Here is a 57,671-nt window from a genome sequence, read left to right on the forward strand (position 1 = left end):
CGGGGTATCAACATATTTGGCGTTGACTTTTAGCACGCTGTTGAGTTCTCAAGGAACGGAAGCTACCTTCGAGACCGTTTCACCGGCCGCTCCGGGCTTTCCCTTCGGTGTCTCCGACTCTATCAGATTCAGCGGGACGCTTTATCCGGTGGAATTTCGGAGGTTTTGCGCTCCGCCGAATTCCTTCGGTGGAGCGAGAGGGGCAGATCCTGCCCGGTGTCTCTATCGTATCGTATCAGATCCGATTGACGACAACCGTTCTAACCTACCCTCCCCCTCACCCCGTGTCAACGGGGTTTGCGAGGCGAGTTGAAGATTAGCAGCTCGCGAGGGGGCGAGTCACATCGTGAACTCGGAGGGCGGGGACTCCAGGTCCTCCAACTCGACGCCGGGGGCGGACAGCACCACGTCGCCGGCCAGGTGGACGGCGTACTGCTCCCCCGTGTCGAGGGCCCTGACCTGGTATTCGTCCACGATCAGGGGGCCGTTGTCAGTGGCGTGTGGTGTCCTGGCGACCAGCGACCAGGACTGGTCGACGGTGCGGGGTGCGAGGACCGGGGAGGTGAGGGCGATGAGGCGGATGCGGGTGGCCGGCGCGGTGGGTGCCAGGCGCAGCAGCCGGGCTGTCGCGACCAGGAAGGCCGGCGAGGTGCCGGTGAAGGCGGGCACGGGGGCGTTGTGCTCCTCACCGCGGTCGTCGGCGGGGTCCGCGCCCGGGGTGCCGGTGGCGGGGGCGGTGCGGACCCAGGTGACGCCGTCGAGCGCGGCGCCGCGGACCTGCCAGCCGCCGGCGTGCAGTTCGAGCCGGATAGGCCGGCCCAGCTCGTCGGTCGTGAGGTCGACGGAGCCGGTGCCGGAACCGTCCGTCGCGGTGGTGCGGGCGGTGTAGCGCCAGCCGGAGGGTCCGGTGGCGCAGTGGAAGTGCTCGTCGCCGAGGGGGGTGTGGTCGTGCGGATCATGGAACGAGTAGCGGCCGCGTGGCATGGTCGGGGCTTTCGGTTCGCCAACGGGCGGGGCCCCCGCCGGAGAAGCCGACGGGGGCCCGCGCTCGGGGGGTGCGGAACGTCAGTACCGGTATTGGTCCGACTTGTAGGGGCCCTCGACCGGGACGCCGATGTAGGCGGCCTGCTCGGGGCGCAGGGTGGTGAGCTTGACGCCCAGGGCGTCGAGGTGGAGGCGGGCGACCTTCTCGTCGAGGTGCTTGGGGAGCACGTAGACGTCGGTCGGGTACGCCTCGGGCTTGGTGAAGAGTTCGATCTGGGCGATCGTCTGGTTCGCGAAGCTGTTGGACATCACGAACGACGGGTGGCCGGTGGCGTTGCCCAGGTTGAGCAGGCGGCCCTCGGACAGCACGATGATCTTCTTGCCCTCGGGGAAGGTCCAGGTGTGGACCTGGGGCTTGACCTCGTCCTTGACGATGCCGGGGATGGCGGCCAGGCCGGCGATGTCGATCTCGTTGTCGAAGTGGCCGATGTTGCCGACGATGGCCTGGTGCTTCATCTTGGCCATGTCGGCGGCCAGGATGATGTCCTTGTTGCCGGTGGTGGTGACGAAGATGTCGGCGGTGCTGACGACGTCGTCCAGGGTGGTGACCTGGTAGCCGTCCATCGCGGCCTGGAGGGCGCAGATGGGGTCGATCTCGGTGATGATCACCCGGGCGCCCTGGCCGCGCAGCGACTCCGCGCAGCCCTTGCCGACGTCGCCGTAGCCGCAGATGACCGCGACCTTGCCGCCGATGAGGGTGTCGGTGGCGCGGTTGATGCCGTCGACCAGCGAGTGGCGGCAGCCGTACTTGTTGTCGAACTTCGACTTGGTGACCGCGTCGTTGACGTTGATCGCCGGGAAGAGCAGCACGCCGTCGCGCTGCATCTCGTACAGGCGGTGGACGCCGGTGGTGGTCTCCTCGGTGACGCCGCGGATCTCGGAGGCGAGCCGGGTCCACTTGTTGGGCGACTCCGTCAGCGTGCGGTTGAGCAGCTCCAGCACGATCCGGAACTCGTCGCTGTCGGCGGTCGAGGGGTCGGGCGCGGCGCCGGCCTTCTCGAACTCGACGCCCCGGTGGACCAGGAGGGTGGCGTCGCCGCCGTCGTCCAGGATCATGTTGGGGCCGCCGGTGGGGCTGTCGGCCCAGGTCAGGGCCTGCTCGGTGCACCACCAGTACTCTTCGAGCGTCTCGCCCTTCCACGCGTAGACCGGTACGCCCTGCGGGTCCTCGGGGGTGCCCTCGGGGCCGACCGCGATGGCGGCGGCGGCGTGGTCCTGGGTGGAGAAGATGTTGCAGGAGGCCCAGCGGACCTTGGCGCCGAGGGCGACCAGGGTCTCGATGAGGACGGCGGTCTGCACGGTCATGTGCAGCGAGCCGGTGATGCGGGCGCCGGCCAGCGGCTGGGCGGCGGCGTACTCGGCCCGGATCGACATCAGGCCGGGCATCTCGTGCTCGGCGAGGTTGATCTCCTTGCGGCCGAAGGACGCCAGGGACAGGTCGGCGACCTTGAAGTCGGGTGCGGAGGTCGTGGTCATACGGAGCGCTCCTGGGTGGTCGTGTCGAGGGTGGGCAACGCTGGTCGCGCTGCGGCGGCACGGCGGCGGATGACGCCATGCCGGAAGGGACCGGTGGGTGTTCCGGTCCTGGTCGCGCAACACAGCCCGTCGGAGGCCCTCTCTCCCTCGGACGATCCGGTGCGTACCGGGTCGCCCGACCGCCATCAGCAGCGACGTCTGGCTGGGCCGAATCTACACCGGTGGGCGCGTTCGGTGGAGGCAGCTTTGGGCCACAAGGCCGAATCCAGCGGGTCGGGCGGGGTGTTACGGCTGCTCTGCGGTGCCCGGCGGGGCGGCGGTGCCGTGGTGGATGTCGGGTTCGAGGTAGATGACGCGGGCGATCGGCACGGCCGTGCGGATGCGGGCCTCGGCGGCGTCGATGGCGGCGGCGACCTGGGCGGCGGTGTCGTCGTGGCGTACCGCGATCTTGGCGGCGACCAGGAGTTCCTCGGGGCCGAGGTGCAGGGTGCGCATGTGGATGACGCCGGTGACGGTGGCGTGGTCGACGGCGGCGGCGCGGATGGCGGTGACGGTCTCCGGTCCCGCGGCCTCACCGAGCAGCAGGGACTTGGTCTCGGCGGCGAGGACGAGGGCGATGCAGACCAGCAGGGTGCCGATGCACAGGGTGCCGGCGCCGTCCCAGACGCCGTCGTGGGTGAGCACCGCCAGGCCGACGCCGGCCAGGGCGAGGACCAGGCCGATGAGGGCGCCGAAGTCCTCCAGCAGGACGACGGGCAGTTCGGGGGCCTTGGCGCGGCGGATGAACTGCACCCAGCTCTGGCTGCCGCGCAGGTCCTGCGCCTCGCGCATGGCGGTGCGGAAGGAGAAGCCCTCGGCGAGTATGGCGAAGATCAGCACGCCCACCGGCCAGTACCAGTCGTCGACGGGGTGCGGGTGGCGGACCTTCTCGAAGCCCTCGTAGAGCGCGAAGACGCCGCCGAGGGTGAACAGGACGACGGAGACCAGGAAGCCGAAGACGTAGCGCTCGCGGCCGTAGCCGAAGGGGTGTTCGTCGGTGGCGGCCTTCTTGGCGCGTTTGCCGCCGATCAGGAGCAGGACCTGGTTGCCGGAGTCGGCGAGGGAGTGCACGCCTTCGGCCAGCATGGAGGACGAGCCGCTGAAGGCGAACGCCACGAATTTGCTGGCGGCGATGGCGAGGTTGGCTCCGAGGGCGGCGATGATCGCCCTGTTTCCGCCGGACGCGCTCATGGGTGCGGGGGTTCCTTCCGTGGGCGAGTGGCCGCGTGGGGCCGGTGCGGTGGGTCAGACGCGTACGGTGGCGCGGAAGACCGTGCCGTCGCCGGCCGCGGTGGCGTGTTCGCCGGCCCGCAGGTAGGCGGATTCGCCGGGGCCGAGGGTGAGTGGGGTGCCGTCGGCGGCGGTGAGGGTGGCGTGCCCGGCGACGCACAGCACGATCTGCGGGGTGCGGTGGTCCAGGGCGCGGGGTGCGGCGGCCGGGTCGAGGTCGTGGCGGGAGAGCCGGAACTCGTCGATGGGCGCGTCGTAGAGCTGCTCGCCGGCCGGGCCGTCCGGGGCGGACGGGCGCAGGACGCCGGGGGCGGTGGGCTCGAAGCGGACGACGCGCAGGAGTTCGGGGACGTCGATGTGCTTGGGGGTCAGGCCGCAGCGCAGGACGTTGTCGGAGTTGGCCATGATCTCGACGCCGAGGCCGTCGAAGTAGGCGTGCGGGATGCCGGCGCCGAGGTAGAGGGCGTCACCGGGCTGGAGGGTGACGTGGTTGAGCAGCATGCCGGCGATGACGCCCGGGTCGCCGGGGAAGGCTTCGGCGGCGCGGGCGTACGCGGCGTAGGCGGCGGCGTGCGGGGCGTCGGGTTCGTCGGCGGCGAGGCGGGCGGCGGCCCGGGCGGCGCGGGTGACGACCGGGGCGAGGGTGTCGCGGTCGGCGGTGAGGATCGCGGCGAGGACCTCGCGCAGGGCGTCGCCGTGCGGGCGGGCGCGCAGCAGGTCGGCCCAGGGCTTGAGCTCACCGATGTCGAGCCGTTCGATGAGGTCGGCGGCCTCGGCGGGCGGGCGGAAGCCGCACAGGCCGTTGAACGGGCCGAGGGCGCAGATGAGTTCGGGTTTGTGGTTGGGGTCGCGGTAGTTGCGGTCGGGGGCGTCGGCCGGGATGCCGCGGGCCTGCTCGTCGGCGTATCCGGCGCGGGCCTGGTCGAGGTCGGGGTGGACCTGGACGGACAGCGGGGTGCCGGCGGCGAGGATCTTCAGCAGGAACGGCAGGCGGGGGCCGAAGCGGTCGACGACGGCGTCGCCGAGTTCGCCGCGCGGGTCGGCGTCGATGAGGGCGTCGAGCGGGACCGGTCCGTCGCCGCGGTCGACCCGGGAGGGGGCGCCGGGGTGGGCGCCCATCCACATCTCGGCCTGCGGTTCGCCGGTGGGTTCGGTGCCGAGCAGTCCGGGGATGGCGGTGGTCGAACCCCAGGCGTACGGGCGCACGGTGGTGACGAGGCGGTCCATGCGGTCGGGTCTTCCCTCTCTCGGGCTTCTCAGGCGTTCAGCCGTGGAAACGGTGCGGTGTGCGGTGCGGCGGCCGGCCGGTGGTGCCGGGACGGCGGGCCCCGGGGCGGGCGGGTGCGCGGCAGGGGGTCGTGCGGCGGCCGGTCATGCGGGGGTGTCCCCGGTCGGGGTGAGCGCGAGGTAGGCGGCGGCGAACTCGGTGAGCGCGAGGAGTTCGGCGAGGGCTTCGAGCCGGTCGCCGGGCGGCGCGTCGAGCTGGGTGACGGGGGTGCCGCGGTCGTCGGCGGCGGCGCGGGCGGCTATGAGGGCGCGGGGGCCCGCGGTGTCGCCGGGTTCGCGGAACAGCACGGCGCGGGGGCGCAGGGTGTCGGGTTCCTCGACGCGGTCGCGGAAGAAGTCGTCGAGGTCGTCGTCCGCCGGGGCGGTCCGGCCGTGGGTGACGAGCAGGGCGCCGTGGACGGTGAGCGCCTCGGGCAGCGCGGCGGCGAGCGCGGGGCGGCCGGCCCGGGCGGTGAGCAGGTCGGCGAAGCGGCGGGCGACCGCCTCGGTGCCGGGGCCGGAACTCCACAACAGCGGGAGGTGGTCGGCGAGTTCGGTGGTGAGGGTCTTGGCGGGGTTGCCGTAGGTGTCGGCGGCCGGGCCGAAGCGGGTGGCGGCGGTGTCGAGGCGGTCGGCGATGGCCGCCAGGGTGCCGGGCGGCGCGGACAGCAGGCCGATGCGGTCGCTCAGCGCGAGCAGCGGGGTCAGCTGCGCCCAGAAGGTGCCGGGGTCGGTGCCCGGCTCGCCGTGCGGTGCGGTGGCGAACGGCAGCAGGAAGCCGCGGGCCTGCTGGAGGGCGGCGCCGAGCGGGCCGGCGGCCGGGGTGACGGCGCTGATCGTGCAGCCGCGCCGGTAGGCCTGTTCGACCAGGAGGGCGAGGCCGGGTTCGGTGCCGTCGGCGGTGGCGATCAGCAGCAGGTCGAGCGGGCCGGCCCAGCCGGGCAGCGTCCAGCGGCGTTCGCGTGCGGTGGGCGCGTCGCCGGTGGCGGGCAGCGGCAGCACCGGGCAGGCGGCGAGGGCGCCGAGCAGGTCGGCGAGGCGCCGGGGGGTGTCGCCGGGGCCGGCGACCAGGACGGTGCGGGGGCGGCCGTCGGGCTTGAGGTCGCCGACGCCGGCCTCGGCGGCGAGCCGGGCGGCGGTGCGCACCCGGGCGCCGGCCGACGCGGCGCCGCGCAGCAGCCCGGTGGTGTCGGCGCGGGCGAGGTCGTCGGGGCGGTCGAGCAGCGACTCGTCGAACATGGGGTCCTCCGGCCTCGGGGCGGCCTCGTACCGCCCTGTTCCTACCGTCGTACGGTCCTGCCGCCGGCGTCGGGCGCGGCCGGCGGCGGGGGCGGTGGTGCGGGTGGACCGCGGGGCGGTCAGGCGGGGCGGCGGGCCTCGTCGACGAGCAGGACCGGGATGTCGTCGCGGACCGGGTACGCCAGGCCGCAGGTGTCGGAGGTGCAGATCAGCTCGGGGTCGGCGTCCGGCTCGCTCTCCCGCAGCGGCGCGTGGCAGGCGGGGCAGGCGAGGATGTCCAGCAGGCTGGCTTCGAGCGGCATGGGCGGTCCTCTTCGCGGGTGGTCTCGTCCGGACTGCGGTGCGTCCCGGTGCCGTTCGGTGAACGGGGGCCGGGGCGCGCGGCCAGCCCAGACTACCGCTGATGGGGTGACGTCCGGGGGCCGGGCGGTGATGCCCGGCCCCGGGAAGGGCGGTACGCGGGCGCGGTGCGCCGCGTACCGCGCGCGTCCGTGTCACCCCCCGTGTCACCACCCGTGGCACCCTGCCGACCTGGGCCGTTGTCCTTCGCGGCCCCGGCCGGCCCGGACCGGCCGGGGGTCAGGCGCGCACGATGGCGAGGACCTCGTCGCGCAGGCGGTCGACCCCGGCGTCGTCGCGGGCCTCGACGTTGAGCCGCAGCAGGGGCTCGGTGTTGGACGGGCGCAGGTTGAACCACCAGTCGGGCCCGGTGACGGTGAGGCCGTCGAGGTCGTCGAAGGTGACGCCGTCGCGGCCGTCGAAGGCGGCGCGGACCGCGGCGGCGCGGCCGGCCTGGTCCTCGACGGTGGAGTTGATCTCGCCGGAGGAGGCGTAGCGGTCGTAGGCGGCGACGAGTTCGGACAGCGGGCGGTCCTGCTCGCCGAGCGCGGCCAGGACGTGCAGGGCGGCGAGCATGCCGGTGTCGGCGTTCCAGAAGTCGCGGAAGTAGTAGTGCGCGGAGTGCTCGCCGCCGAAGATGGCGCCGGTGCGGGCCATCTCGCCCTTGATGAAGGAGTGGCCGACGCGGGTGCGCACCGGGATGCCGCCGGCTTCCTTGACGATCTCCGGCACCGACCAGGAGGTGATCAGGTTGTGGATGATCGTGCCGGTCCCGCCGTTCCTGGCCAGTTCGCGGGAGGCGACCAGGGCGGTGATGGCGGAGGGCTTGACGGGTTCGCCGCGTTCGTCGACGACGAAGCAGCGGTCGGCGTCGCCGTCGAAGGCGAGGCCGAGGTCGGCGCCGGCCTCGCGGACGGCGGCCTGCAGGTCGGTGATGTTCTTCGGGTCGAGCGGGTTGGCCTCGTGGTTGGGGAACGTGCCGTCCAGCTCGAAGTACATCGGCACGACGTCCAGCGGCAGGCCGTCCAGGACGGTGGGCACGGTGTGGCCGCTCATGCCGTTGCCGGCGTCGACGACGACCTTGAGCGGGCGGATGCCGGTGAGGTCGACCAGGCCGCGCAGGTGGGCGGAGTAGTCGGCGAGGACGTCCTGGTCGGTGCCGCCGCCGGGGGTGGCGTCGGTGGCGGGCGGCCCGGAGACGGCCCACTCCTCGGTGAGGCGGCGGATGTCGTCGAGCCCGGTGTCCTGGCCGACCGGGGTGGCGCCGGCCCGGCACATCTTGATGCCGTTGTACTGGGCCGGGTTGTGGCTGGCGGTGAACATGGCGCCGGGGATGCCGAGCGCGCCGGAGGCGTAGTACAGCTCGTCGGTGGAGCACAGGCCGATCCGCACGACGTCGGCGCCCCGGGAGGCGGCGCCGCGGCCGAAGGCCTGCGACAGGCCGGGGGAGGACGGGCGCATGTCGTGTCCGATGACGATGCGGGAGGCGTCGGTGACGGTGACGAAGGCGGCGCCGAACAGTTCGGCGAGCGTCTCGTCCCACTGGTCGGGGACGACGCCCCGGACGTCGTACGCCTTCACGAGTTGCGTCAGATCGGGCACAGCTGGCTCCAGGTTGAACAAGCGCGGGGCGGCGCGTCGGGTGATACGACGGCGTCAAACCTACCGGCCGGGGCCGCGGTGGCCGGCAGGCCGGTCGGCGCGGGGCCGCCGTACCGCCCGGCGGCCGGGCGGTACGGGGTCGCACGGGCGGGGGTGACGGCGGGTCACGGGGGCTGACGGCGGGGACGGCTGATGGCGGCGGGCGTCCCGGGCGGTGCGGATGTCCCGGGCGGCGGGCCGGTGCGGGCGGAGGTGGCTCATGCGGGCGCGGGCGCGGGCCGCGCGACCGGTGCGGAGGCGGCTCACGCGGGACGCGGGCGGCGCGACCGGTGCGGAGGCGGCTCACGCGGGACGCGGGCGGCGCGACCGGTGCGACCGGTGCGGAGGCGTACCCGGCGGAGGCGACTCACGCGGGACGCGGCCGACGCGGGCGGACCGGACCACTGCCGCAGGCCCCTACGGGCCGGGCCGCAAGCGCTGCCGGCCGGAAGTCCTACTGGTCGGGTGAGCGCAGGACGCGCAGGTGGCCGCGGCGGGCGACCTCGACGGGGTCGCCGTCGCGGGAGCCGGGGGGCGCGGGGCGTTCCTGGGGGCGGGCGGCCTCGCGGACGGCGTTGGCCAAGGCTTCGAGGTCGTCGCCGCTGGGGCGGGCCGGGCCGGTGTCGACGGCGAGCCGGACGACCTCCCAGCCGCGCGGCGCGGTGAGCCGGTCGGAGTGCTGGGAGCACAGGTCGTAGCAGTGCGGCTCGGCGTAGGTGGCGAGGGGGCCGAGGACGGCTGTGGAGTCCGCGTAGACGTACGTCAGCGTCGCGACGGCCGGGCGGCCGCACGCGGTGCGCGAACAACGACGTACAGGGCTCACGACGTTGGACGGTACCGCACTCTTGAGCGGGCCGCGACGACTCTCGGCGACCTCGTCCGGTCGTGTCGTCGCGGCGGCCCGCGGTAGGCCGTTCTCGTGACCGGCGCCGAGCTGCGGCGCGGGGGTCGCGGGCCCGGACGGCGCGGGCGCGGCGGTCACGAAACGTCACCGATCGTGTCGCGGACCGTACCGCGAGTGGTCGCGAACGGGGATGCGATCGGTCCGGTTTGGGTAGTGAACGCGCATTGCGGGACATCACCGGGGTTGTACGCCGGGCGGCCGGGGCCGTCACGAGGGGGCCGCGAGCGGTGTGGTCGTGCCGGGGGGCACGGGGAGGGGAGGGCGGCGGCTACGCTGCACGTGATGGACATGTCCGTTCCGCCTCACGCGCCCGGCCCGACGCCCGGCCCGCACTCGGGCCAGGCGTCGGGTCAGCCTTCCGGCCAGCCGTCGGGAGCCGCCTCCGGCCCGGCGCCGGGTCAGCCGTCCCCGGCGGTGCCGGGGCGTCCGGTGCGCCGCCGCGACCGGCACGGCCGCGGTATGCGCGGCCCGGTCGCTCCCCCGCAGGTGCCGCTGTCGGTCAGCAGGTCCGACGCCTTCGACGATCTGGTGCGCGATGCCGCCGACCGCCTGGAGCGGCGGTGGCCGCAGCTGGCGGAGGTGGAGTTCGCGGTGCAGGAGGTGCCGCCGCCGCCCGGGTCCGGTCAGGAGCCGGACGACGTGGTGCCGCTGGGCCGGCTGATCCCGGCGGGCGCGCCGGGCCGCGGGTCGCCGAACCGGATCGTGGTCTACCGCCGCCCGGTCGAGGTGCGGGCCAAGGGCCGCGAGGAGCGGGCGCTGCTGGTGCACGAGGTCGTCGTGGAGCAGGTCGCGGAGCTGCTGGGGCTGTCCCCCGAGTCCGTCGACCCCCGGTACGGCGAGGAGTGACGGTCGCGGGGGACCGCGGCGGTCAGGGCGCGGCGACCGTGAGGTCCTGCGCGGCCTGCGGTACGGCCACGTAGCCGCCGTCGTCCGGCATGGTCTGGAGCGTGAAGTCCGGCAGGCCGTCGCCGTCGGAGGCGGTCAGCTCGCGGCAGGCGTAGACGGGGGCGCCGGAGACCGGCACGACGGTGAGGGCGAAGGTGCCTGAGCCGGTCGGGGCGGGCGGGGTGACCTGGAGCGTCGTGCCCTTCTTGACGGTGACCGTGGTGGTGGCCGGGCTGCCGCCCTTGGACGGCTGTGAGCTGGTGACCTTGACGGTGGCGTCGCCGTCGGGCGCGGCCAGGGCCAGGGTGCTGCCGCTGGTGGAGCGGTTGTCGTCGATGGTGGAGCGGGCGCCGACCGGGTCGGTGGCCGGGATGTAGCCCATCTCCTCGTTGCCGCCGTGGCCGCGTACCACCTGCAGGGCGGCGACGAACGGGGCCGCCTGGCCGGAGTCGGGGGCGGGGCTGAGGACGAGCGAGCCGACCTGGCCCTGGGTGAGCTTGGGCAGGTCGACGGAGGTGGTGACGCCGCTCTTGAGGTCGATGGTCTCGTGGCCGGCCGGGGTGATGGGGCCGGCCGGGGTGAGCAGCTGGACCTTGACGTCGGCGTCGTTGCCGCCGGTGGCGTAGCCGATCAGCCGGACCGAGGTGGCGTCCTTGGGGATGCCGGGCAGTACGGCGCTGGTGGTGGGGGTGGCGGACGGCGGGATCCAGTCGGAGCCGGTGGTCTTGCTCATGGCCTGGACCTCGGCGGCGACCCGGCCGTCGCGGGCCTGGACGTGCAGCGTGACGTCGCCGGCGGTGTCGCCGCTGAGCAGGGTCGACAGCAGGACGGGCACGCTGGAGCGGGCCGGGACGGTCAGGCCGGTGTTGCCGGAGAGCTTCACCGCGCCCTTGGCGTCGTAGAGGCTGACGTCGACGGTGGCGGCCTGGCTGTCGGGGTTGGTCAGGTGGACGTAGTCCTGGCGGCTGCTGGCGAGGGAGGCGCCGGGGATCCAGAAGTCGGTGCCGGCCTGGGCGCAGGCGGTGCCGAGCAGGCCCATGCCGGTGCCGGCGTCGATGGTGGTGGTCATCTGGGCGGACCAGCCGGGGGCCAGGGCGCCGTCGGCGCTGCCGATGACCGGGTAGGGCGTCTTGGCGCCGTCGGTGACGACGGGTTTGCCCGGCACGGTGAGCGGGGTGACGGGTTTGGCGTGGGCGGACGGGGTGGCGATGGTGTCGCCGACGCCGTCGGTCTGGTCGACGGGGGTGAGGTCCGCGGTGCCGCCGGTGGGCCCGCCGGGGTGGAGGGCGGGCGGGGTGTAGGCGGTGTAGACGCTGCTGTCGTAGTCGTTGGGGGCCGGCGCCGGGCACATCAAGGTGGTGCGCTGGACCGGCTGGCGTTCGGCGGAGGCGGGCAGCGGTTTGGGCGCGGCGGGCGGGGCGGGGGCGGCGACGGTGGCGACGCCGAAGACAGCGGCGAGCGCCGCCGCTCCGCCGATGAGCGAGATGGTGGTGCGCTTCACTGCTGCTCGTTCCCCTCGCCGTAGGCCGGGTCGTACGCGGGGTCGTAGGCCGGCGGCTGCGGTTGCTGCGGTTGCTGCGGGTAGCCGTACTGGTCGGTGTACTCGGCGCCCTGCTGGTACGGCGGGTACTGGCCGGCCGGGTACTCGCCGGTGCCGTAGTCCTGCGCGGGGTATTCGCCGGTGCCGTAGTCCTGGGCGGCGGGGTACTCCCCGGTGCCGTAGTCCTGGGCCGGGTATTCCCCGGTGCCGTAGGTGCCGGCCGGGTAGCCGTTGGCGGCGGGGTATTCGCCGGTGCCGTAGTCCTGCGCGGCCGGGTACTCGCCGGTGCCGGTGGCCGCCGGGTACTCGCCGGTGCCGTAGGCGTCGGCCGGGTAGCCGTTGGCGGCCGGGTACTCGCCGGTGCCGTAGTCCTGGGCGACGGGGTACTGGCCGGCGTCCTGGCCGGGGGCGGGGTAGCCGGCGTACTCGGCGGGCTGCTGGGGGTAGCCGTAGGCGTTGTTCCACTCGTCGTACCCCTGCTGGGGTACGTGCTGGTGCGGAACGGCCGGCTGCTCGGGTACGCCGTCGTGGGAGACGCCCTGCTGCGGTACGACGGGCTGCTCGCCGGTGCCGGGGTCGGCGGGGTCGGTGGGCGGGACGTCGTCGGGGGCGGCCGGGGGCGGCTCGTGCGGTGCCGGGGCGGCGTCGTCGGGGCCGGTGCCGGCCTCGGCCTGGGCGGCGACCTCGGCCTCGGCGGCGGCGCGCAGCCGGCGGGCGCGGCGGCCGTCGCCGTCGGGCGCGGCCTCGGCGAATCCGGCGGCGGCCGCGGCGGCCTCCTCCGGCAGGTCGTCGTCGGCCTCGCTGCGGCGGCCCGGCAGGGCCATGACGACGGCGACCAGCGCGAGGAAGCCCTGGAGCACCAGCCAGGCGGTGTGGGTGAGCGGGCTGTCGTAGGTGAGGTCGAGACGGCCGCCGGCGGCGGGCAGGTCGAAGCCCTGGGACCAGCCGTCGACGGTGGTGGGGGCCAGCGGCGACCCGTTGAGGGTGGCGTGCCAGCCGGGGGCGGCGGCGTCGGCGATCCGCAGGGTGCGGCCGGCCGGGCCGGCGGGCACCGTGGTGTGGGCCTCGACGCGGCCGGAGTCGACGGGGACCGGGTTCGCGGCGGTGCCGGTGGTGCCCTGCGGGGCGGTGATGGTGACCCGGGAGGCGGAGGTGCCGACCTGCCAGACCTCGGAGCCGCCGGTCTGGCTGAGGCGGCTGAGGCCGGGGGTGGTGTCGAGGACCCGGTTCATGTCGGCGGGGGCGCCGGGTTCCAGCAGGACGTAGGCGATGTCGTAGCCGCCGAGCCGGCTGGACTGGTCGGCGCCGGAGCCGGCCACCAGGTTGGCGACCACACTGTCCAGGCTGGAGCTGTCGCCGGTCTCGGCGGTGATCTCGGCAGCGCCGAGTTCGTTGCCGGCGCCGCGGATCAGGGTGTAGCGGACGTGGCCGGGGACACCGTCGAGCACCAGGGTGCGCGGCTGGGCGCCGGTGTCGCTGACGTCGGCGACGAACGCGGGCACCTGGGCGGGGTCGCGGCGCTGGAGCGGTCCCGCCGCACCGCCGATCATCCAGGTGAAGGCGGCGACGACCGGGGCGATCGCGGTGGCGATGACGATGAGGCCGGCCACCGGCTGGCGCCAGCCGAAGCCGGAGGCGGAGATGCGTTCGCGGGCCCCTTCGGCGCCGACGGCGGCGGCGGCGATCAGGGCGAGGCCGGCGATCAGGGTGGTGGGGCCGGCCCAGGCGGTGTTGTTCTGCACGGCGGCGGCCAGCAGGCCGGTGAGCGCGACGATCCAGGCGGCCAGCACGGCGCGGCGGCGGTCGCCGCGCAGCAGGGCGCCGAGGGCGGCGAGCACGATGCCGGCGAAGAGCAGGCCGGTGGCGGCCTTGGGGCCGCCGGGGCTGAGCGCGAGCAGGTCCAGCGCGCCGGCCTGGCCGCCGCGGTAGGGCAGTCCGGCCTCGCGCAGGAAGGTCGCCGGGTGGCTGAGCAGCGTCAGCGACCAGGGCGCCAGCACCACCATGGGGGTGCCCAGCACCGCGAGGAAACGCAGCAGTTGCGGGACGAGCAGCGCCTTGCGGCCGCGTACCGCCCGGCCGGCCAGGGTGATGACGGCCAGCAGCAGGGCGATCGGCCACACGACCGGGGTGAACGCGGTGGTGACGGTGAGCGCCAGGGCGTAGGACCAGGCGGCGCGCCAGCTGGGCCGGTTGCCGGGCTTGGCGGTCAGGCCGGTGGCGGCGACCGCGGCGCGGGCCATCAGCGGCAGGGCGATCGCCAGGACGCAGGTGCCGAGCCGGCCGCCGGCCAGGGCGCCGGCGGTGGCGGGCAGGAACGCGTAGAGCACCGCGCCCCAGGCGCGCAGCAGCCGGGACTCCACCAGCGGGCGGGAGGCGAAGTAGGCGGCGAAGCCGGCCAGCGGCACGGAGGCGACCAGCAGCAGGGTCAGCGCCAGGTTGGTGCTGCCGAGCAGGACGGAGGAGGCGATGGCGACGAGGGCCAGGTACGGCGGGGCGGCCTGGGTGCTGCCGGTGCCGATGGAGTGCCAGGCGCCGGTGTAGGTGCCCCACAGGTCGCCGACGTCGCCGGGGGCGGGCAGCAGGGCGCCGCCCATCAGCGAGCCGCCGCCGAGCAGGCCGCGGCAGGCGACGAGGGAGACCAGCAGCAGGACGGCGAACAGCACCGGTCCCGGCTTGCGGGCGATGCGCCTGAGCCGGGCGAACTGCTCGATCTCCAGGAAGTCGGCGTCGTCGCCGGGGCCGGACTCCAGGGCGCTGCCGTGCCGTCCGGCGGAGGAGGTCTCGTCGGCGGACCGGCCGGCGAGGTTGCTGTAGACCTGTTCGGCGGTCACCCGGATGGTGGCGCCGGGCGGCGGGAAGAGCTGGCGCAGGTCGGCCGGGGCGACGACGGGCCGGCCCCGGTCGCGGCGGGCGGCCAGCAGGCGTTCGGGGCGCAGCAGGACGGCGGCGAGGCCGGCGACCTCGTCGAGCGCCTGGCCGGGGACCTTGCCGACGAGGTAGCCCAGGGTGCGCAGCAGGGTGCCGATGACGATGCGCAGCAGGACGTACGGCAGCAGGGCGCCGCGGGTGTTGGTCAGCAGGGTGAAGACGGCGCCGGACTTGTCGACGCGGTGCGGGTTCTGCGCGGAGCGGCCGGCGCAGTCGACGGTGCGGCGTTCCCGGGAGGCGGCCTCGGCGTGCCGCAGCACGGCGTCGGGGGCGATGAGGACGGTGTGTCCGGCGGCCTGGGCGCGCCAGCAGAAGTCGACGTCGTCGCGCATCAGGGGCAGGTGGCGGTCGAATCCGCCGAGTTGCTCCCACACGTCGCGGCGCACGAGCATGCCGGCCGAGGAGACCGACAGCACCTGGCGGACCTGGTCGTGCTGGCCCTGGTCCTGTTCGCGGCGTTCCAGGCCGGTCCAGCGGCGGCCGGAGCGGGCGATGCTGACGCCGACCTCCAGCAGGGCGCGGCGGTCGTACCAGCTGCGGACCTTGGGGCCGATGACGGTGGCCGACGGGGTGGAGTCGGCGACGCGCAGCAGTTCGCCGAGGGCGTCGGGGGCCGGTTCGCAGTCGTCGTGCAGCAGCCACAGCCACTGGACGGTGTCGTCGGGGTCCTGTTGCGGCTGGTCGTAGACCTCGTCGTTCCAGGTGCGGGTGACCGGGTCCCAGGCGCTGGGGCGCTGGAGGTACGGCAGGTCCTCGGCGCTGACCGGCGGCACGGCGCGTACGGCCTCCGCGACGGCGGCGCCGAAGCCGGTGCGGCGGGCCAGGTGCAGGACGCGCTGGTCGCCGAGGGCCTCGGTGAGCAGCCGGGCGCTGTCGTCGCCGCTGCCGGTGTCGGCGGCGACGACGTCCTGGACGGGGCGTTCCTGGCCGAGCAGGCCGGCCAGGGCCGCGGGCAGCCAGCGGGCGCCGTCGTGGGCGACGAGGACCGCGGTGACGATGTGGCGGCGGAACTCCGGCGGGTGGGCGGAGCCGAACGCCGCCTGGTGGGCGGGGTGGAAGGCCGCTGCGGGGGCGGAGTACGCGCCCTGTTGGCTGTGCACGGACATCGAGGTGCGGGCCCCGGTTCGCTGGACTGCGGTGGACGCGCGGGGCGGGCCGTTGGCGTGTCCTGACGGGCCGGACACACCCGAGGCGTCTACCGCGTGTCTCGGACGGCCACCCACACTAACGGCTCAGCGGCGGCAGCGGTCCGCCCGGCCGTCCGCGGGGCGGTGCCGCCGGGTGCCGGGGCCGGCCCGGCGGGCGGGGGCGGGTCAGATCGCGGCCTTCTTCAGCCGGCGGCGTTCGCGCTCCGACAGGCCGCCCCAGATGCCGAAGCGTTCGTCGTTGGCGAGGGCGTACTCCAGGCATTCGGAGCGGACCTCGCAGGCCAGGCAGACCTTCTTGGCCTCCCGGGTCGAACCGCCCTTCTCGGGGAAGAACGACTCGGGGTCGGTCTGCGCGCACAGGGCGCGCTCCTGCCAACCGAGTTCCTCTTCAGCGTCCTCGGCCAGCAGCAACTGGAACTGCTCGGTCATACGCGCCCCTCGTCCGTCCGTCGCTTCCCCGTGCGTCGTCACCGGCTGTTGAAGCGGTGAACGACACGAGTGAAATTACAAGTGTGTGCATCCGGGCCAGTCAAGCCGGGTTCTGCTATTGAGTCCGTTATTCACCCTGCGGAACCAAGGATGCGCGGAAAGTCTGCAAATCATCCCAATCCAGGACAGCGGTCATCCGCGGCTCCGCGCCGCCGATTTCCCCTCCCGTGCAGTAAGGACGTGGGGAGTTCGCGCAACGTTCCGGCGTGTATCCGGCCGCCGCGGTGGTCAAACCTCCGATGACCGACCCCAACCGGATCAGGTGAACCCTTTCGGGCAAACCGCCTGTGGGGTTGACATCGCCGCGCGCCACCGGGTCTGCTTGCCCCATGTCGCCGACCCACGTGCCCGCCCGGACTCGCTGCCGCGAGTTCCGCTGTGCCGCCGTGCCGGTCGCCGCGTTCCGCTGTCGCTGTTGTTGTCGCTGACCGCAGCCGTCTCCCCGCGCATCACCCCGCGTCCGCGTTCCCGACGTGCCTTGCCGTCGTCCGCGGGTCCGCCGCAGCGCAGCGTCCCCCTGCGCGATCCTCCACCCGTTCCCCCATGACGAGGAACCCCCGTGCACCGCGCCCCCGCAGCCGTTGAGACCGCCCGTACCGCCCCGGCCGCACCGGCCCGTACCGCCCTGACCGCGCCGACCGCGCCGACCGCCCCGGCCGGGCCGGCCGCCGGGACCGAGCGGCTCGACTCGCCGTACTGCGACATCTCGATCGCCGGCGACCCGCTGGCCTTCCCGCACCTGCTGCCGCCGGTGCCCGAGCACCCGGCGACCGTGGCGGAGTTCGCCGGGCTGGCCCGTTCCGTGGCGGCCGACCGGGCGTCGTGGGAGCCGCTGGTGCGCTACGACGCGCTGTCGCGCTGGTACGCCCGGCTGCGCACCGGTCCCGGCTACGAGGTGTGGCTGCTGAGCTGGCTGCCGGGGCAGAGCAGCGGGCGGCACGACCACGGGCCGTCCAGCGGGGTGCTGACGGTGCTTCGAGGCAGCCTGACCGAGCACGCCACCGGCCCGTCCGGTGCGGCCGAACGGCGGCTGACGACCGGCGCGCAGCGGGTGTTCGTGCCCGGATACGTGCACGAAGTGGTCAATGACACACTCGAACCGGCGATCAGTGTGCACGTTTATTTCCCGGGTCTGACCGAGATGACACCGTTTCCGGCCTGCACCGCGCCTGGCCGGTCGGCGGTCGGCAGCTCCTGACAGACTGTCTCCCATGCGCATCGTGGTTCTGGCAGGCGGTATCGGGGGCGCGCGGTTCCTGCGCGGGCTCAAGGCGGCGGCCCCGGAAGCGGAGGTCACCGTCATCGGCAACACCGGTGACGACATCCACCTCTTCGGGCTGAAGGTGTGTCCTGACCTGGACACGGTGATGTACACGCTCGGCGGCGGCATCCACGAGGAACAGGGCTGGGGCCGCGCCGACGAGTCGTTCGCCGTCAAGCAGGAGCTGTCGGCCTACGGGGTGGGCCCGGAGTGGTTCGGCCTGGGCGACCGGGACTTCGCCACCCACATCGTGCGCACCCAGATGATCGCCGCGGGCTATCCGCTCAGCGCGGTCACCGAGGCGTTGTGCGCGCGCTGGCAGCCGGGGGTGCGGCTGATCCCGATGACCGACGACCGGGTGGAGACGCACGTCGTCATCGACACCCCCGACGAGGGCCGCAAGGCGGTGCACTTCCAGGAGTACTGGGTCAGGCTGCACGCCGGTCCCGACGCCCGGGCGGTGCTGCCGGTCGGCGCGGAGCAGTCCAAGCCGGCCCCCGGCGTCATCGAGGCGATCGCCGCCGCCGACGTCGTGATCTTCCCGCCGTCCAACCCGGTGGTCAGCGTCGGCAGCATCCTGGCGGTGCCGGGCATCCGCGAGGCGATCGCGGACGCCGGGGTGCCGGTGGTGGGCCTGTCCCCGATCGTGGGCGGCGCGCCGGTGCGCGGCATGGCCGACAAGGTGCTGGCCGCCGTCGGCGTCGAGGCGGACGCCGCCGCGGTCGCCCTGCACTACGGCTCGGGCCTGCTGGACGGCTGGCTGGTCGACACCGCCGACGCCGACCGGGTCGCCGAGGTCGACCGGGCCGGCATCCGCTGCCGCGCGGTCCCGCTGATGATGACGGACGTCGCCGCGACCACCGCGATGGCCCGCGAGGCGCTGGCCCTGGCCGAGGAGGTCCGCGCGTGACGGCGTCCGCCGACGGCGATGCGCGGGCCGTACGGGATGTGCGGGACGCACGGGAAGAGCGGTCGCCGGTGACGTCCGCCGCCGAAGCGCGGGCCGTACGGGAGGCGCTGCCACCGGTGACGTCCGACGACGAACGGGAAGGGCCTGCCGCGGTGACCCGTGCCGGCGTCGAACGCGAGGACCGCTCCCCCGCGACCCCGCCCGGCGCCGAGCGTGCGGCCTCCCCCACGACGTCCGCCACGACGCCCCCAGCGGCGCCCCCCGGCGGCGCACGCGGTGGCGCGGCGGGACGGGTGCGGCAGGACGGGGGGCCGGCCGCGTTCGAGGTGCGCGGGGTGGTGGGGATCGCGGAGGTACGGCCGGGCGACGACCTGGCCGCGCTGATCGCGGCCGCCGCGCCGGACCTGGCCGACGGCGACGTGGTGCTGGTCACCTCGAAGATCGTCAGCAAGGCGGAGGGGCGGATCATGGCCGCCACCGACCGCGAGGAGGCGATCGACGCCGAGACGGTGCGGGTGGTCGCCCGGCGCGGCACGCTGCGGATCGTGGAGAACCGGCAGGGCCTGGTGATGGCGGCGGCCGGTGTCGACGCGTCCAACACCGCCGCCGGCACCGTGCTGCTGCTGCCCGAGGACCCGGACGCCTCCGCGCGCCGCCTGCGGGCCGGGCTGCGCGACGCGCTCGGGGTCCGGGTCGCGGTCGTCCTCACCGACACCTCGGGCCGCCCGTGGCGCAGCGGGCTGACCGACATCGCGATCGGCGCCGCCGGCCTGCGGGTCCTGGACGACCTGCGCGGCGGCACCGACACCCACGGCAACCCGCTCAACGCCACGGTGGTCGCCCTGGCCGACGAGCTGGCCGGCGCCGCCGACCTGGTCAAGGGCAAGGCGTCGGGCGTACCGGTGGCGGTGGTACGCGGGCTGGCCGGCGCGGTGCTCGACGCGGACGACGACGGCGCCGGGGCGCGGTCGATGGCGCGCGGCGCGGCGGACGACATGTTCCGGCTCGGCACCTCGGAGGCGGTACGGCAGGCGGTCACCGGGCGGCGCACGGTGCGGGAGTTCACCGACGACCCGGTCGACCCGGGCGCGGTGCGGCGGGCGGTCGCCGCGGCGCTGACCGCTCCGGCGCCGCACCACACCACCCCGTGGCGTTTCGTGCTGCTGGAGTCGCCGGCCGCCCGGACCCGGCTGCTGGACGCCATGCGGGACGCCTGGGCGGCGGACCTGCGCGGCGACGGCTTCTCCGAGGCGTCGGTGGGCAAACGGCTGCGGCGCGGCGACGTGCTGCGCCGGGCGCCGTACCTGGTGGTGCCCTGCCTGGTGGCCGACGGTGCCCACGACTACCCGGACGCGCGGCGGTCGGCTGCCGAGCGGGAGATGTTCGTGGTCTCGGCCGGCGCCGCCGTGCAGAACCTCATGGTCGCGCTGGCCGGCGAACGCCTCGGCTCCGCCTGGGTGTCCTCCAGCATGTTCTGCCGCGACGTGGTGCGCGCCGCCCTGGACCTGCCCGCCTCCTGGGACCCCCTCGGCACGATCGCGGTGGGCCGCCCGGCCGCCCCGCCGCCCCCGCGCGCCGACCGGCCGGCGCGGGACTTCGTCGTCGTGCGCTGACCGGCGGTGCTTCGTGCTCGCGCGCTGAACGGCGGTACTTCACGCTCGCGCGCTGAACGGCGGTGCCGGTGGCCGTCGCCCCGGCCGGCCCCACGCTGTCGGGCGTGCCGTCGGGCGTGCCGTCAGATGTGGCGGATGTCGTTCGGGGCGAAGCGGGGGGCGCGGCGCGGCGGGCCGGGGGCGGTGAGCAGGATCAGGCGGGTGGCGCGGTGCCGCTGGCCGGCGTAGGGGGCGAGGAGTTCGAGCATGGCCGCGTCGTCGGTGCGCGGGGCGCCGGTGAGGGCGTGGCCGACGTGGTGGGGCAGGTGGAGGTCGCCGGTGGTGACGGCGTCCGGGGCGCCGTGGCTGCGTTGCACCGTCTCGGCGGCGGTCCACGGGCCGATGCCGGGGATCAGGGTGAGGCGGGCGGCGGCGTCCTCGGGGGTCATCCCGGCGGCCTCCTCCATGCGTTCGGCCACCCGGGCGGCGCGCACGATGGTGCCGGCCCGCCGGTAATCGACGCCGGCCCGGTGCCACTCCCAGGACGGGATCAGCGCCCAGGTGCGGGCGTCCGGCACGACCTTCAGGCCGGGCAGCGGTCCGGGCGCGGTCTCGCCGTACCGGTGCAGCAGCAGGCGCCAGGCGCGGTAGGCCTCGTCGGAGGTGACCTTCTGCTCCAGCACGGACGGGATGAGGGACTCCAGCACCCGGCCGGTGCGGGTCAGCCGCAGCCCGGGGTGCCGGCGGTGCGCCTCGTGCAGCAGCCGGTGCCGGGGCCGGAAGGCGGCGGGGTCGTCGGCGGCGCCGAGCAGCGCGGGCAGCGCGTCGAGCAGCCAGGCGCCGCCGGGGCCCCACGCGCCGGCCGTCACCCGGTCGCCGGCCGCGCGGGCGACGCGCAGGGTGCCGGGGCCGGCCGGGGTGCGGCAGGTGCGCCACACGGCGCCGTCGGCGACGCGGAACGCCGGGTCGCCGGGGCCGCGGCCGAGCGGCGCCAGGGTGCGCGCGAGGTCGAGCGGGCCGTCCGGCGTCCAGTGCCGGGTGCCTTCGAAGGCCGCTGCCGTCTCCACCCGGTGAGCCTAACCGGGCCGCCCGGACCCCCGGCGGGCGGTCCGGGCGGCGCGGCGGACGGCGCGATCGGCCCGCGGCGGGGGTCAGCGGCCCTGGAGGGCGGCGGCGGCGCGGCGGACGGCGGGCAGTTGGGCGTAGAGCTTGGTGCCGGGGCAGGCGGTGGTGAAGCCGTCGCGGTGGCCGGAGATGGTGTTGAGGCTCACCCGGACCCCGGGGGCGTACTTGTTGCTGCCGGCCGAGGTCAAGGTGGTGCGGCCGGCCGCGTTGACGCCGGTGAGGCCGAGCTTCCAGGCGGCCAGCCGTTCCAGCGCCCGGACGGCGGCGGCGGACGGCTTGGCCTTGGTGAACGTGCCGATGACCGCGACGCCGGTGGTGTCGGTGTTGAAGCCGAGGGTGTGGGCGCCCAGCACGGCCCGGGTGACGCCGCCGGCCCGGCCCTCGTAGATCCTGCCGCACTTGTCGATCAGGAAGTTGTAGCCGATGTCCCGCCAGCCCTCGGCCCGCACGTGGTAGCGGTAGATGCCGCGCACGATGGCCGGTGCGTCGGCGCAGGCGTAGTCGTTGCTGGTGGCGGTGTGGTGGACGAAGACCGCCTTGGTGGTGCCGGTGTAGGCGAAGGCGGTCTCGCGCAGCGACTCGTCCGCCTTCCAGCCGGCCCGGCTGACGATGGCGGGGCGCGGCGCGGTGTGCGGGGCCGGGTCGGTGTAGGGGTCGTCGTCATCGGGGAGGTCTCCCTGGTCGCCGCCGTCCCAGCCGTCGGACCCGTCGGGGTCGTCGTACCGGGCGGCGTGCCCGGCCCGCCGGTCGTCGCCGGAACCGGTTGGGGAGTCGCCGGAGCCGCCTGCGGAGTCGCCGGAAGCGCCCGGGGAGTCGGGCGCCGGATCGCCCGCGGAGTCGTCGGCCGGACCGCTCATGGCATCGCCTGCGGGGTCGCTCGCGGAGTCTCCTGCGGACGCGCTCACGGGGTCGTCTCCGGACCCGCTCAGGGGATCGTCACGGGACGCGTCCGCGGAATCGCCGGCGGAATCGCCGGCGGCCCGGGCCGGGGCGGAACCGTCCGCGGAGCGCCGGGTGGCGTCGGAGGCCGGGCCGGGGTCGGCGGCGGTCCCGGCCGGGGCCGTGCCGGGGTCGACGAGGTCGACGCGCAGGCCGTGCGGCAGGGCGGGGGCCCGGGTGCCGGCGACCCGGTCGACGGCGCCGTCCGGGGTGACGCGGACCTGGACGCCGTCGGCGTCGCCGACCCACAGCGGAGCGGTCCCGCCGCGCACGGCGCCGCCGGCGGCCTCCGCCGACCCGGTGTCCGGCCGGTCGTCGCCGGCCTCCAGGTCCCGCCAGCCCGACCAGCCGCCGGTGGCCAGGGACCGGGTGCGGACCTGGACGGCGCCGCGCAGGGCCGTACCGCCGTCGTCCCAGGTGACACCCAGCATCGAGAACGGCTTGACGACGCGTGAGGTGAGCCCCTCGGGCGCGACGGCGCCCCGGGCGCGGGGGGCGTCGCCGGCGGGCAGCGGGGTCAGCGGGATGAAGCGGGCGGCGCCCTGCGCGTCACTCACCGAGGGGATGCGCGCCGCTGCGGGCGCGGAAGCCGGAAAGGCCGGACGAAGGAGGAGCGCGGCGGAGCACGCGCAGGCGGCTGCGACGGTGGTGGCAAGGAAGGCACGCATGATCAAAATATGCACATACGACAGGAATACCGCGAATCGTCAGGTGACGGCCCGTCGGCTTCTGACGACCCGTCCGGCGGCATCCGGCCGTACTCTTGCCGCGTGAACGACACCGCCGCGATCCCCGCCGACTTCCTGCGATCCGCGCTGGCCGCCGACCCGGGACGGCCGCTGCTGACGTACTACGACGACGCCACCGGGGAGCGGGTGGAACTGTCGGTCGCCACCCTCGCCAACTGGGTGGCGAAGACCGCGAACCTCCTCCAGGACGACCTCGGCGTCCAGCCCGGCGACCGGGTGGCGCTGCTGCTGCCGGCGCACTGGCAGACGGCCGCCTGGCTGCTGGCCTGTTTCGCCGTCGGGGTGACGGCGGCGCCGGGCGGCGACCCGACGGCCGCCGACGTGGTGGTCAGCGGTCCGGAGACCCTGGAGGCGGCGCGGGCCTGCTCCGGCGAGCGGATCGCGATGGCGCTGCGCCCGCTGGGCGGCCGCTTCCCGGCGGTTCCCGACGGGTTCGCGGACTACGCGGTCGAGGTGCCCGGCCAGGGCGACCGCTTCAGCCCGTACGCGCCGGTGGACCCGGAGGCGGACGCGCTGGCACTGCCGGACGGGAGCGTGCTGTCCGGTGCGCAGGTGGTCGCCCGGGCCCGCGAGGAGGCCGCCGCGCTCGGGCTCGGTCCGGGCTCGCGCCTGCTGTCCGGCGACGGCTACGGCGACTGGCCGGGGCTGGCGACCGGCCTGCTGGCACCGCTGGCGGCCGGCGGTTCCGTGGTGCTGTGCCGGCACCTGGACCGGCTCGGCGACGCCGGCCTGGAACGGCGCCTGGAGGCCGAACGCGTCACACACCAGGCCTGACACGGGTTCCTGCGGTCACCGGGAGGGGCGGTGCTCGTTGCCCCGGTGCCCGGGCAGGGCCGACGCCCACTCCTCCGGTGCCCCGGCAGGGCCGGTGCTCGTTCCTCCGGTCACCGGTCCTCCGGCCACCGGGCAGGGCCGACGCCGGTTTCTCCGTTCACCGGGCAGGGCCGGCGCCCGCTCCTCCGGTCACCGATCCTCCGATCACCGGGCAGGGCCGGTGCTCGTTCCTCCGGTCACCCGGCAGGGCCGCCGCCCACTCCTCCGGTCACCGATCCTCCGGCCACTCGGCAGGGCCGGTGCCCGCCCCTCCGGTCACCCGGTACGGCCAGCGCCCGGCGCTCCCGGCCACCCCGCCCACCCAGCAGGACTGCCCCCGCACCCCGCTCCCCCACCAGCCCCGGCACCGGCGGCCCCGGCACCGTCAGCCCCGGCACCGGCGGCCTCCGGTCACCCGGATGGCCCAGTCCGGCGTCGCCCCCGGCACCGTCCGGGGCGACGATCGACGGACCTGACCAGTCGCCGATCGCACCGCTGGGGGCCGTATGGGGCACGCCGAGGGACCGCCGCGCGACGGGGACGACGGCACGCCGCCGCCCCCCGGCCCCGACGGCCCGCCCGGCACCCCCGAGAACCGCGGCACGGGCTCCGGCGGCGGGCGATCCCGTCGCCTCGGGCGTCTGCGGGCGCACTGGGGGCGGTGGCTGGCGCTGTCGCTGGGGCTGGTGGTGCTCGTGGTGGCCGGCGCCGGGTGGGTGGTGTTCGAGCGGCTGAACGGCAACATCCGCACCGACTCCGGGGCCGAGGCGGAGCTGGAACGGCACGCGGCCGAGCGCCCGCCGCCCAGCGCGCACCGCTCGCAGAACATCCTGGTCATCGGCACCGACAGCCGCTCCGGCGCCAACGGCGCGTACGGGCACGACAACGGCACCCAGCGGGCCGACACCGTCATCCTGCTGCACCTGGCCGGCGGACGGCACAGCGCGACCGCGGTGAGCATCCCGCGCGACCTGATGGTTCCGGTGCCGGCCTGCGGGGGCGCCGGCGGCTCGGGCGGCCCGGCCGGGACCGCGCAGTTCAACTCGGCGTTCGAGCGCGGCGGCGCGGCCTGCGTGATCCGGACCGTCGAAGGGATGACCGGGCTGCGGGTCGATCATCATCTGGTCATCGACTTCACCGGCTTCAAGCACGTGGTGGACGCGGTGGACGGGGTGCGGGTGTGCGTGCGCCGGCCGATGCGGGACCCGCGGGCGCACCTGGACCTGCGGGCCGGCACGCAGCGGCTCGACGGCGACCAGGCGCTGGGCTTCGTGCGCTCGCGGCACGTGGACGGCGACGGCAGCGACACCGAGCGGATCGGCCGCCAGCAGGAATTCCTGGCCGCGCTGGCCGCCAAGGTCAAGTCCGACGGCGTGCTGCTGAACCCCGGCAGGCTCTACCCCGTGCTGGACGCGGCGACCCGGTCGGTGGTGGCCGACCCGGGGCTGGACTCGCTGAGCCGGCTCTACGACCTGGTGGCGAGCCTGCGGCACACCCCGAGCGGCCGGATCCGGTTCCTGACCGTGCCGCGCGAGCCCTATACGGCGGACCGGGACCGCGACCAGCTGCTCCAGCCGGCGGCCGGCCACCTGTTCGCCGCGCTGCGCGCCGACCGCCTCCCGCCCGGCGGCGGCCGGCCGTCCCCGCGCCCGTCGACCGGCGCGACGGCGGGCACCGGATCCACCACGGCCGCCGGCGTCTGCGGCGCGGCCCACTGACGGTTGTCCGGGCGGCGGCCCGCTGAGGCGGCGCGACACCCCGGGGAACGCACGATTTGTCACGTACGCCCGTCAAGCGCTGGACTGTCCGACGAGTCCCGACGAGTCCCGACGACCCGGCAGCGACGGAGGCCAGCGAGCGTGCCAGACATCGATCCCGCCGATCAGGGGGTGCCGGACGCCGTCCTGCGGCGGTGGAAGCGGCGGCCGGCGCGGCCGGGGGCGGCGCGGCGCGGGCGGCCGGGGCCGCTGGTGTGGGGCGCCGGGGCGCTGGGGTTCGTCCTGGCGGCCGGCGGGGTCGGCGGCTTCCTGGTCCACCGCGGTCCCGACCGCGCCCCGCACACCGTCCGGGCCGCCACCGGCGCCGGGCGGGCCGCGGTGGCCACCGGCCCGTTGAACATCCTGCTGATCGGCACCGACAGCCGCATCGGCCCGGGCCGGCGGTACGGGGACACCAGCCACCACCCGGACACCGCGGTCCTGGCGCACGTCGCGCCCGGCTGGGGCGGGGCGACCGCGATGAGCATCCTCCGGGGCCCGTCCACGTAAGGACCCGGCCACGTCGGGACCGTGCACGTCGGGACCGGCCACGTCGGGACCGTGCACGTCGGGACCGTGCACGCGGGAAGAACCCGCCGCGTCACGGGAACCGTCCGCGTGAGAGGGAGCCCGTTCGCGTGAGGGGGCGCCGTTCGCATGAGGGGGCGCCGGGTTCCGGGGCGATGAACGGATGAACCGATCATCGCGCTGTAACGGGCAACACGATCCTCCCCATGCAACCCCTTCCGGGTGTCAGTGGTCGTACAGGTTGACACCCTGGAGGCTTGATGTTCGACACTCCCGCGCGGAGGGGCGGCATACCCGGCATACCCGGCGACGCGCGCCAGGCGGTGCCGGACGCGCCCGGACAGCCGATCCCCGGCACGCCGACCGCCGACGTGCCGGCCGGGCCGGCCGCCGTGCCGGCCCGCCGGCGGCGCCGCGGCCGGCGGGTGCTGAAGTGGGTGTCGCTGGGGGTCGCGGTGCTGCTGCTGGCGACGGCCGGGGCCGGCTACGCGTACTACCGGCACCTGAACCACAACATCCGCAAGGGCGAGCGCAGCAGCGGCCATACGTTCGTGCGTCCCGCCAAGCCGAACGCGGCAGGGCAGACCCCGTTGAACATCCTGCTGATCGGCTCGGACAGCCGGGACAGCGCGGACGACGTGGCGCTGGGCGGCGCGCGGGAGAACGCCGGGGGTCCGGCGCGCGCCGACGTCGAGATGCTGCTGCACGTCTCCGCCGACCGGCGGCACGCGGCGCTGGTGAGCATCCCGCGCGACACCCGGGTGGACATACCGCGCTGCGTCGACCCGAAGAGCGGCCAGGTCTATCCGCCGGTCGAGACGATCATCAACGCCTCGCTGTCCCGCGGCGGTCCCGGCTGCACGCTGGCGACCTGGGAGAACCTCACCGGGGTCTACATCGACCACTGGATGGAGGTGGACTTCGCGGGCGTGGTGAAGATGGCCGACGCGGTCGGCGGCGTCGACGTGTGCGTCAAGGAGAACATCTGGGACCACCCGACCCTGGCGATACCGCACGGCGGTTCCGGCCTGAAGCTGACGGCCGGCACCCACCGGATCACCGGCAAGCAGGCGTTGCAGTGGCTGCGCACCCGGGACGCGTTCGGCAGCGACCTGGGCCGGGCGCAGGCGCAGCACATGTATCTGGCGTCGATGCTGCGGGAGTTGCGCGCCCAGGACGTCTTCACCGACCCGACCCGGCTGATGGGGCTGGCGGACACCGCGACCCGGTCGATCGTGGTCTCCAGCGAGATCGGCACCGTCGACAAGCTCTACGGCCTGGCCCAGCAGCTGAAGGACGTCTCGCCGGACGCGATCACCATGGCAACCATGCCGACGGTCCCCGATCCGCAGGACCCGCAGGCGCACCTGGTGCCCGACACGCGGCCGGCCGGCAAGCTGTGGTCGATGCTCCGCAACGACGTGCCGTTCGACGGTTCGAAGACGGTGGTGCCCGGCACGAGCGCGACGGCCACCCCGTCGGGACCGCCGGCCCATCCGGACGCGTCGATCGCGGTGACCGTGGTGAACGGCACCGGCGGCGCCCAGGAACGGGCGGTGGCCGGGCGGGGATCGGCGATCACCGCGGCGCTGACGGCCCGCGGCTTCGCCCGGGCGGTGACCAGTCAGGCGCTGGCCGCGTCGGCCGGCACCACGGTGACCTTCCCGGCCGCCACCGGCGCGCAGGGCCTGGCGGACGCCACCGCGGTGGCCGGCGCGCTGCACATACCGGCGAGCGCGGTGAAGGCGTCGGGCACGGCGACGGCGGTGACGGTGACCGTCGGCGCGGACTGGACGACCGGCACCGACTACGCGGCCACCGTGCCGCCGGCCGGCCAGGTCCCGGCCGGGTCCGACAGCCTCAACGGTTCCGACACCCACGCCTGCATGGACGTCTACGGGCCCTACCAGTGGTGAGGGCCCGCAGGGGGCGGCGCGGCACGACTCGGTACGACGGCGCGGTACGACTCTGTATGGCGGCGCGGCGTGACGGCGCGGTACGACGACGGCGTGACGGCCGGGGTCAGACCGCCGCTTCCGGCGCGACGGCCGGGCGGCGGCTGGCGATGACCTTCCTGGCCAGCGACTTCGGGCTGGTCAGGAAGCCCCAGCCCCACGTCATGTGCATGGTCGCCAGCGCCACCGGGATCCGCAGCCGGGCGCCGAGGTCCAGGCCCTTGCCGGCCGGCAGCGACCCGAGCACGATGCCCGCCACGTAGCCGACCGGGACGACGAAGCCGATCGGGTGGACCAGCACGCCGACCAGCACGCCCGCCACGATCGCCAGCACGGCGGCCGGCGGGGCGAGGTAGCGCAGGTTGATCGACCCGGAGTGGAACCGGGCCACCACGTGCCGCCAGCGGCCGTAGTTGCGGTACTGCTTGGCCAGTTCGCGCACGTTGGGCCGCGGCCGGTAGGAGACCTTCAGCTCCGGCGAGAACCAGATCCGGCGGCCGGACTCGCGGATGCGGAAGTTCAGCTCCCAGTCCTGGGCGCGGATGAACTCCTCGTTGTAGCCGCCGAGCCGGTCCAGCACCTCGCGGCGGAAGACGCCGAGGTAGACGGTCTCGGCCTCGCCGGCCCGGCCGCCGGTGTGGAAGGCGGCGTTGCCCACCCCGATCTTCGCGGTCATCGCGGCGGCGACCGCGCGCTCCCAGGCGTTCTCGCCCTCGGCGTGCATGATGCCGCCGACGTTGGCCGCGCCGGTCTCGTCCAGCAGGCGCACGGCGGTGGCGATGTAGTTCGGCGAGAGCATGCCGTGGCCGTCGACCCGGACCACCACGGGGTGACGCGAGGCCTTGATGGCGGCGTTCAGCGCGGCGGGGGTGCGGCCGGTCGGGTTGGGCACGGTGTGCACCCGCGGGTCCTCGGCGACCAGCCGCGCGGCGATCTCGTCGGTACGGTCGGTGGACGGGCCCAGGGCGATCACGACTTCCAGCTCACCGGCGTACTCCTGCTGGAGGACTCGGGTGACGGACTCGCGCAGATGCCGCTCCTCGTTGAGCACCGGCATGATCACCGAAACGGCGGGGAGGCCGGGGGCCTCGGCGGGGGTCTGGTCGGCGTTCATCGGCGGACACGTTACCGCGAACGCGCCGGCCCCCCGCGCCCCGGGCGCCGGTGCGGGCTCCGGTGGGCACGGTTCGGGGGCCGACGGGGGCGGCGCGGGGTTCGACGCGGGGGCCGCGGAGTGCGGCGGCGCGGGGGCCGCGGAGTGCGGGGGCGCGGGGTTCGGCGCGGGGGCCGCGGAGCGCGGGGGCGCGGGGGCCGCGGGGGGCGGCGGGTCCGGGCGGGTGGCCGGCGGTGGGTGGTCCGGCGTGGGGGCGGGGGCGGTCCGGGGGGTACGGCTAGCCTGATGATCCTTTATGCCGCTTGTATGCGCATTCGTTCGTCCGTGTGCGGCCCCCGGCCCACCGACCCACCGGCCGACCGTGCGCGTGACGGAGGTGCCCGCCATGCCCCAGCCAGCCCGCCGGACCCCGCGTGCCGTGTCCGCCGGCCGCCGGCGACGGCCGGGCGCGCGCCGCCGCCACCGGACGCACCGGGCCCGGCGGATCGCCGGCGCGGTCTCGCTGGCGGTGCTGACCACCAGCGGGCTGGTCAACGTGGCGATGGAGGGCGTCGGCGGCGGCATCGGCCGGGTGGACGCGTTCGCCGGGCTGGACAACCGGCCGCCCAAGAGCCTCGGGGAGAACTTCCTGCTGGTCGGCACCGACGACCGCGACCACCTCACCGGGGCCGAAAGCGCCCGCTACCGGCTCGGCGGCGCCCCCTGCCACTGCACCGACACGGTCATGCTGGCCCACCTGTCCCAGGACCGCTCGCGGCTGTCGGTGGTGAGCGTGCCGCGCGACACCGAGGTGCGGCTGCCGGCCGGCGACGGCCGCCCGGCGCGGATCACCAAGCTCAACTCCGCCTACCAGCAAGGCGGTCCGCGGCTGGCGGTGGCCACCGTGGAGCACCTGACCGGCGTGCACGTCGACCACTACCTGGAGTGGGACTTCGCCGGCTTCATGAAGACCGTCGACGCGCTCGGCGGCGTGCCGGTGTGCACCGAGGTGCCGTTGCGCGACGCGAAGTCCGGCCTCGACCTGCCGGCCGGCACCACCGTCCTCAACGGCGGCCGGGCGCTGGAGTACGTGCGGGCCCGCTATCTCGACGGCACCGCCGACCTGGGCCGGATGCGCCGCCAGCAGAAGTTCCTGGCCGAGGTCGTGCACCGCGCGACCTCCACCGGCCTGCTGCTCGACCCGGTCAAGCTGGCCGGCACCGTGCGGACCACCCTGGGCTCGATCCGCGCCGACACCGGCCTGGACCCCGCCGACCTGATCCATCTCGCCGAAGCGGTACGGGACTTCACGCCCGGCTCGTCGGAGTTCACCTCGGTGCCGGTGGCCGACCTCGACCGCCGGCTGCCCGGCGCCGGCGCCGCGGTCACCTGGGACCGCCCGCAGGCCGACCGGCTGTTCGCCGCGATCCGCGCCGACCGCCCGCTCACCGCCGGCCGTTCCGCCACCGGGTCGCACCGTGCCGCGCCCGGCACCCCGGTGCCGGTGGACCCGCACGCGGTACGCGTCGTGGTCACCGGCGCCGACCACGACGCGGTACGCCGCACGGCGGTCACGCTGCTCGCGGAGGGGTTCGCCGTCCGCCCGCCGTCCGCGGTGCGCCGGGTGCCCGCGGTCGCCACGTCCGGCGGCGCGCGCACCGTCATCTCCTACGACCCGCGCTGGGACCGCTCCGCCCGCTCACTGGCCGCCGCGCTGCCCGGCTCCACCGTCCGCCGCGTCCCCCTGCTCGGCGGCGTCCTGCGCGTCGCCCTCGGCACCGGCCGCTCGCCGGTCGCCCCCGTGCGGTACGCGCCCGCCGCGCCGGAGCCCGGAGCCGGCGCCGGGGTCGCCGGCGCGGTCACCGGCGACAGCGAGCTGTGCCCGTAGGGCGGGTACGGGGGGCGGCCGGACCGGCCGCGTGCGGGACCGGCGTGGGCGCCGCACCGGCCGTCCGGCGGCCCGGAGGAACCCTGTCCGGTGCCGACCGGACCGGCGGGGCGGCGCCGGACACGCGTGAGCGGGCCGGCCCCCGCAGCGCAGGGGCGGCCCGCTCGGCCGCTGGGGCGGGAAGGCTCAGCCCACGTGGCTCACGGCCGACTGCGCCGGGTGCGCGGCCTTGGCCGGCGCCGCGGGCTTGGCGGGGGTGAGGTGCTTCATCGGCGCCGTGGGCTTGGCCGGGGCCAGGCGGTGCACGGGCTTCGCGGGCTTGGCCGGGGCCAGGTGCTTCACCGGCATCGCGGGCTTGGCCGGGGTCAGGCGGTGCGCGGGCTTCGCCGGCTTGGCCGGGGCCAGGTGCTTCACGGGCTTGGCCGGCATCAGGTGCTTCACGGGCTTGGCCGGCATCAGGTGCTTGGCGGGCTTGGCCGGCATCAGGTGCTTCACCGGCTTGGCCGGCATCAGGTGCTTCACCGGCACCGCGGGCTTCGCCGGAGTCAGGTGCTTGGCGGGCTTCGCCGGAGTCAGATGCTTCGCGGGCTTGGCCGGCATCAGGTGCTTCGCCGGCTTCGCCGGGGTCAGATGCTTGGCGGGCTTCGCCGGGGTCAGATGCTTCGCCGGCTTCGCCGGGGTCAGATGCTTGGCGGGCTTCGCCGGCTTCGCCGGGCTCAAGGGCTTCGCCGGCACTGCCGGCTTGGCCGGCTTGGCCGGCAGCGCCGGGTGGAGGAGTTCGGCCGGGATGAGCTGCTCGTCGGTCAGCGCCGGTTTGGCGGTCTTGTCGGCGACCACGCAGGCCTGGAAGAGGCCCTGGTTGTTCAGCGCGAATCCGGGGGCCCAGCCCGACGGGCAGGTGCGGGCCGCCGGGGCCGCCTGGGCGGTGGCCGGAAGCGCGAGGCCGAGGCCGGCTGCGGCGAGCACGGCGAACGTGCCTGCGGTGGTGCGGTGCATGACGTTCCTCTCATCGGGGCGCGGAGACACGCCCGGTCGCCGTTAGGCATATGTCGTACCGCGTTCCGCCAATCGGGACGGTGGCGCCGCCCACCGTCCTGGCCCACCGGTGTCCCCCGCGTGGCGGCCGGGGAGTCGGCAGGCCCGCCGGAGGTCAGTCGTCCTGCGCGGTGCCGCGTTCGTCGCGCAGGTCCTTGATGGCGCGGCGGCGGGCCAGCCGGTGGGTGCGGCGGATCTGCGCCTCGTCGAACCGCTGGCGGTCCTGGTCGTTCTCGGCGAGCACCGCCGGCACCTCGCGCGGGTGGCCGGCCGCGTCGACCGCCACGAAGACCAGGTAGGCGCTGGCCACATGGGTGGAGGGACCGGACTCGTTCCACCGCTCCGCCGAGACGCGCACCCCGATCTCCATGGAGCTGCGGCCGGTCCAGTTGACCTGCGCGTCGACCTTGAGCAGGTCGCCGACCCGCACCGGTTCGAGGAACGCCATCTCGTCCATCGCGCCGGTCACCGCCGGGCCCTCGGAGTGCCGTCCGGCGACCGCCCCGGCGGCGTCGTCGACCAGCTTCATCACCACGCCGCCGTGCACGGTGCCCAGCAGGTTGGTGTGCTGGTTGGTCATGATGTGCGACAACGTCACGCGGGAGGCCGAGTTGGGCTTCGCGGGCGGTCCGGGCAGCGGCTCGTTCATGGGCCCAGATTAATCCCGCCGTACCGGACCCCTGTGGTAATGCTTCACCTGACCGGTCAAGTACCGCCGTAGCGGGGCGAGTCGGCGTTGGGCACCCGTCTTCGCCCCGGCGCCCGCCCGGGGAGCCGGTCACCCCTGAGGGTGGTAGCGAGGGAATCCCAGGTCACGCCGGTTCTACGGCGAGAATCGTTGAGGTCATGAAGCCGCAAGTCCCCCCGACCGCGGCGCCGGCGCACGCCGGCGCCCCCGAGTGCCGCTGGACGCTGCGCGCCGAGCCGCACGGGCTGCACGAGGTACGCCGCGCCGTACGCGCCCGGCTGCGCGCCTGGGGCCGCGAGGAGCTGACGCTCCCGGCCGCGATGTGCGTGACCGAATTACTCAGCAACGTCCACAAGCACGCCCGGTCCCCGGAGTGCGAGCTGACCATGCGCGGAATCACCCGTGGCATCCGGATTTCCGTCATCGACCGGGAGCCTCGGCTGCCGGTGGCGGGCGAACCAGGCCACCTGTCGCGGCGCGGCCGCGGCCTGTTCCTGCTCGGCGGGACGGTCGACGCGTGGGGCGCGCTGCCGGTGCCCGGCGGCAAGGAGGTCTGGTTCACGCTGCACGCCGACGACGACCACTCCCCCGCCGCACCGCACCGCGACCGCGCGCACTCCGCCGACGGGACCGGTGACCCGATCGGCGGCCTGACCGGCGAAGACACCGGCGGCCCGACCACCGCCGGCACCGACGGCGGAACCCCCGGCGGAACCAACCGCGGGAGGCACGCGTGACGCCGCAGACTCCGCTGACGCCGCAGACGCCGCTGACGCCGTTGCCGGAGCTGACCCGCGAGGGCATCAACGCGCTGGCGACGTACACCTGGCTGGAGACGACCGCGATCGGGCGGATAGCGGTGGTGCTGGCCGCGCATCCCGAAGGCGGCGACGGGGCGCGGTCGTTCGCGCGGGCGCTGCGGCTGGCCGAGCCGGCGGACCGGATGCCGTACGTCGGCGACCGGATATCCGTCGACGGCGCGCACGCGCGGTTGCGGCTCGACGACTGCGCGTACCTGGTGGAGTTGGCCGTCGGCCCGCAGTGGGCCGCGTTCGTGGCCGGCGGCGGACCGGTCGCGCTGGTCGCCGGCCTCGATCCGCTGCCGCGCTGCGCGCCGCCGGACACCGTGGCGTCCTACCTGCGCGGGGCCCGGCTGCGCCTGGGCACGACAGCGGTGGCCCGCGAGGACGTCTGACGCGAGCCGGTCCCCCGACCGGGACGCACGCCCGCCCCCGGGCCGAATCACCGCGCCGTACGCGAATCACGATCCGCATACAGGTCGATACGCAACGCAACCACCGGCCGGTACACGGGCTGTTCCCGGGCCGCTTCGCCGTCGGGACACTGGCCCGGACCCGCTCCCCTCTCGATCGGATGAAAGGGTCGGATGAAAGTACGGTCACCAATCCATCAGGTCTGCTACAGAACGGTCCCGGCCCGTCGGCCCCGGGCGGTCAGCGGGCACACTTCAGTGCATGGACGCATGGCGCGATGGTTGGACCGACGAGGGCGAGCCCGAGGGGGCCCGTGTGATGCCGCACGTCCGGCGCGAGGACCGCTACGGCGGGCGGCCGGACGACCGTGGGCGGCAGGCGTATCCGGGCGGTCACCCGCAGCAGGGGCGCACGCACGGCGAGCCGCCGCTGCCCCCGGAGCTGGACCCACGCCGCGCGGGCCGGGTGCCCCGGCAGCCGCAGCGCGACCCCGGGTACGACGGGGGCGCCCCGCCGTACCGCGGCGGTGGCGGGAGCGGACCGGGCCGGCCGCGCAACTGGCGCAAGCGCATCACGTACGGCGTGCTGACGCTGGTCGTCGCGCTGATCGCCACGTCCATCGGCACGTACTTCTGGGCGGACGGCAAGCTCGCGCGGACCGTCGACCTGAGCACGCTGCCGGACCGGCCGCCGGTCGGCAAGGGCACCAACTACCTGATCGTGGGCTCCGACAGCCGCGACGGGATGTCGGCGGCGGAGAAGAAGGAGCTGCACACCGGCTCCGCCGACGGCAAGCGCACCGACTCGATGATGGTGCTGCACATAGGTTCCAACGGCGACACGCTGATGAGCCTGCCGCGTGACTCCTACGTGACGATACCGGCGTTCACCGGTGAGTCCGGCAAGCACTACCCGGCCACCACGCACAAGCTGAACACCGCGTACTCGTGGGGCGGCGGGGCGCTGCTGACGCAGACGGTGGAGCACGACACCGGTATCCACATCGACCACTACGCGGAGATCGGCTTCACCGGCTTCGTGAACCTGGTCAACGCGCTGGGCGGGGTCAACATGTGCCTGCCGAACGCGATCCACGACACCGCCTCGGGCGCCGACTTCAAGGCGGGCTGCCAGGAGTTCAACGGCCAGCAGTCGCTGGAGTTCGTGCGTGAGCGGCACGCGGAGGCCGACCAGGACCTGGGACGGATGCGCAACCAGCAGAAGTTCCTGGCCACCCTGGCCCACCAGGCGGCCTCGCCGTCGACCGTGCTGAACCCCTTCAAGCTCTACCCGGTGCTCGGCGCGGGCCTGGAGACGCTGGAGGTCGACAAGAGCATGAACCTCTACGACCTGTCCCAGATGTTCTTCGCCATGAAGGACGTCTCCGGCGGCAACGGCAAGTCGCTGACGGTGCCGATCTCCAACCCCAACCTGCCGACCCCCAGCGACGGCGACGCGGTGGCCTGGGACACCACCCGGGCGCACGAGCTGTTCAGCCAGCTGCAGAACGACCAGCCGGTCACCGCGACCGCCTCGAACTGAGCCGGCCGGCCACCCGGCCCCCGCACCCGCACCGCAGCGCAACGCCGCCGCCCCCGGTCACCTGGTGACCGGGGGCGGCGGCGTGCGGTGCGGTGGCCGTCAGCCGGTGAAGGCGGTCAGGCCGTTCGGGGTGCCGAGGCCGGTCGGGCCGTCGTAGCCGGTCTCCGCGGTGCACAGGTACGCGGGCGAGCAGCTGGCGGTCGAGCCGGTGGTGACGTCGTTCAGGCTGCCGGTGTGGGCGTAGGGGAAGGACGCCGGGACCGAGCCGGACGACGGGGTGCCGGCGTCGGCGTAGACCGAGGCGATGATCGGCGAGGCGACCGAGGTGCCGCCGAAGACCTCCCAGCCCGGGTCGCCGCCGTAGGTGTCGTAGACCGCGACACCGGTGGCCGGGTCGGCCACCGCGGAGACGTCGGCCACGGTGCGCTTGGCGCAGCCGGTGTCCTTCTGCCAGGTCGGCTTGGCGTCGTCCTTCGAGCAACCGGAGCCGGCGCCCTCGGAGGAGGAGGTCGACCACACGCTCTCCGACCAGCCGCGGGCGTTGGACGCCTTGTTCAGCGCGGTGCCGCCGACCGCGGTGACGTACTTCGACGCCGCCGGGTACTCCACGCCGTAGCCGCTGTCACCGGAGGAGGCGACGACCGCGACACCGGGGTGGTCGTAGTAGCTGCTGTCGTAGCTGCTGTCGGAGGAGGACTCGCCGCCGCCGTAGCTGTTGGAGACGAACTTGGCGCCCTTGGTGACCGCCTCGTTCACCGCCTTGCCCAGGTTGGCGTTGGAGGAGGAGGTGGCCTCGACCAGGATGATGTGCGCGTTCGGCGCGATCGCCGAGACCATGTCCAGGTCCAGCGACTCCTCCTCGGCCCAGCCGGCGTCGGCGGTCGGCAGCGAGGTGGTCGAGCCGGACTGGCTCATCTTGGTGAAGCAGCCGGTGCCGCAGGCGGGCAGGCCGTACTGCGATCTGTAGGTCGCCATGTTGGCGGCCGCGTTCGGGTCGTCGTAGGCGTCGATGATGGCGACCGTCTGGCCCGCGCCGCCGCCCGTCGGCAGGTTGTAGGCGCTGTAGAGGTCACTGGGGCCGTAACCGCTGGGGGTGGCACCGGGGTGCACGCCCATCGGGGCGTTCTCCGTGACGCTGGTCACGCGCAGGGCGTTGCACGCCATGACGCCGACGTGCGTCGGAGTGGCACAGGAACGGGTCCACGACACGTGGTGCGTGCCGGCGGCGGTGGCCGCCGGGGCGGTGGCGGCAAGGCCCGAGACGGCCAGGGCGGCGGCGCCGACGACCGAGTACGCGATGCGGCGCGACTGCGACTTGACGAGGGTGCGCAACGTGATCCTCCTGTAGCGGGGGTGAACGGGGGAGTTGCACGTACGGCGGTGCGGGTTGCCACCCCGGCCGGTGGTGGCTGGCGAGAAACGTAATGTTGACGTGGACCTTTCAACAAGACGGCACGGAGAAGATCGACCCCCGCTTTACCTTCGGCGGTTCGCGATGACCGACTTTTGGTGAACCCCTGGGGCTACCGAGGGCAAAAGTCGTTTTCGGCCACCCAAACCGGGCACGCGGCACCGGACGTGGCGGCTCCGCTTAAAGTCCCCTGCCGCGCGCCGTTTTCCAGCCACGGCCGACCGGAGCGGCCACCGCGCGACCGGGTGCGGACATGCGGCGGGACATCCGGCGGCACTTCCGGCGGGACATGCGGCGGGACATGGATCGGCCCCCGGCGCGGGACGCGCCGGGGGCCGACCGTGTGCGTCAACCGCCCCCGCATCACGGGCAGTTGAACGCCAACGACCCGGGTTACGGGAGGTTGCGTGCCATGACGATGCGCTGGACCTGGTTGGTGCCCTCGTAGATCTGGGTGATCTTCGCGTCGCGCATCATCCGCTCCAGCGGATAGTCACGCGTGTACCCGTAACCGCCCAGCAACTGCACCGCGTCCGTCGTGATCTCCATCGCCGCGTCCGAGGCGAAGCACTTCGCCGCCGCACCGAAGAACGTCAGATCCTCCTTGCCCGACCCCCGCGAGACCCGCTCCGAACGCGCCGCCGCCGCATACGTCAACTGCCGCGCCGCCTCCAGCTTCATCCCCATGTCCGCCAGCATGAACTGCACACCCTGGAAATCACCCACCGGCTTGCCGAACTGCTTGCGCTCACGCACATACCCCTTCGCGTAGTCCAACGCCCCCTGCGCGATCCCCAACGCCTGCGCCGCGATCGTGATCCGCGTGTGATCCAGCGTCCTCATCGCCGTCGCGAACCCCGTCCCCTCCGCACCGATCATCCGATCCGCCGGAATCCGCACCCCGTCCAGATACACCTCACGCGTCGGCGACCCCTTGATCCCCAACTTCCGCTCCGGCGCACCGAACGACACCCCCTCGTCCGACTTCTCCACCACGAACGCGCTTATCCCCTTCGACCGCTTGTCCGGATCGGTCACCGCCATCACCGTGTAGTACTCACTCACCCCCGCATTCGTGATCCACCGCTTCACCCCGTCCAGCACCCAGAAATCCCCGTCCCGCACCGCACGCGTCCGCATCCCCGCCGCATCCGAACCCGCCTCCGGCTCCGACAGGCAGTACGAGAACAACCCCTCACCCCGCGCCAACGGCCCCAGATACCGCCGCTTCAACTCCTCCGAACCCGACAACATCACCGGCAACGACCCCAACTTGTTCACCGCCGGAATCAACGACGAGGAAGCACACACCCGCGCCACCTCCTCGATCACCACCACCGTCGCCAGCGCGTCCGCCCCCGCACCCCCGTACACCTCCGGCACATGCACCGCGTGCAGATCGTTCGCCACCAGCGCCTCCAGCGCCTCCTGCGGAAAACGAGCCCGCTCATCCACCTCCGCGGCGAACGGCGCGATCTTCGCCTCCGCCAGCGCACGCACCGCCTCCCGGAGCATCTCGTGCTCCTCGGACGGCCGGTAGAGGTCGAAATCGGTGGAACCCGCCACGGTGCTCACTCCCAAGCTCTTGCTAACTACCGTTAAGTAACCTGATTCTAGGGTCCGCGCACCGGGAGCGGATAGGTGAGCTTCCCTACAGGGCCCCGGCTATGCTCATCTGCGCACCGCTCCCCGCCGCGGTAGGGGGCGGCCCACTGGCCGGTACCCCGAAAGGCATGTTCCGTGACGCTCAAGCTCACCGTGATCGGCACCGGCTACCTCGGTGCGACGCATGCCGCGGCCATGGCGGAGCTGGGCTTCGAGGTGCTGGCGCTCGACATCGACCCGGCGAAGATCGCCACCTTGACGGCCGGCCACGGCCCGATGTTCGAACCCGGCCTCGACGAGCTGCTGGCCCGGCACGTGGCCGGCATCGACGGCTCCAGCGGCCGGCTGCGCTTCACCACCTCCTGGCAGGAGGTCGCCGACTTCGGCGACGTGCACTTCGTCTGCGTCAACACCCCGCAGAAGCGCGGCGAGTACGCGTGCGACATGTCCTACGTCGACGCCGCGTTCGAGTCGCTGGCGCCGCTGCTGACCCGGCCGGCCCTGGTGGTCGGCAAGTCCACGGTGCCGGTCGGCAGCGCGGACCGGCTCGCCGCCCGGCTGGCCGAGCTGGCCCCGGCCGGCGCGGCGGCCGAGCTGGCGTGGAACCCGGAGTTCCTGCGCGAGGGCTACGCCGTCCAGGACACCCTGCACCCGGACCGCATCGTGGTCGGCGTGCGCAGCGAGCGCGCCGAGGCCCTGCTGCGCGAGGTGTACGCCGTTCCGGTGGCCGGCGGCAGCCCGTTCGTGGTGGCCGACTACCCGACCGCGGAGCTGGTGAAGAACGCGGCGAACTCCTTCCTGTCCACCAAGATCTCCTTCATCAACGCGATGGCCGAGGTCTGCGAGGCGGCCGGCGGCGACGTGGTCAAGCTCGCCGAGGCCCTCGGGCACGACGAGCGCATCGGCCCGAAGTTCCTGCGGGCCGGCATCGGCTTCGGCGGCGGCTGCCTGCCCAAGGACATCCGCGCCTTCATGGCCCGGGCCGGTGAGCTGGGCGCCGACCAGGCGCTGACCTTCCTGCGCGAGGTCGACTCCATCAACATGCGGCGCCGCGGCCACATGGTCGAGCTGGCCCGCGCGGCCTGCGGCGGCGGCTTCCTCGGCAAGCGGATCGCGGTCCTGGGCGCCACCTTCAAGCCGGACAGCGACGACGTGCGCGACTCCCCCGCGCTCAACGTCGCCGGGCAGATACACCTCCAGGGTGCCCAGGTCACCGTCTACGACCCCAAGGGCATGGAGAACGCCGCGAAGGTCTTCCCCACCCTGGGCTACGCCCCGACCGCGCTGGAGGCGGTCCGCGACGCCCACCTGGTGCTCCACCTGACCGAGTGGCGCGAGTTCCGCGAGCTGGACCCCGCCGAGCTGGCCGACGCCGTCGCCGACCGCGTCGTCCTCGACGGCCGCAACGCCCTCGACCCGGCCCTGTGGCGCAAGGCCGGCTGGACGTTCCGCGCCCTCGGGCGGCCGAACGCGTGACCGGAGCGGCCGCGGCTCCGGGAGTGCGAACGGCGGGACCGCGGGGCTGCCCGCGGTCCCGCCGTTCGCGTCCCTCAACAGCGGCGCCGAACTACCGCGCCGGGCCGTCCAGTTGGTCGATCGTCGCGTTGGACGGGCCGCGCCGGGCGCTCAGTTCGGCGGCGACGGACTCCGCGTCGCGCAGGACGCGGACCGCGTTGCGCCAGGTGAGCTTGGCGAGGTCGGCGTCGGACCAGTGGCGGTCGAGGAGTTCGGCGACCAGCCGCGGGTAGCCGGAGACGTCGTCGAGGCCGGCCGGCAGGAAGGCGGTGCCGTCGTAGTCGCCGCCGACGCCGATGTGGTCGACGCCGGCCACCTCGCGCAGGTGGTCGAGGTGGTCGGCGACCGTGGAGACGGTGGCGACCGGGCGGGGGCGGGCCGCCTCGTACTCGCGCTGGACCCGCATCGCCTCCGGGGTGGTGGCGAGGTGGTGCAGGCCGTGGGCGCGCATGTTCTCGTCGGCCGCCCGGGTCCACTCGATGGCGGCCGGCAGGATGAACTTCGGCACGAACGTGGCCATCGCCACGCCGCCGTTGCCGGGCAGCGCGGCCAGCACGTCGTCCGGGATGTTGCGCGGGTGGTCGCAGACCGCGCGGGCGGAGGAGTGCGAGAAGATCACCGGCGCCTCGCTGACCCGCAGCGCGTCGCGCATCGTGGCGGGCGCCACGTGGCTCAGGTCGACGAGCACGCCGGTCCGGTTCATCTCCCGGACCACCTCCTCGCCGAACGCGGTCAGCCCGTCCGCCTTCGGCTCGTCGGTCGCGGAGTCCGCCCACGGCACGTTGTCGTTGTGGGTCAGCGTCATGTACCGCACGCCGAGCGCGTGCAGTGAACGCAGCGTCGCCAGCGAGCAGTTGATGGAGTGGCCGCCTTCGGCGCCCATCAGCGAGGCGATCCGGCCCTCGGCGCGGGCGGTCTCCATGTCGTCGGCGGTCAGGGCGAGTTTCAGGTCCGCGGGGTAACGGTCCGTCAACTGCCGTACGACGTCGATCTGTTCGAGGGTGGCGCTGACCGCGTCGTCGCCGGCCAGCTCGCAGGAGACGTAGACCGACCAGAACTGCGCGCCGACCCCGCCGGCCCGCAGCCGGGGGATGTCGGTGTGCAGGCAGGCGGACTGGTCGGTGGCGATGTCGAGCCGGTCGAGGTCGTAGCGGACCTGTTCGCGCAGCGCCCACGGCAGGTCGTTGTGGCCGTCGACCACCGGGTGGGCGGCGAGCAGTTCGCGGGCCCGGGTCAGTCGCTGTTCGCTGGACACGAGGGCACTCACTTTCCGTTGAAGCCGAAACCCGCGTCCGGCAGGCCCGCCCTGGCGCGCAGCCGCCGGCCCTTCTCGGTGGCCTGGGCGTTCAGCTCCTGCTGGAAACGCGCCATGCGGTCGGCGAGTTCGGGGTCGAAGGCGCCCAGGATGCGCACCGCGAGCAGCCCGGCGTTGCGGGCGCCGGCCACCGAGACGGTGGCGACCGGGACGCCGGCCGGCATCTGCACGATGGACAGCAGCGAGTCCATGCCGTCGAGGTACTTCAGCGGCACCGGCACCCCGATGACCGGGAGCGTGGTGACGGAGGCCAGCATGCCCGGCAGGTGGGCGGCGCCGCCCGCGCCGGCGATGACCGCCTTCAGGCCGCGGCCGGCCGCCTGCTCGCCGTAGGCGACCATCTCGCGCGGCATGCGGTGCGCGGAGACCACGTCGACCTCGTAGGGCACCTCGAACTCGGCCAGCGCGGTGGCCGCGGCCTCCATCACCGGCCAGTCCGAGTCGGAGCCCATCACGATGCCGACCAGCGGCTGGTTACCCGTCACTGTCACTCCTCGATCACTGCGGGTTCATTCCTGGATGGTCCCGCGCAGGTAGTCCGCGGCGTGCCGGGCGCGGTCGCGCACGTCGGCGAGGTCGTCGCCGGCCACGTTGACATGGCCGACCTTACGGCCGGGCTTGACGTCCTTGCCGTACATGTGGATCTTCAGGCCGGGGTCGCGGGCCATGCAGTGCAGGTAGCCGAAGTACATGTCGGGGTAGTCGCCGCCGAGCACGTTGGCCATCACCGTCCACGGCGCGCGCGGGCGCGGGTCGCCGAGCGGCAGGTCCAGCACGGCGCGCAGGTGGTTCTCGAACTGCGAGGTGACCGAGCCGTCCTGCGTCCAGTGGCCGCTGTTGTGCGGGCGCATCGCGAGTTCGTTGACCAGCACCCGGCCGTCGGTGGTTTCGAACAGTTCGACGGCGAGGTGGCCGGTGACCCCGAGTTCGGCGGCGATCCGCAGCGCGAGGTCCTGCGCGTGCGCGGACCGTTCGGGGTCCAGGCCGGGCGCCGGGGCGATCACGGTGTCGCAGACCCCGCCGACCTGCACCGACTCCACCACCGGGTAGGCGACGGCCTGGCCGTGCGGGGAGCGCACCACGTTGGCGGCGAGTTCCCGGACGAAGTCGACCTTCTCCTCGGCCAGCACCGGCACCCCGGCCCGGAACGGCTCGGCGGCCTCCTGCTCGCCGCGCACCACCCACACGCCCTTGCCGTCGTATCCGCCGCGGACCGTCTTCAGCACCACCGGGTACCCGTCGCCCTCGGCGGCGAAGGCGGTCACGTCGGCCGGGCCGGTGACGATGCGGTGCCGCGGGCACGGGACGCCGATGGCGGTGAGCCGGGCGCGCATGACGCCCTTGTCCTGGGCGTGCACCAGCGCGTCCGGGCCGGGGCGCACCACGACGCCGTCGGCCTGCAGGGCGCGCAGGTGCTCGGTGGGCACGTGTTCGTGGTCGAAGGTGACGACGTCGCAACCGCGGGCGAACGCACGCAGCGTCTCCAGGTCGCGGTAGTCGCCGACCACCACGTCGGCCGCCACCAGCGCGGCGGAGTCGCGCGGGCCGTCGCTGAGCAGCTTGAACTGGACGCCGAGCGGGATACCCGCCTGATGGGTCATCCGGGCGAGCTGGCCTCCGCCCACCATGCCGACTACCGGGAAAGTCACCCCCACAGGGTATCGGCCGCCGGCCCGGCCGCGGGCCGCGCCCCCGCCCCGGCCGGTCCCCCGCCGCCCCCGACCGGTTCCCGGGCCGGTCGCCGGACCGGTCGCCGGACCGGGAGGAACGTACCGGGCGCCGCCCCGGGACTTCGGAGGATCACCCGGCGGGTGCGCGGGGCCACCGAACGGAATAATGGGAATTTCATGCCCGCGGGCGAACCTCGCCCGTCGCTCACTCGTCAGTATTCGTGGACGGACCGGCCCGATGCGCGGACGGACCGGCCCGGCGCCTCCCCGCGCCGCCCCCCGCGCCGCCCGGGGCGACCGTTCCCGACAGGCGGCCGCTCGTCAGCGGTGGTTAGCATGAAGCCCCGGGGAACAGCCGAACGGCCCAACGACACCGTCCACACCCCCGACAGAAGGTCCAGCGACATCATGAGTCGACTCAGTGCCCTGCACGCCCGCGCGAGGCTCCTCTACCGGGAGATCGCCAAGTTCGGTGTGGTGGGCATCGCGGGGATCGGCGTCAACCTCCTGATCTTCAACGTGCTGCGCTGGACCACCGGTCTTCAGCCCGTGCGGGCCAGCGTCATAGCGACCGTGGTCTCGATCGTCTTCAACTACGTGGGGTTCCGGTACTTCACCTACCGTGACCGCGACCGCGGCGGCCGGGGCCGCGAGATCGGGCTGTTCACGTTCTTCAGCCTGATCGGCGCCCTGATCGAGAACGGCGTGCTCTACGTGGCCACCTACGGGATGCACTGGGACAGCACGCTGTCCAACAACGTCTTCAAGTTCCTCGGCATCGGCATCGCCACGCTGTTCCGCTTCTGGTCCTACCGCACCTGGGTGTTCCGCACGCTGGACGGCGCGGCGACCGAGCAGGCCGAGGCGATCCTCACCGACGCCGAGCGCGGCGCGCAGATCCGTCCGGGACGGCCCCGCCCGTAAGGCCCGGCGCCTGCCCGTACGGTCCGGCGCTCCCCCGTAAGACCCGGCGCCTGCTCAGCGCACCGGAGGGCGGTCCTCGCCAGGGCCGCCCTTCGGCGCGTCCGGGCCGTTCTCGCGGCCCTGGAGGCCCTCACGGGCCAGGAAGAGGGCGAAGACCGGCGGGCGCTGCTGGAGCAGTTCCAGCCGACCGCCGTCGGCCTCGGCGAGGTCGCGGGCGACGGCCAGGCCCAGGCCGGTGGAGTTGCGGCCGCTGACCGTGCGCTCGAAGACCCGGGAGCCGAGGTCGGGCGGCACGCCCTGGCCCTCGTCGGTGACCTCGGCGACCGCCTGGTTGCCGGTGACCCGGGTGTGGATCACCACCGATCCGGCGCCGTGCATGAGGGAGTTCTCGATCAGGGTGGCCAGCACCTGGGCGACGGCGCCCGGGGTGCCGACGGCGCGCAGGCCGCGCGTTCCGGAGCGGGAGATGCCGCGGCCCTCGCCGCGGTAGGCCGGGCGCCACTCCTCCAGCTGCTGCTTGATGACCTCGTCGAGGTCGAAGGCGACCGCCGAACCGGAGCGCGCGTCACGGGAGTTGGTCAGCAGCCGTTCGACGACGTCGGTGAGCCGCTCGACCTGGCTGAGCGCGATCGTCGCTTCCTCCTCCACGGTGTCGTGGTCGTCGGTGGCGATGATCTCCTCCAGCCGCATCGACAGCGCGGTGAGCGGGGTGCGCAGCTGGTGGGAGGCGTCGGCGGCCAGCCGGCGTTCGGCGGTGAGCATCTTGGCGATGCGTTCCGCGCTGGAGTCCAGCACGTCGGCGACCCGGTCCAGCTCCGGCACCCCGTAGCGGCGGTGCCGGGGCCGGGGGTCGCCGGAGCCGAGGCGTTCTGCGGTGCCGGCCAGGTCGATCAGCGGTGCCGCCAGCCGCCGGGCCTGCTGGACGGCGAGCACCACGGCGGCGGCGATGGCCAGCAGGGCGACCGCCAGAATGACCAGCAGGGTGCGGCCTATCTGCTGGCTGACGACGGTGCGCGACTCGAGCACCATGGCGCTCTCGCCGTGCGCGCCGGTGCGGGTGGCGGAGATGACCTGGCCCGCCGGCCGGGTGCCCAGGTGGATCGGCGCCTGGCCCGGCACCGTGATGACGGCGTACCGGTCGTGGTCGATCTGCCGGGCCAGGGCGCGGGCGGAGACCTTCTCCCCGGCCGCGATGCGGTTCTCCACCACGCCGACCAGCTGGACGGCGTCGGACTGCACGCTCTCGCGCGCGCTGGACTCGATCGTGCGGCTCTCGACGATGACCAGGGAGATGCCGAAGACGGCGATCACCACCAGGACCACGGCGAGGGTGGAGTTGATCAGACGCCGACGCATCGCGGCCGGACGGTCAGTTCTTCTCGAAGCGGAAGCCGACGCCACGCACCGTGGAGATGTACCGCGGGTTGGCCGCGTCGTCGCCGAGCTTCTTGCGCAGCCAGGAGATGTGCATGTCGAGGGTCTTGGTGGACGACCACCAGGTGGTGTCCCACACCTCGCGCATCAGCTGGTCGCGGGTGACGACGCGCCCGGCGTCCCGCACCAGGACCCGCAGCAGGTCGAACTCCTTGGCGGTCAGGGACAGTTCGTCGTCGCCGATCCAGGCGCGGTGCGACTCCACGTCGATCCGGACGCCCTGGGTGGCGGGCTGGGCCTCGGTGCTGCCGCGGCGCAGCAGGGCCCGCACGCGGGCCAGCAGTTCGGCGAGGCGGAAGGGCTTGGTGACGTAGTCGTCGGCGCCGGCGTCGAGGCCGACCACCGTGTCGACCTCGTCGGCGCGGGCGGTCAGGACCAGGACCGGGAAGCCGTGGCCCTCGGTACGCAGCCGCCGGCACACCTCCAGGCCGTCCATGCCGGGCAGGCCGAGGTCCAGCACCAGCAGGTCCACGGCGCCCTGCAAACCGGCGTCCAGGGCGGTGGGTCCGTCTTCGCGCACCTCGACCTCGTATCCCTCACGGCGCAGCGCGCGCGCCAGTGGTTCCGAGATGGAGGCGTCGTCCTCGGCGAGCAGAACTCGGGTCATGGGCTGATGGTAGTCCGCGCGGCGTGACCTGGGGGCGCACGGGCGGCGGACCACCGGATGGAGTGGATCACCGGGGGCGCGCCGGCGGCCGATCCGGCTCGGGAAGCTTCCGGGCGCCCTGTGAAAGATCTCTCACATCACCCCCTAACGTGCCTTACCGGCCGTAAACGCCGCCATCGGTTCGTACTGTCGAGTGGTCCCCCGTGCATTCCGACCGGGGGACGGACCAGAACCTGTCGAGACCCGGCGAATCCCCCCGGCGAATCCCCCCACGAGAACGAGGACGCGTCCCCCGATGCCTTCCACCAGCCTGACCAAGGGCCTGACGGCGCCCGCGCCGCCCGCCGGCGGCCGGACCTTCTTCGGTCACCCGCGCGGACTGGCCACGCTGTTCATGACCGAGATGTGGGAGCGGTTCAGCTTCTACGGGATGCGCGCGCTGCTGGTGCTGTACCTGGTGGCGCCGGCCTCGCAGGGCGGTATGGCGATGAAGGCGGCCACCGCCGCGGCGCTGTACTCGGTCTACAACGCGACGGTCTACCTGCTGGCGATGCCGGGCGGCTGGATCGCGGACCGGCTGTGGGGACCGCGGCGCACGGTCGCGGTGGCCGGCGCGGTGATCATGACCGGGCACTTCCTGCTGGCGGTGCCGGTGCACGGCACGTTCTTCGCCGGCCTGGTGTTCATCGCGATCGGCTCCGGCCTGCTGAAGGCCAACATCTCCACGATGGTCGGCCACCTGTACCCGGACCGCAACGATCCGCGGCGCGACGGGGCGTTCACCATCTTCTACATGGGGATCAACCTGGGCGCGTTCGCCGCGCCGCTGGTGATCGGCACCGTGGGCCAGCAGGTCAACTGGCATCTGGGCTTCGCCCTGGCCGGTGTCGGCATGGCCATCGGGTTGACGCAGTACCTGCTGGGTTCGCGCCATCTGGCCCCGGAGAGCTCACGGGTGCCGACCCCGCTGCGCGGCGCGGAGCGGGTGGCGCTGGCCAAGCGGGCGGCGCTGTGGCTGGCGGCGGCCGCGGTCTTCTACGGCGCCGTGCTGTTCTCCGGCTCGTTCACCATCGAGTGGGTGCTGTGGCCGCTGTCACTGGCCGGGCTGGCGCTGCCCGCCTACTACTTCATCCGGATCCGGCGCGACCGGGACATCACCGCCGACGAACGGCGGAAGGTCACCGGCTACATCTGGTTCTTCCTGGCCGCCGCGGTCTTCTGGATGATCTACGACCAGTCCGGCTCCACGCTGACGGTCTTCGCCAGCGACGACACCGCCTCGTCGCTGTGGGGCATGCACTTCCCCAGCAGCTGGTTCCAGTCGCTCAACCCGCTGTACATCATGGCGCTGGCGCCGTTCGTGGCGATGCTGTGGGTGCGGCTGGGCCGGCGCAATCCGAGCACGACGGTGAAGTTCGCCTACGGCCTGATCGGCATCGGCGTCTCGTTCGGCGTGATGATGCTGGCGCAGGCCGCGGCCTCGGGCGGCACGAAGGTCTCGCCGCTGTGGCTGGCGGTGGTCTACCTGGTCCAGACGGTGGCGGAGCTGTGCCTGTCACCGGTGGGCCTGTCGGTGACCACGAAGCTGGCACCGGCGAAGTACGCCGGTCAGATGATGGGCCTGTGGTTCCTGGCGGTCACCGCGGGTGACTGCGTGGCCGCGCTGGTGCAGCTGATCGCCGGCGACGCCTTCCTGTCGCAGGCGTCCTTCGCGATCCAGGGCGTGGTCGTGGTGCTGGCCGGGGTGGCCGTGCTCGTCCTGCGCCGCCGGATCATCCCCCTCATGGGGGACGTGCGGTGACCCCTGCGGGGGGCTCGCCGGGGCGTGCGGTGACCCCGCCGGGGGTGCGGTGACCCCGCCGGGGGTGCGGTGAATCCGCCGGAGGTGACTCCCCGGGGCGTGGCGGTGACCCCGCCGGGGGCGTGAGGGCCGCGGGGGCGTGGCGGTGGATCCGTTGAGGGTGCGGGGGCTCGACGGGCCGTGCGGGGGCTCCGCAGGGGGCGGGGGCGCGGTGAATCAGCCGAGGGTGCGGGGCTTGCCCGGGCCGTGCGGGGGCTCACCCGGACGTGCGCGGGCCGTTACGAGGCCGTTCCGCCGACCCGCGAGGGCACCCCACCGGTCCTGCGGAAGACGTACGGCCGCGACCGGAGAGCGTGCGCCGACCACCCGGAGGGAGACGTGCGCCGCCCCCCGGAGAGGACATGCCCGTCGCAGGACGTCGGTCAGGCGGGCCAGGCGAGTTCGGCCCAGACCGTCTTGCCGGCGCTGTCGCGCGGCACCACGCCCCAGTCGAGGCAGAGCCGCTGCACGATGAACATGCCGTGGCCGCCGGGGCGGCCGGCCTGGTGCGGGGTGCGGGGGGTCGGCTCGCCGCTGCCGCCGTCGGAGACCTCGACCCGCAGCAGCTTCGGCGCCCGGTGCAGGCACAGGTCGTCCGGGCCGCCGCCGTGCAGGCAGGCGTTGGTCACCAGCTCGGAGACGACGAGGAGGATGTCCTCGGCGCACGCGCGGCGGTCGTCGGTCGTGGAGGGCAGCCACCCCCAGTCGTACATCGCCTGCCGGGTGAAGTCCCGGGCGAGCGGAACCACCCCTGCGGCATCGGCCAGCGTGATCCGGCGAGAGTGACCGGGCATGCCTGTCACCTCATCCTCAAGGGCCGCGGTACAGGACGGAACGCCGTGATCCCGCTCACGGTCGTCCGGCGCAAAAGGCCGGGTGGTGCTCATCAGCGCTTCACCTCACCGATGTCCGACTGATTCGAGATGTCTCCTGCCCGAGGGATCGCGTGTGACACCCATCGATTGCGACCGGCGCCTCGGCAGTGGCTGTCTCGCGGCGGCCCTGCTCCCGGCGGGTACCCCTCACCCGTCCAGCGCGGCGGTCAGCGTGTCGTGGACGGTGAAGACCGCCTCGGCACCGGTTATCTCGAAGACCCGGGCGACAATCGGCCGGAGCGCCGCGAGGTGCACCGCACCGCCCGCCGCGTCGGCCTTCAGTCGCGCGCCGAGCAGGACGTTCAGCCCGGTGGAGTCACAGAACTCCAGCTGCGAGCAGTCCACGACGAGCTTGACGTGTCCCTCGTCCAAGGCGGCTTCCATCGGCTCGCGGAGCAGATCCGCTGTGTGATGGTCCAGCTCGCCGACGGGTGTGAAGATCGCACAGTGATCTTGACGCCGCACGGCGACACTGAGACGGTCCCGGCCGGTAGTACCGACCACCCCGCGGTCCATGCGCATTCCTCCTGGTTGCCTGCGACTGCGCCTTCGAACCCTACGCTGTCCGTGCGACGTACGGTAGCCACCCTACGGGCCCGGTGGCCACGCGCGGTCGCCCCGGGGGCAGTACGGGCCGTGGCCGGGCGGCGCGAACGGGTCCACGACATGGCGAAGGCGTGACCGTGATCGCCACAGGTCCTTCACCGCGGGCTTGCCATGAACGGGTGAGAGCGGGTAGGGCTGAAACAAAGGTGTTCGCGAACGCCGGCCCAGCGGAACGCAGGAGGCCGGCGCGAGGGAGGAGATCATGACCCGGTCCGAAACGCAGACCGTACCCGCGCAGACCAAGGAAGAGGCGGCGGGGCTCGAAGGGCTCCCGGAGATCCCGCCGTTCGACGAGGTGGGCCCGGTCGACGCGAGGGCCCTGTCGAAGACGCTCTTCGCCCGGCTGGAGAAGCTGGAGGAAGGCACCCACGAACACGCCTACGTCCGCAACACCCTGGTCGAGCTGAACCTGGCGCTGGTGAAGTTCGCCGCCTCCCGCTTCCGTTCGCGCAGCGAGCCGATGGAGGACATCGTCCAGGTTGGAACGATCGGCCTGATCAAGGCGATCGACCGGTTCGAGCTGAGCCGCGGTGTGGAGTTCCCCACGTTCGCGATGCCGACGATCATCGGTGAGATCAAGCGGTTCTTCCGCGACACCTCCTGGTCGGTGCGGGTCCCGCGCCGCCTTCAGGAGCTGCGCCTGGACCTGGCCAAGGCCGGCGACGAGCTGGCGCAGAAGCTGGACCGCGCCCCGACCGTCGCCGAACTCGCCGAGCGCCTCGGCCTGGAGCGCGAGGACGTCGTCGAGGGCATGGTGGCGAGCAACGCCTACACCGCCAGCTCGCTGGACGCCCAGCCGGAGGAGGACGACTCCGAGGGCGCCCTGGCCGACCGCATCGGCTACGAGGACCACGGGCTGGAGGGCATCGAGAACCTGGAGTCCCTCAAGCCGCTGATCGCCGGCCTGACGCCGCGTGACCGGCAGATCCTGTCCCTGCGGTTCGTCGCCAACCTCACCCAGTCCGAGATCGGCGAGGAGCTGGGCATCTCCCAGATGCACGTCTCCCGCCTGCTGACCCGCACGCTGAACCGGCTGCGCCGCGGCCTGCTGACCGAGAGCTGACCCGCGGGCCGCATCCGCCGGCCACCACCGCGGTACCGCCTTTTCCGCAGGCGGGCACCACCAGCGCGAACACCGACCGAACGCCCCGCAGGGTCCGCCCTGCGGGGCGTTCGGGGTTTCCGGCCCGCTGGCGCACCGGTGGGGAGCTCCGCCGGCGGCGCGCGGTACGGGAGCCTTTCCGGGGGCCTCCTCCGGCGCCGTGCGCTACGGCGGCCGGTCCGCGCCGGTCACGCGCTCTCTTCGCCGGGTACGGCTGTCGGCGGCGGGCGCGGCTGACGGCGGGCGCGCTTCGGCGACGGTACGGGGGGCTTCGCCGGCGGCGTACCCGTACGGGAGCCTTCCGGGGGTTCCTCCGGCGCCGTGCGCTACGGCGGCTGTTCTGCGCCGGTCACGCGCTCTCCTCGCCGGGTACGGCTGTCGGCGGCGGGCGCGGCTGACAGCGGGCGCGCTTCGGCGACGGTACGGGGGGCTCCGCCGGCGGCGTACCCGTACGGGGGCCTTCCGGGGGTTCCTCCGGCGCCGCGCGGTACGACCGTCACACCGCGCGGCTGCGATCCCGGTCACACCCCGCAGACGCCCGCCCTCACACCGCGCCGCCGCGATCCCCGTCACACCGCGCCGGCGCCGTCCCGCCCGCGCCCGCGTCCCGGCGCGTCACACCGCCCGCGTCCCGGCGCGTCACACCGCCCGCGTCCCGGCACGCCAGACCGCGTCGACCAGCGGGACGCCGGGGCGGTAGGCGAGGTGGACGTGCGAGGGGGCGGCGAGCAGGGTCAGGTCGGCCCGGGCGCCGGGGGTGACGCGGCCCACGTCGGTGCGGCGCAGTGCCCGCGCGCCGCCCGCGGTGGCCGCCCAGAGCGCCTCGTCCGGTGTCATGCCCATCTCCCGTACGGCCAGCGCCACGCAGAACGGCATGGAGCTGGTGAACGACGAGCCGGGGTTGCAGTCGGTGGACAGCGCGACGGTGACGCCCGCGTCGAGCAGGCGGCGGGCGTCGGGGTAGGGCGAGCGGGTGGAGAACTCGGCGCCGGGCAGCAGGGTGGCCACCGTGCGGCCGGCGCTGTCGGCGAGCGCGGTGACGTCGTCGCCGGTCAGGTGGGTGCAGTGGTCGGCGGAGGCGGCGCCCAGCTCGACGGCCAGCCGGACGCCGGGGCCGGGGCCGAGCTGGTTGGCGTGCAGGCGCGGCACCAGGCCGCGGGCGGCGCCGGCGGTCAGGATGGCGCGGGCCTGGTCGCCGTCGAAGGCGCCGCGTTCGCAGAAGACGTCGATCCACCGGGCGTGCGGCGCGCAGGCGTCCAGCATCGGGCCGGTGACCAGGTCGACGTAGCCGGCCGGGTCGTCGGCGTACTCCGGCGCGACGATGTGGGCGCCGAGGAAGGTGACCTCGTCGGTGTGGCGGGCGGCGGCGCGCAGCGCGCGGGCCTCGTCCTCGACGGTCAGGCCGTAGCCGGACTTGGTCTCGACGGTCGTGGTGCCCTGGCGCAGCGCCTCGGCGGTGAACCGGGCGACGTTGGCCTCCAGTTCGGCGTCGGTGGCGGCCCGGGTGGCGGCGACGGTGGTGCGGATGCCGCCGGCGCTGTACGGGCGGCCCTCCATCCGGGCGTTGAACTCGGCGGTGCGGTCACCGGCGAAGACCAGATGGGAATGGGAGTCGACGAATCCGGGGATGAGTGCCCTGCCACCGGCGTCGAGGCGACTGTCGGTGGCGGGTGCTTTGCTTGTCGTGCCGACCCAGGCGACGCGGTCACCGTCGATGACGACGGCCGCGTCCTGAAGCAGGCCGAGAGGCCCCTGACCGAGGGAGGGATCGTTGGTGACCAGAGTGCCGATGCTGGTGATGGCCGTCGTCGTGGTGGCCGTGGTCGGGGTGGGCGGCTTCATCGCGGGCGGGCTCTCCTTCATCGGGGTCTTCGCGCTGACGGGCGTGGCCACCGCACGGTACGGCGTGCGGCGGGCCTGCCGGGCGCGGGCGGCGGGCGGGTCGTCCGGCGCCGGTACGCGGTCCGGCGCCGGGCGGCGGGCGGAGCCCGTCAGTCCCGCAGGTCCGCGACGGCCCGGGCCAGCGCCGCGGGCACGTCGGGCACCAGCTGGTGCGCCGCGTCGCGCACCACATGACGGCCACCGACGACCGTGTGCCGCACGTCCGCCGCTGTCGCCGCGAATACCGCGGTCTCCGCGCCCAGCCGGGGCAGCGTCCCGGCGGTCCTGACGCTGTCCAGCGCGATCGTGGTGAGGTCGGCGAGCGCGCCGGCCTCGATGCGGCCGGCGTCGGGCCAGCCGAGGCCGGCGTGGCCGTCACCGGTGGCGGCGCGCAGCAGCGCGGCGGCGGTGAAGTGCCCCCGGGTGCGGCTGCGCAGGCGTTCGTCGAGTTCGGTGGCGCGGGCCTCCTCCAGGATGTCGATCACCGCGTGGCTGTCGCTGCCCAGGCTCAACGGGCAGCCCGCGGCGGCCAGTCGGGCGGCCGGGCCGATGCCGTCGGCCAGGTCGCGTTCGGTGGTGGGGCACATGCACACCGTCGCGCGGGCGTCGCCGAGCAGCCGGATGTCGCCGTCGGTGAGGTGGGTGGCGTGCACGGCGGTGGTGTGCGGTCCCCAGAAGCCGTGTCCGGCCAGCAGGGAGGCGGGGGTGCGGCCGTGCACCGCCAGGCACGCCTCGTTCTCGGCCGGCTGCTCCGACAGGTGCACGTGGGTGGGCACGCCCCGGGTGCGCTCGGCGAACGCGGTGTAGTCGTCGGCGGCGGAGAAGGCGCGCACCGAGTGCAGGGCGGCGCCGATCCGGGCGTGCGGGCGCGGGGTCAGGGCCGTCCAGCGGTCGTACCAGGCGTCGGCACCGCCGTCGCCGAACCGGCGCTGGACGCCTTCCAGCGGCCGGTGGCCCTCGGGGGTGAGGCCGCCGTGCAGGTAGGCGGTGTCGAGCAGGGTGATGCGCAGGCCGGCGTCGTCGGCGGCGGCGATCAGTGCCTCGCCCATGGCGTTGGGGTCGGCGTAGGGCGTGCCGTCGCCCTGGTGGTGCAGGTAGTGGAACTCCCCGACGCAGGTGATGCCGGCCAGTGCCATCTCGGCGTACACCGCGCGGGCCAGCGCGTGGTAGCTGTCGGGGGTGAGGCGGGCGGCGACGGAGTACATGGTCTCGCGCCAGGTCCAGAAGGTGCCGCTGCCGACCTGGACGGTGCCGCGCAGGGCGCGGTGGAAGGCGTGGGAGTGGGCGTCGGCCAGGCCCGGCAGGGTCAGGCCGCGCAGGATCTCGGCGCCGGGCGGCGGGGTCGCGGTGCCGGTGCGCACCTCGGCGACGCGGCCGTCGGCGCCGGCGGTGATCGCGACGCCGGGTTCGACGCGGTCGCCGAGCCAGGCGTGTTCGGCCCAGTAGGTCAGCGGCACGGCCGGTCCCCCTCGGTCGCAGAGGCGGCCGGCGCAGAGGTGACCGGCAGGTCGGTCGAAGGAGAGGCCGGCAGGTCGGGCGGAGGGGTGGCCGGTCCGGGGCGGGTCAGCGGCATGCCAGGCCCTCCAGCACGTCGGTGAGCGCGCCGACGCCGGCCAGGCAGTCGTCCTCGGCGGCGTTTTCGGCCGGGGAGTGCGAGACGCCGGTGGGGTTGCGCACGAAGAGCATGGCGGTGGGCACGGCGGCGGACAGGATGCCGGCGTCGTGTCCGGCGCCGGTGGGCAGCACGGGGGCGGGGCGGTCCGGGTCGCCGGTGAGCAGGGTGGCGACCCGGTCGCGCAGCGCGTGCTGGAACTCCACGACGGGGGTGAACGACTCGCGTTCCACGTGGACGCCGACGCCGTCGCGGTCGCCGCGTTCGCGGGCGGCGCGTTCCACCGCCTCGACGAGCGCGGTGAGGGTGGCCTCGTCGGCGGCGCGGGAGTCGAGCCAGCCGCGCACCAGCGAGGGGATGGCGTTGACGCCGTTGGGTTCGACGGCGACCTTGCCGAAGGTGGCGAGCGCGCCGGCCAGCCGGGCGCGTTTGCGGGCGGCCAGCACGGTGTTGGCGTAGGTCAGCATCGGGTCGCGGCGGTCTTCCAGCCGGGTGGTGCCGGCGTGGTTGGCCTCGCCGTGGAAGTCGAACCGCCAGCGGCCGTGCGGCCAGATGGCGGAGGCGACGCCGACCGGGTCGCCGGTGAGGTCGAGGGCGCGGCCCTGTTCGACGTGCAGTTCGACGAACGCGCCGATGCGGGCGAGGCGTTCGGGGTCGGCGCCGATGGCCTGCGGGTCGTGGCCGGCGCGTTCCATGGCCTGCGGCAGGCTGACGCCGTCGGCGTCGCGCAGCCGGCCGGCGTCCCGCGGGGTCAGGGCGCCGGAGGTCAGGCGGGAGCCGACGCAGGCCAGGCCGAAGCGGGCGCCCTCCTCGTCGCCGAAGTTGACGACGGCCAGCGGCCGGGTCGGCGCGGCGCCGCGGGCGCGCAGTTCGTCGACGGCGGCGAAGGAGGAGACCACGCCGAGCGGTCCGTCGAAGGCGCCGCCGTCCGGCACCGAGTCCAGGTGGGAGCCGGTGACGACGGCGTCGCCGGCCGCCGGGTCGCCCAGCCAGGCCCACTGGTTGCCGTTGCGGTCGCACTCGTAGGTCATGCCGCGGGCGGTGGCCTGGTCGCGGAACCAGGCGCGGCAGTCGGTGTCGGCGCCGGTCCAGGCGTACCGCCGGTAGCCGCCGGAGTCGGGGTGGCGGCCGACCGGTCGCAGGTCGCGCCACATCTCCTGGAAGGAGGTGGTCACTCGCCCTCCCGCATGGGCACGCGCACGGCGCGTTCGGCGGCGACCTCGTCGGCGCGGTCGTAGCCGGCGTCGACGTGCCGGATGACGCCCATGCCGGGGTCGTTGGTCAGGACGCGGCGGATCTTCTCGCCGGCCAGCGCGGTGCCGTCGGCGACGGTGACCTGGCCGGCGTGGATGGAGCGGCCCATGCCGACGCCGCCGCCGTGGTGGATGGAGACCCAGGAGGCGCCGGAGGCGACGTTGACCATGGCGTTGAGCAGCGGCCAGTCGGCGATGGCGTCGGAGCCGTCGAGCATCGCCTCGGTCTCGCGGTAGGGGGAGGCGACCGAGCCGCAGTCGAGGTGGTCGCGGCCGATGACGACGGGGGCGCTCAGCTCGCCGCTGGCGACCATGTCGTTGAAGCGCTCGCCGGCCTTGTCGCGTTCGCCGTAGCCGAGCCAGCAGATGCGGGCGGGCAGGCCCTGGAAGTGGACGCGTTCGCCGGCCATCTTCATCCAGCGGGCCAGCGACTCGTTCTCCGGGAACAGCTCCAGGATGGCGCGGTCGGTGGCGGCGATGTCCTTGGGGTCGCCGGACAGCGCGGCCCAGCGGAACGGTCCGCGCCCCTCGCAGAACAGCGGGCGGATGTAGGCGGGTACGAAGCCGGGGAAGGCGAACGCCCGGCTGTATCCGGCGAGTTGGGCCTCGCCGCGGATGGAGTTGCCGTAGTCGAAGACCTCGGCGCCGGCGTCCATGAAGCCGACCATGGCCTCGACGTGCCGCGCCATCGACTCGCGGGCCCGCAGGGTGAAGTCGGCGGGCTCGTCGCGGGCGAGGCGGGCCATGTCGGCGAAGTCCACGCCGGACGGCAGGTAGGCCAGCGGGTCGTGGGCCGAGGTCTGGTCGGTGACGATGTCGATCGGGGCGCCCATGGCGAGCATGCGCGGCAGCAGGTCGGCGGCGTTGCCCAGCAGGCCGATGGACAGCGGCTTGCGGGCGTCGCGGGCCTTGGTCGCCAGGTCCAGCGCGTGCTCGAGCGAGTCGGCCTTCACGTCGAGGTAGCGGTGTTCGATGCGGCGGTCGATGGCCCGCGGGTCGCAGTCGACGCAGATCACCACCCCGTCGTTCATGGTGACGGCCAGCGGCTGCGCGCCGCCCATGCCGCCGAGGCCGGCGGTGAGCGTGATGGTGCCGGCCAGCGTGCCGCCGAAGCGCTTGTTGGCGACGGCGGCGAACGTCTCGTAGGTGCCCTGGAGGATGCCCTGGGTGCCGATGTAGATCCACGAACCGGCGGTCATCTGGCCGTACATGGTCAGGCCGAGGGCCTCCAGGCGGCGGAACTCCTCCCAGTTGGCCCAGTCGCCGACCAGGTTGGAGTTGGCGATCAGCACGCGCGGCGCCCACTCGTGGGTGGTCATCACCCCGACCGGCCGGCCGGACTGCACGAGCATCGTCTCGTCCTGCTTGAGGTCGCGCAGCGTGCGGACCATGGCGTCGAAGGAGCGCCAGTCGCGGGCAGCCTTGCCGGTGCCGCCGTAGACCACCAGTTTGTCGGGGTGCTCGGCGACCTCGGGGTCGAGATTGTTCTGGAGCATGCGCAGGGCGGCTTCCTGCTGCCATCCGCGGGCGGTGAGCTGCGTGCCCCGGGGGGCGCGTACCGGACGGGGACCGGGTTGTGCGGCCGGTGCGGTCATGCGGGTCGCCTCCTCGCGGGATGGATGCCCGGTCCAGGGACTGGATCGGGCCATTCACATATTTCCCTTCTGAATACTTGTAGTCAACAGCGGGGCGCCCCCCGGTCGTGTCCGGCGGAGCGGGAATGCGCGGGCAGCGGCGTCCGGCGCGGTGAACGGGCGCTTGCCCGCCGGAGGTTGGGGGAGCGAGGCGCCCGAGCGTTCCGGCGGTCGGTTTCATCGGGACGTTTCGGTGACCCGGCCGGCTGCCGCACCGGGCGTCGCGAGCCCGCCGGGGCCCGCCACGGGCCCGGCTCCCGCGTGGTGCGGCGGCGGCCGCCACGTGACAGTGGGGGGATGCAGACCACGCGGCCGGACAGCGCGAACGCCACCGACGGGGAGATCCTTGCCAGGGACCGGTCCCTGGCCTTCCGGGCGGCGGTGGCGCAGGGGCTGGTGCCCCGGGAGCAGCCGGTCGTCGGGCTGCTGGACGTGACCGGGATCATCCGGTCGGCGGCGGCGCTGCGGGCGGCGTTCGCCACCCCCGGCGTCGAGGTCACCCACACCTTCGCGGTGAAGGCGGCCGCCCTGGTGCCGGTCCTGCGGCTGCTGCGCGACGCCGGCATCGGCTGCGAGGTGGCCTCCCCCGGCGAACTGGCGCTGGCCCGCGCCGCGCAGGTGCCGGCCGCGCTGATCGTGCTGGACTCGCCCGCCAAGACCCCGGACGAGCTGAGCCGGGCACTGGCGCTGGGCGTCGCGGTCAACGCCGACAACGCGCAGGAGCTGGACCGGCTGGACGCGGCGGTGGCCGCCCGGCCGACCGCCTCACCGCTGGGCGTGCGGGTCAACCCGCAGATCGGCGGCGGCAGCATCGGCGCGATGAGCACCGCGACGGCCACCTCGAAGTTCGGCGTGCCGCTGCGCGACCCGGGCGCCGAACGCTGGCTGCTGGACGCCTACGCCGCCCGCCCGTGGCTGACCCGGCTGCACTGCCACGTCGGCTCCCAGGGCTGCCCGCTGGAACTGATGGCGGCCGGCGTGCGCGCCGTGCACGACCTGGCGGAACGCGTCAACGCGGCGGCCGGGCGGCGCCAGGTCGACACCCTCGACATCGGCGGCGGCCTGCCGGTGGACTTCGGCTCCGACGAGGACTCCCCCGCCTTCGCCGACTACGCGGACCTGCTGCGCGC

At 74.3% G+C, this 57,671-nt stretch carries 46 protein-coding genes (1 of these 46 running past the window's edge); 17 read left to right on the plus strand and 29 right to left on the minus strand.

Features of this window, described 5'->3' with window-relative positions; genetic code table 11:
* Positions 1-339: 339 nt before the first annotated feature.
* The 8 genes from POF43_RS21140 to POF43_RS21175 form a co-directional block, all read right to left on the minus strand.
* Positions 340-984, minus strand: coding sequence for a hypothetical protein (locus POF43_RS21140; RefSeq protein ID WP_271324751.1), 645 nt, complete (start codon positions 982-984; stop codon positions 340-342).
* Between the two features lie 81 nt (positions 985-1,065).
* The gene (gene ahcY, locus POF43_RS21145; RefSeq protein ID WP_271317301.1) at positions 1,066-2,520 is read right to left on the minus strand and encodes an adenosylhomocysteinase; all 1,455 of its coding nucleotides are present in this window, start codon (positions 2,518-2,520) and stop codon (positions 1,066-1,068) included.
* Between the two features lie 285 nt (positions 2,521-2,805).
* Positions 2,806-3,750: a cation diffusion facilitator family transporter gene (locus POF43_RS21150; protein ID WP_271324752.1), complete on the minus strand. Its 945-nt coding sequence runs from the start codon at positions 3,748-3,750 to the stop codon at positions 2,806-2,808.
* Positions 3,751-3,804: 54 nt separating this feature from the next.
* A complete protein-coding gene (manA, locus tag POF43_RS21155; protein ID WP_271317299.1) occupies positions 3,805-5,016 on the minus strand; it encodes a mannose-6-phosphate isomerase, class I in 1,212 nt (403 codons plus the stop codon).
* A gap of 144 nt (positions 5,017-5,160) precedes the next feature.
* The gene (locus tag POF43_RS21160) at positions 5,161-6,294 is read right to left on the minus strand and encodes an SIS domain-containing protein (RefSeq protein WP_271324753.1); all 1,134 of its coding nucleotides are present in this window, start codon (positions 6,292-6,294) and stop codon (positions 5,161-5,163) included.
* Between the two features lie 119 nt (positions 6,295-6,413).
* The gene (locus POF43_RS21165; RefSeq protein ID WP_271325821.1) at positions 6,414-6,596 is read right to left on the minus strand and encodes a Trm112 family protein; all 183 of its coding nucleotides are present in this window, start codon (positions 6,594-6,596) and stop codon (positions 6,414-6,416) included.
* 277 nt (positions 6,597-6,873) lie between these two features.
* Positions 6,874-8,235, minus strand: coding sequence for a phosphomannomutase/phosphoglucomutase (locus POF43_RS21170; protein ID WP_271325822.1), 1,362 nt, complete (start codon positions 8,233-8,235; stop codon positions 6,874-6,876).
* A gap of 493 nt (positions 8,236-8,728) precedes the next feature.
* Entirely contained in the window at positions 8,729-9,097 is a 369-nt protein-coding gene (locus POF43_RS21175) for a DUF3499 domain-containing protein (RefSeq protein ID WP_282699029.1), read from the minus strand.
* A gap of 363 nt (positions 9,098-9,460) precedes the next feature.
* On the opposite strand from POF43_RS21175, the gene POF43_RS21180 reads away from it, so the two are divergent.
* Positions 9,461-10,024 (plus strand): metallopeptidase family protein, encoded by a 564-nt coding sequence (locus POF43_RS21180; protein ID WP_271325837.1) that lies wholly within the window; start codon positions 9,461-9,463, stop codon positions 10,022-10,024.
* Positions 10,025-10,046: 22 nt separating this feature from the next.
* Here the strand turns inward: POF43_RS21180 and POF43_RS21185 are convergent, their stop codons facing one another.
* The 3 genes from POF43_RS21185 to POF43_RS21195 all read right to left on the minus strand — a co-directional run bounded on the left by POF43_RS21185 (position 10,047) and on the right by POF43_RS21195 (position 16,108).
* Positions 10,047-11,564: a DUF5719 family protein gene (locus POF43_RS21185; protein WP_282704697.1), complete on the minus strand. Its 1,518-nt coding sequence runs from the start codon at positions 11,562-11,564 to the stop codon at positions 10,047-10,049.
* Positions 11,561-15,637 carry a glycosyltransferase family 2 protein gene (locus POF43_RS21190; protein ID WP_282704698.1) on the minus strand — a complete coding sequence of 1,359 codons (4,077 nt, stop codon included), beginning with the start codon at positions 15,635-15,637 and terminating at the stop codon, positions 11,561-11,563. Before POF43_RS21190 ends, POF43_RS21185 begins: the two co-directional genes overlap by 4 nt.
* A gap of 207 nt (positions 15,638-15,844) precedes the next feature.
* Positions 15,845-16,108, minus strand: a complete 264-nt coding sequence (locus POF43_RS21195; protein ID WP_271315014.1) for a WhiB family transcriptional regulator — start codon at positions 16,106-16,108, stop codon at positions 15,845-15,847.
* A gap of 763 nt (positions 16,109-16,871) precedes the next feature.
* On the opposite strand from POF43_RS21195, the gene POF43_RS21200 reads away from it, so the two are divergent.
* From POF43_RS21200 to POF43_RS21210, 3 genes are all read left to right on the plus strand, one after another.
* Positions 16,872-17,366: a cysteine dioxygenase gene (locus POF43_RS21200; RefSeq protein WP_271324782.1), complete on the plus strand. Its 495-nt coding sequence runs from the start codon at positions 16,872-16,874 to the stop codon at positions 17,364-17,366.
* Positions 17,367-17,379: 13 nt separating this feature from the next.
* Positions 17,380-18,339, plus strand: coding sequence for a 2-phospho-L-lactate transferase (gene cofD / locus POF43_RS21205; RefSeq protein WP_271315015.1), 960 nt, complete (start codon positions 17,380-17,382; stop codon positions 18,337-18,339).
* Between the two features lie 293 nt (positions 18,340-18,632).
* The gene (locus POF43_RS21210) at positions 18,633-19,952 is read left to right on the plus strand and encodes a coenzyme F420-0:L-glutamate ligase (protein ID WP_271325011.1); all 1,320 of its coding nucleotides are present in this window, start codon (positions 18,633-18,635) and stop codon (positions 19,950-19,952) included.
* Between the two features lie 122 nt (positions 19,953-20,074).
* On the opposite strand, the gene POF43_RS21215 is transcribed toward POF43_RS21210, so the two are convergent.
* Together POF43_RS21215 and POF43_RS21220 are read right to left on the minus strand one after the other, a co-directional pair.
* Entirely contained in the window at positions 20,075-20,998 is a 924-nt protein-coding gene (locus POF43_RS21215; RefSeq protein ID WP_271325010.1) for a DNA-3-methyladenine glycosylase family protein, read from the minus strand.
* Between the two features lie 84 nt (positions 20,999-21,082).
* Positions 21,083-22,552 carry a peptidoglycan recognition protein family protein gene (locus POF43_RS21220; protein WP_271325009.1) on the minus strand — a complete coding sequence of 490 codons (1,470 nt, stop codon included), beginning with the start codon at positions 22,550-22,552 and terminating at the stop codon, positions 21,083-21,085.
* A gap of 213 nt (positions 22,553-22,765) precedes the next feature.
* Here POF43_RS21220 and POF43_RS21225 point away from each other — a divergent pair, with 213 nt between their 5' ends.
* From POF43_RS21225 to POF43_RS21240, 4 genes are all read left to right on the plus strand, one after another.
* Positions 22,766-23,518, plus strand: coding sequence for a TIGR03089 family protein (locus POF43_RS21225; RefSeq protein ID WP_271325008.1), 753 nt, complete (start codon positions 22,766-22,768; stop codon positions 23,516-23,518).
* A gap of 545 nt (positions 23,519-24,063) precedes the next feature.
* Positions 24,064-25,275 (plus strand): LCP family protein, encoded by a 1,212-nt coding sequence (locus POF43_RS21230; RefSeq protein ID WP_271324636.1) that lies wholly within the window; start codon positions 24,064-24,066, stop codon positions 25,273-25,275.
* Positions 25,276-25,416: 141 nt separating this feature from the next.
* The gene (locus POF43_RS21235; protein WP_271324635.1) at positions 25,417-25,824 is read left to right on the plus strand and encodes an LCP family glycopolymer transferase; all 408 of its coding nucleotides are present in this window, start codon (positions 25,417-25,419) and stop codon (positions 25,822-25,824) included.
* A 278-nt stretch (positions 25,825-26,102) separates the two neighbouring features.
* Positions 26,103-27,758: an LCP family protein gene (locus POF43_RS21240; protein WP_271324634.1), complete on the plus strand. Its 1,656-nt coding sequence runs from the start codon at positions 26,103-26,105 to the stop codon at positions 27,756-27,758.
* Between the two features lie 106 nt (positions 27,759-27,864).
* Here POF43_RS21240 and POF43_RS21245 read toward each other — a convergent pair whose 3' ends face one another.
* A complete protein-coding gene (locus POF43_RS21245) occupies positions 27,865-28,911 on the minus strand; it encodes a glycosyltransferase family 2 protein (protein ID WP_271317589.1) in 1,047 nt (348 codons plus the stop codon).
* 385 nt (positions 28,912-29,296) lie between these two features.
* Here POF43_RS21245 and POF43_RS21250 point away from each other — a divergent pair, with 385 nt between their 5' ends.
* Positions 29,297-30,778 (plus strand): LCP family protein, encoded by a 1,482-nt coding sequence (locus POF43_RS21250; protein ID WP_271323352.1) that lies wholly within the window; start codon positions 29,297-29,299, stop codon positions 30,776-30,778.
* A 186-nt stretch (positions 30,779-30,964) separates the two neighbouring features.
* Here the strand turns inward: POF43_RS21250 and POF43_RS21255 are convergent, their stop codons facing one another.
* Together POF43_RS21255 and POF43_RS21260 are read right to left on the minus strand one after the other, a co-directional pair.
* Positions 30,965-31,774, minus strand: a complete 810-nt coding sequence (locus POF43_RS21255; protein WP_271323353.1) for a hypothetical protein — start codon at positions 31,772-31,774, stop codon at positions 30,965-30,967.
* A 154-nt stretch (positions 31,775-31,928) separates the two neighbouring features.
* Entirely contained in the window at positions 31,929-32,462 is a 534-nt protein-coding gene (locus POF43_RS21260) for an acyl-CoA thioesterase (RefSeq protein WP_271314516.1), read from the minus strand.
* 197 nt (positions 32,463-32,659) lie between these two features.
* On the opposite strand from POF43_RS21260, the gene POF43_RS21265 reads away from it, so the two are divergent.
* The 3 genes from POF43_RS21265 (at position 32,660) to POF43_RS21275 (ending at position 35,257) form a co-directional block, all read left to right on the plus strand.
* Entirely contained in the window at positions 32,660-33,238 is a 579-nt protein-coding gene (locus POF43_RS21265; RefSeq protein ID WP_271323354.1) for an ATP-binding protein, read from the plus strand.
* Positions 33,235-33,696 (plus strand): hypothetical protein, encoded by a 462-nt coding sequence (locus POF43_RS21270; RefSeq protein ID WP_271314514.1) that lies wholly within the window; start codon positions 33,235-33,237, stop codon positions 33,694-33,696. Before POF43_RS21265 ends, POF43_RS21270 begins: the two co-directional genes overlap by 4 nt.
* A 280-nt stretch (positions 33,697-33,976) precedes the next feature.
* The gene (locus POF43_RS21275; protein WP_271323355.1) at positions 33,977-35,257 is read left to right on the plus strand and encodes an LCP family protein; all 1,281 of its coding nucleotides are present in this window, start codon (positions 33,977-33,979) and stop codon (positions 35,255-35,257) included.
* 99 nt (positions 35,258-35,356) lie between these two features.
* Here the strand turns inward: POF43_RS21275 and POF43_RS21280 are convergent, their stop codons facing one another.
* On the minus strand, positions 35,357-36,589 hold the full coding sequence (locus POF43_RS21280) for a S53 family peptidase (protein ID WP_271314512.1): 1,233 nt from the start codon (positions 36,587-36,589) through the stop codon (positions 35,357-35,359).
* A 472-nt stretch (positions 36,590-37,061) separates the two neighbouring features.
* Positions 37,062-38,234, minus strand: coding sequence for an acyl-CoA dehydrogenase family protein (locus POF43_RS21285; protein WP_271323356.1), 1,173 nt, complete (start codon positions 38,232-38,234; stop codon positions 37,062-37,064).
* A gap of 174 nt (positions 38,235-38,408) precedes the next feature.
* Between POF43_RS21285 and POF43_RS21290 the strand changes: the two genes are divergently transcribed.
* Positions 38,409-39,749 carry a UDP-glucose dehydrogenase family protein gene (locus POF43_RS21290; protein WP_271314510.1) on the plus strand — a complete coding sequence of 447 codons (1,341 nt, stop codon included), beginning with the start codon at positions 38,409-38,411 and terminating at the stop codon, positions 39,747-39,749.
* Between the two features lie 91 nt (positions 39,750-39,840).
* Here the strand turns inward: POF43_RS21290 and POF43_RS21295 are convergent, their stop codons facing one another.
* The 3 genes from POF43_RS21295 to POF43_RS21305 are packed head-to-tail and all read right to left on the minus strand — an operon-like array spanning position 39,841 to position 42,731.
* The gene (locus tag POF43_RS21295; RefSeq protein ID WP_271314509.1) at positions 39,841-41,043 is read right to left on the minus strand and encodes a dipeptidase; all 1,203 of its coding nucleotides are present in this window, start codon (positions 41,041-41,043) and stop codon (positions 39,841-39,843) included.
* 8 nt (positions 41,044-41,051) lie between these two features.
* Positions 41,052-41,555 carry a 5-(carboxyamino)imidazole ribonucleotide mutase gene (gene purE / locus POF43_RS21300; RefSeq protein WP_271314519.1) on the minus strand — a complete coding sequence of 168 codons (504 nt, stop codon included), beginning with the start codon at positions 41,553-41,555 and terminating at the stop codon, positions 41,052-41,054.
* 57 nt (positions 41,556-41,612) lie between these two features.
* On the minus strand, positions 41,613-42,731 hold the full coding sequence (locus tag POF43_RS21305) for a 5-(carboxyamino)imidazole ribonucleotide synthase (protein WP_372516097.1): 1,119 nt from the start codon (positions 42,729-42,731) through the stop codon (positions 41,613-41,615).
* Between the two features lie 450 nt (positions 42,732-43,181).
* Here POF43_RS21305 and POF43_RS21310 point away from each other — a divergent pair, with 450 nt between their 5' ends.
* Positions 43,182-43,697 carry a GtrA family protein gene (locus tag POF43_RS21310; RefSeq protein ID WP_271315719.1) on the plus strand — a complete coding sequence of 172 codons (516 nt, stop codon included), beginning with the start codon at positions 43,182-43,184 and terminating at the stop codon, positions 43,695-43,697.
* Between the two features lie 54 nt (positions 43,698-43,751).
* Here the strand turns inward: POF43_RS21310 and POF43_RS21315 are convergent, their stop codons facing one another.
* Both POF43_RS21315 and POF43_RS21320 read right to left on the minus strand, forming a co-directional pair.
* Positions 43,752-45,053, minus strand: coding sequence for a sensor histidine kinase (locus POF43_RS21315; RefSeq protein WP_271325102.1), 1,302 nt, complete (start codon positions 45,051-45,053; stop codon positions 43,752-43,754).
* A gap of 13 nt (positions 45,054-45,066) precedes the next feature.
* Positions 45,067-45,738 carry a response regulator transcription factor gene (locus POF43_RS21320; protein ID WP_271315721.1) on the minus strand — a complete coding sequence of 224 codons (672 nt, stop codon included), beginning with the start codon at positions 45,736-45,738 and terminating at the stop codon, positions 45,067-45,069.
* Between the two features lie 295 nt (positions 45,739-46,033).
* Between POF43_RS21320 and POF43_RS21325 the strand changes: the two genes are divergently transcribed.
* Complete coding sequence (locus POF43_RS21325) at positions 46,034-47,539, plus strand: peptide MFS transporter (protein WP_271325101.1); 1,506 nt, start codon at positions 46,034-46,036, stop codon at positions 47,537-47,539.
* A gap of 422 nt (positions 47,540-47,961) precedes the next feature.
* On the opposite strand, the gene POF43_RS21330 is transcribed toward POF43_RS21325, so the two are convergent.
* On the minus strand, positions 47,962-48,465 hold the full coding sequence (locus POF43_RS21330) for an ATP-binding protein (protein WP_271323754.1): 504 nt from the start codon (positions 48,463-48,465) through the stop codon (positions 47,962-47,964).
* 135 nt (positions 48,466-48,600) lie between these two features.
* Positions 48,601-48,969: an STAS domain-containing protein gene (locus POF43_RS21335; protein WP_271315724.1), complete on the minus strand. Its 369-nt coding sequence runs from the start codon at positions 48,967-48,969 to the stop codon at positions 48,601-48,603.
* Between the two features lie 292 nt (positions 48,970-49,261).
* On the opposite strand from POF43_RS21335, the gene POF43_RS21340 reads away from it, so the two are divergent.
* Positions 49,262-50,122 (plus strand): RNA polymerase sigma factor SigF, encoded by an 861-nt coding sequence (locus POF43_RS21340; RefSeq protein ID WP_271315725.1) that lies wholly within the window; start codon positions 49,262-49,264, stop codon positions 50,120-50,122.
* 678 nt (positions 50,123-50,800) lie between these two features.
* Here POF43_RS21340 and hutI read toward each other — a convergent pair.
* From hutI to hutU, 4 genes are all read right to left on the minus strand, one after another.
* Positions 50,801-52,003: an imidazolonepropionase gene (gene hutI / locus POF43_RS21345; RefSeq protein ID WP_271315726.1), complete on the minus strand. Its 1,203-nt coding sequence runs from the start codon at positions 52,001-52,003 to the stop codon at positions 50,801-50,803.
* A gap of 149 nt (positions 52,004-52,152) precedes the next feature.
* A complete protein-coding gene (locus POF43_RS21350) occupies positions 52,153-53,499 on the minus strand; it encodes a formimidoylglutamate deiminase (protein WP_271323755.1) in 1,347 nt (448 codons plus the stop codon).
* 106 nt (positions 53,500-53,605) lie between these two features.
* Positions 53,606-54,808, minus strand: coding sequence for an allantoate amidohydrolase (locus POF43_RS21355; protein WP_271323758.1), 1,203 nt, complete (start codon positions 54,806-54,808; stop codon positions 53,606-53,608).
* A gap of 17 nt (positions 54,809-54,825) precedes the next feature.
* A complete protein-coding gene (gene hutU, locus POF43_RS21360) occupies positions 54,826-56,502 on the minus strand; it encodes a urocanate hydratase (RefSeq protein ID WP_271316621.1) in 1,677 nt (558 codons plus the stop codon).
* Positions 56,503-56,838: 336 nt separating this feature from the next.
* On the opposite strand from hutU, the gene POF43_RS21365 reads away from it, so the two are divergent.
* Positions 56,839-57,671: the 5' portion of a type III PLP-dependent enzyme domain-containing protein gene (locus tag POF43_RS21365; protein WP_271323756.1), read on the plus strand. It continues 538 nt past the right edge of the window; 833 of the gene's 1,371 nt are visible here — the first part of the coding sequence; it begins with the start codon at positions 56,839-56,841; its stop codon lies beyond the right edge, outside the window.

This window comes from Streptantibioticus silvisoli (assembly GCF_027947535.2).
Taxonomy (GTDB): domain Bacteria; phylum Actinomycetota; class Actinomycetes; order Streptomycetales; family Streptomycetaceae; genus Streptantibioticus_C; species Streptantibioticus_C silvisoli.

What these genes read in the sequence shown, in the direction of transcription:
- POF43_RS21140 (WP_271324751.1), bottom strand. Translation starts at nt 984, where the DNA reads ATGCCACGCGGCCGCTACTCGTTCCATGATCCGCACGACCACACCCCC.
- ahcY (WP_271317301.1), bottom strand. Translation starts at nt 2,520, where the DNA reads ATGACCACGACCTCCGCACCCGACTTCAAGGTCGCCGACCTGTCCCTG.
- POF43_RS21150 (WP_271324752.1), bottom strand. Translation starts at nt 3,750, where the DNA reads ATGAGCGCGTCCGGCGGAAACAGGGCGATCATCGCCGCCCTCGGAGCC.
- manA (WP_271317299.1), bottom strand. Translation starts at nt 5,016, where the DNA reads ATGGACCGCCTCGTCACCACCGTGCGCCCGTACGCCTGGGGTTCGACC.
- POF43_RS21160 (WP_271324753.1), bottom strand. Translation starts at nt 6,294, where the DNA reads ATGTTCGACGAGTCGCTGCTCGACCGCCCCGACGACCTCGCCCGCGCC.
- POF43_RS21165 (WP_271325821.1), bottom strand. Translation starts at nt 6,596, where the DNA reads ATGCCGCTCGAAGCCAGCCTGCTGGACATCCTCGCCTGCCCCGCCTGC.
- POF43_RS21180 (WP_271325837.1), top strand. Translation starts at nt 9,461, where the DNA reads ATGGACATGTCCGTTCCGCCTCACGCGCCCGGCCCGACGCCCGGCCCG.
- POF43_RS21190 (WP_282704698.1), bottom strand. Translation starts at nt 15,637, where the DNA reads ATGTCCGTGCACAGCCAACAGGGCGCGTACTCCGCCCCCGCAGCGGCC.
- POF43_RS21195 (WP_271315014.1), bottom strand. Translation starts at nt 16,108, where the DNA reads ATGACCGAGCAGTTCCAGTTGCTGCTGGCCGAGGACGCTGAAGAGGAA.
- cofD (WP_271315015.1), top strand. Translation starts at nt 17,380, where the DNA reads ATGCGCATCGTGGTTCTGGCAGGCGGTATCGGGGGCGCGCGGTTCCTG.
- POF43_RS21230 (WP_271324636.1), top strand. Translation starts at nt 24,064, where the DNA reads ATGGGGCACGCCGAGGGACCGCCGCGCGACGGGGACGACGGCACGCCG.
- POF43_RS21240 (WP_271324634.1), top strand. Translation starts at nt 26,103, where the DNA reads ATGTTCGACACTCCCGCGCGGAGGGGCGGCATACCCGGCATACCCGGC.
- POF43_RS21245 (WP_271317589.1), bottom strand. Translation starts at nt 28,911, where the DNA reads ATGAACGCCGACCAGACCCCCGCCGAGGCCCCCGGCCTCCCCGCCGTT.
- POF43_RS21250 (WP_271323352.1), top strand. Translation starts at nt 29,297, where the DNA reads ATGCCCCAGCCAGCCCGCCGGACCCCGCGTGCCGTGTCCGCCGGCCGC.
- POF43_RS21255 (WP_271323353.1), bottom strand. Translation starts at nt 31,774, where the DNA reads ATGCACCGCACCACCGCAGGCACGTTCGCCGTGCTCGCCGCAGCCGGC.
- POF43_RS21260 (WP_271314516.1), bottom strand. Translation starts at nt 32,462, where the DNA reads ATGAACGAGCCGCTGCCCGGACCGCCCGCGAAGCCCAACTCGGCCTCC.
- POF43_RS21265 (WP_271323354.1), top strand. Translation starts at nt 32,660, where the DNA reads ATGAAGCCGCAAGTCCCCCCGACCGCGGCGCCGGCGCACGCCGGCGCC.
- POF43_RS21275 (WP_271323355.1), top strand. Translation starts at nt 33,977, where the DNA reads ATGGACGCATGGCGCGATGGTTGGACCGACGAGGGCGAGCCCGAGGGG.
- purE (WP_271314519.1), bottom strand. Translation starts at nt 41,555, where the DNA reads ATGGGCTCCGACTCGGACTGGCCGGTGATGGAGGCCGCGGCCACCGCG.
- POF43_RS21305 (WP_372516097.1), bottom strand. Translation starts at nt 42,731, where the DNA reads ATGGTGGGCGGAGGCCAGCTCGCCCGGATGACCCATCAGGCGGGTATC.
- POF43_RS21310 (WP_271315719.1), top strand. Translation starts at nt 43,182, where the DNA reads ATGAGTCGACTCAGTGCCCTGCACGCCCGCGCGAGGCTCCTCTACCGG.
- POF43_RS21315 (WP_271325102.1), bottom strand. Translation starts at nt 45,053, where the DNA reads ATGCGTCGGCGTCTGATCAACTCCACCCTCGCCGTGGTCCTGGTGGTG.
- POF43_RS21320 (WP_271315721.1), bottom strand. Translation starts at nt 45,738, where the DNA reads ATGACCCGAGTTCTGCTCGCCGAGGACGACGCCTCCATCTCGGAACCA.
- POF43_RS21325 (WP_271325101.1), top strand. Translation starts at nt 46,034, where the DNA reads ATGCCTTCCACCAGCCTGACCAAGGGCCTGACGGCGCCCGCGCCGCCC.
- POF43_RS21330 (WP_271323754.1), bottom strand. Translation starts at nt 48,465, where the DNA reads ATGAGCACCACCCGGCCTTTTGCGCCGGACGACCGTGAGCGGGATCAC.
- POF43_RS21335 (WP_271315724.1), bottom strand. Translation starts at nt 48,969, where the DNA reads ATGGACCGCGGGGTGGTCGGTACTACCGGCCGGGACCGTCTCAGTGTC.
- POF43_RS21340 (WP_271315725.1), top strand. Translation starts at nt 49,262, where the DNA reads ATGACCCGGTCCGAAACGCAGACCGTACCCGCGCAGACCAAGGAAGAG.
- hutI (WP_271315726.1), bottom strand. Translation starts at nt 52,003, where the DNA reads ATGAAGCCGCCCACCCCGACCACGGCCACCACGACGACGGCCATCACC.
- POF43_RS21355 (WP_271323758.1), bottom strand. Translation starts at nt 54,808, where the DNA reads ATGTGGCGCGACCTGCGACCGGTCGGCCGCCACCCCGACTCCGGCGGC.
- hutU (WP_271316621.1), bottom strand. Translation starts at nt 56,502, where the DNA reads ATGACCGCACCGGCCGCACAACCCGGTCCCCGTCCGGTACGCGCCCCC.